Here is a 57671-nt window from a genome sequence, read left to right on the forward strand (position 1 = left end):
TGAAAATAATGCAGGGAAATACCTGAATTCCGGGCTCAAAGTATTGCATGTAAACCCTTTATTAAAGGAAATTATTGAAAGGATCTGCTTTTGGGAATGGAAGCCTTTTAATAAAGATCAGGCAAATATCCTCAAGGTTCTCTGGGATGAAATCAATACCGCTCCCGAAGAAAAGCTGGAATTGAAAATGCCTCAGGACCGACGTTTTATAAAGATCGCAGAAGAATGGACACAAAGAATATCTATACCGCCTTTATTGAAAAAGCTGGCTGAAAAAACAGGTGCTGTAGAAAAAACAATCACTCGTATTTTTAAAAAAGAAACCGGACTTTCTTATCAGGAATGGAGGCAGCAATGGCGGCTTCAGAGATCCATCGAACTTCTGGTAGACGGAAATTCAATAGGGGAAACGGCACACATTTTAGACTTTTCCTCAGACAGTGCCTTTATAGAATTTTTTAAGAAGCATACCGGATCTACACCATTGCAATACCTGAGGAAGAATGAGTAAATAATCTTAACTAATATTGCCATCAAAAGAGCCAACATTCCCCTCCGGTGGAGGGATGGCAAAAATTCTTTGAATTTTTGCCGGGGTGGTCTGGTTATTTCTTGCCCTATGCAAACTTTTCTGAGAAATAATTTCCATAAAATTGTATTGCCAATACCATAATTTTATGAAAACTACAAATAAAACGAACGTAGAAAATTACAATCTTTCCGTAGAAATAAAAACTACAGCAGACAAAGCTTATGATGCTATTACCCACCAGATTCCTCTTTGGTGGACTGAAATGTTCGAAGGATCATCTGCAAACGTGGATGATATCTTCACTATAAGATTTGGGGACAGTATCCATAAAACAATGCAGGTAGAAGAGCTGATACCCAATTCAAGGGCGGTCTGGTATGTTAAAGATTCATTGTTAAACTTACCCGAATTAAATCATCAGACAGAATGGATCGGAACAACAATCTTTTGGGAAATAGGGCAGAAGGAGAATTTCACGGAGCTAAAGGTAACCCATATTGGCTTACATCCTGCTGTGGAATGTTATAATATCTGTTCCGCCGGCTGGATTCAGTTTATCAGTAGCCTGAAGCTGTTTCTGGAAACGGGCAAGGGAAATCCTTACAAAGTGTAATATTAATCAAACCTAACAGGTTTCTAAAACCTGTTAGGTTTTTATTTAAGAATTTACTCATCATTCAATAATAAAAAAAGAAGCTGTCTACTCGGGGTAAACAGCCTCTTTTTGCATTTATTGTTGTCTGAATTATTTCTTCTTGTAAGCAGCGTCTTTAATTCTCGCTTTTTTACCTCTAAGATCTCTGAAGTAGTAGATTCTAGCTCTTCTAACTCTACCTCTTCTGTCAACCTCGATTTTTTGAAGTGCAGGCATGTTGATAGGGAATACTCTTTCTACCCCTACATCACCAGACATTTTTCTGATGGTGAAAGTTTTTGTAGAACCAGTACCTCTTAATTGGATAACTGTCCCTTTGAAGAACTGAGTTCTTGTCTTTTGTCCTTCTTTAATTTCGTAATACACAGTAATTGTATCACCTGCTTTGAATTCAGGGAATTCTTTTTTCGCAATGTACTTGTCTTGTACGTACTTTAATAAATCCATTATTAATAAAATAAAATGTTAAAGCTAAGCAACTTACACGTTTATCGTCAGAGGTTGAATAACAGGTTGCAAATGTACAAAATAGTTTTTGAATACACCAAATATTTAATGTGTTAAAAACTATAATTTTTTCATTCCGGTTTCGTCAAAGAATTAACAGTTTCTTTAAGATTCCATCAGACAGGGTTTATATGGGAAGCATACTTTTGCCCGAAATAAAAATCAGAGTGATGATTTTTTAAATTATTGATTCACAAATTAAAACTCTATATGTCATTTTAAAATTAAGCAATTATGAAACACTATTTCTTCTTTTTTTGTTTCGTGGCTCAGATGGCGTTCGGGCAGGTTTTGTTCCCATATCTGCAAAACCCGACTCCGAATTCTATGATCGTCAATTGGAAGACCGCTTCCGATAACGAAACAACCGTGATCTACGGGGATTCCCCAACGAATCTGAATGTAACGGTAACCGGAACTACCAATATCTTTTCGGATACAGGATACAATAATAATTATTACTATCACACGGCAAAAATTACCAACTTACAGCCTAATACCAAGTATTATTATAAAATTAAAACCGGGACCAATGAATCTGCGGTTTACAATTTCAGAACACTTCCTTTACCAGGACAACCGGTAACAGCCAATGGAAAGATCCGCTTCCTGATTATGGGGGACAACCAGATCAAAGCAGAACCGAGATATGACAGCCTTACCATGAATGCTTTTAAAAAATTAAAAGAAAAATTCGGAGCCGGTTCAGATCCGTCCGATAATATTGCCCTTACTTTTATGGTGGGAGACCAGGTGGATGTAGGAACACTGGATCATTACGAGAATGTTCACTTCAAAAAGAATATCAAATTATCACCTTATCTTCCCATTCAGACAACCGTAGGAAACCATGAGACCTACGGAACTTTGGGAATGAATTCTTACTATGCCCATTTTTATATTGACGAGATCAAATATAAAGGCATCTCTTCAGGAAACGAGAATTATTATGCTCAGCAGGCAGGGAATGTATTGTTCATCAGTTTAAGCTCCGAGCACACCGGAGCTGCCCAGCAGACCTGGCTGCAGCAGGTTCTGAATGAGGCCAATAATGATTCTACAGTAGACTGGATCATCTCATTAAGCCACAGACCTTACCAGGCAGAACAATATGTAGGAGATATTTCAACCTGGGTGAGAAATAATGCCGTTCCGCTTTTGGTAACTTCTGATAAATACTTAATGCATGTTGGAGCGCATCATCACCTCTATCACAGAGGACAGCTGAAAAATACCCCGAATTACCAAATCATTTCAGGAGGAACGGCCTGGGATCAGTATTGGGGAATGTCTAATGAGCAGGATTTTGATGATGTACAGAAAACATTGACGGATTGGACCTATCAGATCGTTGAGGTAGATATTCCAACCGGAAAAGTAGATATAGAATGTTATTCTATTGGTGGAAAATATACCACGAAACATAATGAACTGATAGATTCTTTCCACAGATACAAAAATCAGCCGAAACCGGCTAAACCGTCTGTTACCAATACATTCTCAGGTCCGGTTACATTGCCTTTGACGTTAAATGGAAGTGCTTTCTCATCCTCTAACGGAGAACTTTTAAATACAACACAGTTTTTAATCAGTAAAGCGGCCGATTTTTCTGTGATTGAAAAAGAATTTTACCGTGATTTTGAAAACTGGTTTGGAAAAGATGGAAACGGAAACCCGGATAAAACGAGAAACCTGAATGAAGGATTAGATATTACCAAGGTAACTTTGGCAGCAAATTCAATCCCGAATGGAACTTATTACGTAAAAACCCGCTACAGGGACAGAAACCTTGAGTGGAGTGAGTGGAGTGAGGTAAAACAGTTTGAAATTACAGGAAGTGTGGTTTCAAACCCTACATTTACTTTAGATAAAACTGAATACACTCAAAACGAGCCTATCGTTGCTACTTTCACTGGCGGTCCCGGAAATCAGCAGGATTGGGTGGGGATTTATAAAAAAGGCCAGACACCGGGAGGAGGTGCAACTGCGCAGACCTATGTTTACACGAACGGACAGACAGCAGGAACTGCCACTTTTAATAACGGTCTCCCTAATAAAGGACAATATTTCGCAGGATTCTTTGCTAATAACGGATATACAGACATTGCATCAAGAAAAAGCTTCTATGTAGGACCAAAAGTGCAATTACAGACTACAGCAGATACATATCCGGTAGGCGGAACCGTAATCATCAACTTTACGAATGCCCCAAGTTTACAGAAAGACTGGATCGGAATTTATAAAATGGGACAGACTCCCGGAACCACAGCTTCTATAAAATGGAGCTATGTCACTACAGCATCCGGAACTCTTAATTTTACAGGACTTCCAAAAGGATATTACTATGCGCAGTATTTACTGGAAGACGGCTATAACGGAATCGGAGAAAAAGTATTCTTTAAAGTAGGAGATATTGTAACCGAATTATGGACCAACAAACCTGTATATTCATTAGGAGAAAATATTACAGCTTCATGGACGGATTCTCCCGGAATCATCAAAGACTGGCTGGGAATCTATCCTCAGAATGTTCAGACACCGGATGATAACTTCGTTTCCTACACTTATTTTGATGGCGTGACGGAGGGTACCAAAACGATTTCAGGAAATGTAAACGGCGTACCAACCACACCTGGAAACTATTATATGGTGATGTTTACCAACGATTCTTATACGGAGGTTTCAAACAGGGTACAGTTTCAGGTGAGCTCAGGAACTTTAGGATTGGAAGAGGCAAAAAGCACAGAGAAAAATGTCATTCTGTATCCAAATCCTACAAAACCCGGGGAGCCAACTTTCATCAAGAGTGATTATCCGATCGAGAAAATTGAATTGGTGTCTGCAGCTGGCGAATTACTGTATGAATCAAAGAATATTCATAACCAACGTTTCTCTTTAGTGAATGAAAATCTTCCGAAAGGAGTATATTTTGTAAAAGTTCACGCAAGAAAGCTATTTACCTTAAAACTGATTATCCAGTAATCAATATATAACTGTGAAAATAAACAGGCCATCAGAAATGATGGCCTGTTTTTATAGTATGAATCCTTCCGGATTTACTCACCATCACTGTACAGTTGATCTTCCTGAATAACAGTATTGCTGTCAGTGGATAAATTTTCACCGCTATCAGCCAGAATCTTGGAATCCTGAACAAGTTTTCCGTCTCCATTATACACCTTTAATAAGATCCATTTTCCGCTACGTTCCTGCTCTTTTGCTCCGTAATAGTCTTTTATTCTGATTTTTCCATTTTGCAGAATACCTTCTTTTACAGATGCTTTGTTGGCTGGTTTACCTTTTACATACTGTACAACCTGGGCAGTAAAACTGTAGTCATATTCTTCTTCATGTACAGGTTGGTTATACGTATATAAAACAGCACCTTTATTGTCATAAATTGTAGCATCGTAAGCATTTTGTTTGGAATTTAATTTCTTCTCAGACTTTAGCTTATGATCATCAAAATAATTTTTTGTATTCACCAGGACCCCCTCCTTATACTGCATTTCGGTAAGCCCTTCATAGGAAATACCATTGTAAGGCATATCATCCTTATATGTAAGTGTAGATTTCAGTTTGCCGTCAGGGTTATAGTACTTGATCTCCTGGGTAATATCATCCTTCAGGATTTTTTCTGAAGTTAGTTTTCCTGCTTCATCAAAGTATTTGCTTGTTATGATAGATCCGTTTTTATAGACGTCAATGGAGGATATCAGAGTATAGTCATAGCTTAGCTGATAATCTTCACCATCCATAGGAGTGTAAGTATCATTCTCTTTATCATACTGATAAATCAGATGACCTATTTTCTTTCCGGACTCGTCATATGTAGTTTTGTAGCCGTCTTTCTTATTTTTTTTCTGTTCCTGCAGGACTTTTCCGTTTTTACCATAGATAATCCCTTCCTTTACGCTGCCGTCACTTTTATATTTTTCAATTTTAGAGACTCTCATCGGGTTAGGGTAATAGTCTACCAGCATATTTTCTCCGGATTTTGAATAGCCGCTTCCTAAATATTTCCCTTTTTCGCCATAATATTTAGTTTCATAGTTGCCGTCTTTATCCGTAATGGTTTCATGTCTGATTCCCTTGATATCTTCATCATAAACCGTGGTTTTTACATGTAAAGAATTTTCATAAATCGTAAGGCTGTTGAAGCTGTTTTCATCTTCCGGGTCTTTATAGCCAAACATTTTTCCGGAGAAGCTTTCGTCCGCTTTATAGACCATATCTTCCAGCAGTCTGCCGCTGGCGTCAAAATTTTGAGATGGTCCCACCTGCTTACCGTTAGAATAAGTAATGGTATTCATCACTTTTCCTTCAGGAGTATACCAGGTAACTTTTCCGTCAAAAACTTCATTGTTGGGAGTGGTATCAGAAGCCAGCCCCTCCATCTGAAGCTTTCCGTCTTTATAATAATCTTTGATTAAAGTAAGTTTACCTTTAGGAGATGTTTCACGATAATATTCCATTTTATCCTGGGTGGTTTTTTCCCAGTTTTCATCAAAATAGGTCTTTTCCTGTGCGAATACATTGAAGCCGAATACCAATACAAACAGCGCCGATGCAAATAATTTTTTCATGTTTTTTTATTAAGTTAAATGATTTTGGATTTTGAGGACCATCGTTCGGGTACAGTAATATCAGTGCAGATTAAATGATGAAGATACAACAGTTGTAAATCGTCCCGTCATAATTTTTGCATAGTTGTGTTTAAATAAATTCTTTCATCAGACTATAAAATATACTGTGCTTTCAGATTTGAAACCCCAAATATAAATCAATTTGATGAGAAGAATATAAAAAATGAACCGATCTGTTCGTTTTTTTAAGTAATGTTTTGATTTTTAATGAATTTAAATCGTTAGAAATATCATTCAGAAAAGGAAAAAATTCAGATCAATTCCGTTCATCGGATATACGGGAAAATTTTATTAAATTTAGCCAACAGAAAAATCTAATATTTCATGATAGATAAAAGAGTAAAAAATGCAAAGGAGGCCATCGAAGGAATTAAAGATGGGATGACGCTGATGCTTGGCGGGTTTGGACTTTGCGGAATTCCTGAAAACTCAATTAATGCACTGGTAGAAAGTGATGTGAAAGACCTTACCTGTATTTCAAACAATGCAGGAGTAGATGATTTCGGATTGGGATTATTGCTTCACAAAAGACAGATCAAAAAGATGATCTCTTCCTATGTGGGTGAAAATGCTGAGTTTGAAAGACAAATGCTTTCAGGAGAACTGGAAGTAGAGCTTACTCCACAGGGTACTCTGGCTGAAAAATGCAGAGCGGCCCAGGCAGGTATTCCGGCATTCTATACTCCGGCAGGCTACGGAACCGAAGTCGCAGAAGGAAAGGAGGTGAAAGAATTCAAAGGGAAGCCTCATATCCTGGAGCATGCCTATGAAGCAGACTTTTCTATCGTAAAAGCATGGAAGGGAGATCATGCAGGAAACCTTATTTTTAAAGGATCAGCAAGAAACTTCAACCATCCTATGGCTGGTGCAGGTAAGATTACCATTGCCGAAGTAGAAGAACTGGTAGAACCGGGAGAACTGGACCCGAATCAGATTCATATTCCGGGAATCATGATTCAGAGAATCTTCCAGGGAGAAAAATTTGAAAAGAGAATTGAGCAAAGAACTGTAAGAAAAGAATAGGCTCAAACAACAATAAAAAAGCGCTGAAAACGAATTCAGCGCTTTTGTTTTTTTTAGGCCTGAGGAGTAAGTGTTTTTCTTTCCCCGATTTGTTGCCGCCACATGGCGTAGTAAAGTCCTTTTTCGTCAATAAGATTGGCATGGGAACCTGTTTCTACTACCTGTCCGCATTCAAGAACATAAATTTTATCTGCATGCATAATCGTACTTAAACGATGCGCAATAAGAACGGTGATCTGTTCCCTTTCCTTTGAAATGTCCTTGATTGTAGAAGTGATTTCCTCTTCAGTGATGCTGTCCAGCGCAGAAGTTGCTTCATCAAAAATTAAAAGATGAGGTTTTCTCAGAAGCGCTCTTGCAATGGCAATTCTCTGCTTTTCACCGCCACTCAGTTTCAGTCCGCCTTCACCGATAACGGTTTCAATTCCCTTTTCAGCTCTTTCTAGTAAAGCTGTACAGCTTGATTTCTGTAAGGCAATGGCCAGTTCCTCTTCTGTGGCTGAAGGATTAACGAAAAGGAGATTTTCTTTAATCGTTCCTGCAAATAATTGGGTGTCCTGAGTCACAAAACCAATCTGATTTCTCAGCTCATCAAAATCAAATTCCTTTCCATTGATTCCATTGTAAAAAATATTTCCTTCCTGAGGTCTGTACAATCCCACCAATAGTTTCACCAACGTACTTTTTCCGGAACCGCTTGGGCCCACAAAAGCAATGGTTTCTCCGTTTTTGACATCAAAAGAAATATTATTTAAAGCTTTATACTGCGCAGATTGGTGTTTGAAAGAAACATGTTTGAATTCAAGTTCTTCAATGGCTCCGATTTGTTTCGGATGAAGAGGTTTTTCTTCCACTTCTTTTTTCATCAAACGGTCAAAGTTCTGAAGAGAAGCTTCTGCCTCACGATAAGAAATAATAATGTTTCCAATTTCCTGCATTGGCCCGAAAATAAAGAAGCCATAAAACATAAGAGACAGGTATTGCCCCGGAGTTACGATATTTTTAAAAATTAAATACAGTAAAGTCAGGGTAATCAGCTGCTGAAGAAAATTAACCATTGTTCCCTGTATGAAACTTAAAGAACGGATGCTTTTGACCTTTCTCAATTCAAGCCCAAGGATTTTATACGTATTGTTATTCAGACGGATCACTTCCTGATGGGTTAATCCTAAACTTTTAACAATTTCAATATTTCTCAAGCTTTCTGTTGTGCTTCCGGCTAAGGCTGTAGTTTCGGTAACAATATTCTTCTGGATGCTTTTTATCCTCTTGCTCAATAAATTGGTAACAAAGGCAATCAGGAAAATTCCACAGATATAAACAGGCATGATGGACCAGTGTAAACGGATCGCATACACTGAAACGAAAATAATACTGACTAAAATTCCAAAGAAAATATTAATGAAATTGGTAATGAATTTTACAGTATCTTCTCTTACTTTCGTTAAAATTGATAAAGTTTCACCACTTCTCTGATCTTCAAATTCCTGATAAGGCAGAGCCATAGAGTGCTTTAAGCCGTCTGTAAATATTTTGGCTCCAAACTTCTGGGTAATCACACTTACCACATAATCCTGAAATGCCTTGGCAATCCTGCTTACCATAGCAGTCCCGATAAGCAGTCCTAAAAAATAAAAAGCACCGTGATAAACCGGACTTCCATACAGATATTCATTCAGACTTCTGGGTAATAACTTTTCTTTATCAAAAAAGTTAGGATTCGTCACCAGCTGATCAAGAATATTTCCGGTAATAGCAGGGGCAAATAACGAGAAAACCTGATTAACAGTAGCCAGAAATAAAGAGATGATGATCAGCCACTGATAAGGTTTTAGATATCTAAAAAGTATTTTCATTCTATTAAAAAATAATGGAACAAAATTACAGATATTATTTTAACTAACAGTGTTAATTGTTGAACACAACAAAGCCCTTTTGTATTCAGTTTAAAATAATTAAATTGCAGTCTAAGTTTTTATTATGCTTACAAAAGAACAAATTGCCAAAAGAATTTCAAAAGAACTGAAAGATCGTTATTATGTAAACCTGGGAATTGGGATTCCTACTTTGGTTGCCAACTATGTTCCGGAAGGTATTTCCGTAGAATTCCAGAGTGAAAACGGAGTTCTGGGGATGGGACCTTTCCCTTTCGAAGGAGAAGAAGATGCTGACGTCATCAATGCCGGAAAACAAACCATTACTATTTTAGACGGAGGTTCATTCTTCGATTCTGCTTTCAGTTTCGGGATGATCCGTGGTCAGAAAGTAGATCTTACCATCCTTGGAGCGATGGAAGTTTCAGAGAACGGAGATATTGCCAACTGGAAAATTCCCGGGAAAATGGTAAAAGGAATGGGAGGCGCTATGGATCTGGTAGCTTCTGCTGAAAATATTATCGTAGCGATGATGCACGTAAACAAAGCGGGAGAAAGCAAAATCCTTAAAAAATGTACACTTCCGTTAACCGGGGTAAACTGTGTAAAAAAAGTCGTTACTGAATTAGCTGTTCTGGATGTGACCCCTGCAGGATTCAAACTGCTGGAAAGAGCACCTGGAGTTTCGGTAGAAGATATCATTAAAGCTACAGAAGCAGACCTGATTATTGAAGGAGAAATTCCTGAAATGCAGTTCTAATCTCCATAAAATATAAACCTTGTCACTGGCAAGGTTTTTTTGTGCCGTATGCATACTTGGTAAACCACAAAAGTCACAAAAGTTTTTAAACACTTTAGTTATTTTTAAGTGACAAGCTTCCTGCATAAGAAGTTCACATAAGCATTTGAAAATCTACGATTTTCTTGTTCTATAGTAGGACTTTATTAATACCTTGAAAAATACTTCTGATTATGATATCAACCGACATAGGAGATCGTAGCGTTAAGAAAATAAATCCTGTGAACGTTAAGAAAATTCTATTGTCCGAAGTGCGAGACCTATTCAGAACTGATTAACCCATATAGAATTCGCACAAGTTTAGAATTTTTAGAGAATAGGAATTATTTTTAGCGGAGAAATCCCGGTCTTGAATTTTTGTTTCTTTTGTTTCAAGACAAAAGAAATTAAAGCCCAGTAAAAAAAGCTGCTTCATCCAGAAACAGCTTGTATATCTAAACAGTTAGTATGTCAGTCTAACTTCTAACCTCTAAGTTCTAGCTTCTGATTTTACTTGTTATCCTGAGCTCCAAAAACCTTCTGCAGAATACTCGTCGTTCTCATAGCGGGAGTATTTCTGATTCCGCTTTCTTTATCTGCTACCATTTTGAAAACCCCATTGATGGTTTCTGTCGTCACATATTCGTTCAGGTCCGTTGTTACAGACTGCCCGGTGAAAGTATTATATTTTGAAATCAGGTTTTTCCATACAGTATCTGCACCTACTTTACCTAAAGAAGCTTTTACTTTGGGTTGAAAAGCACTGAATAGCTGGCTTTGGGTCTTAGTCTGAAGATAGTTGGTGGCTGCATTATCGCTGCTCAGTAAAATATTTTTGGCATCGGTAATGGTCATGGAAGTGATTGCTTTGGTGAAAATAGGAGCTGCTTCTGTTACGGCATCTTCAGCGGCTCTGTTCAAAAGCTTTACTCCTTCATCAGCAAGGCTTCCCATACCGATAGATCTCAATGTAGTATCAATTTTTCTTAATTTTTCCGGCATCAGGATCTTTACTGCTTCATTTCTGAAAAAACCATCGGTAACGGCCAGTTTTTTTACGCCGTCTGTTACACCGATATTCAGCGCTTCTTTTAGTCCTGAAGAAATTTGTGTTGAAGTAAGACTTCCGAGATTGACATTACTGGAAGATGAATTATTGGTGGTTTTTGGAGTATTGATGCCTGTATTGGTTGTAGTAGATGTGGTTCCATTATTTTTCACAGGAACATTCAGGTCTACACCTGTTTTATCTTTAACGGTGGACTTGATGATATCCAGAAGTTGTGCTTGTGTAGAGATTGAGAAGAATAATCCGGCTGCAAGAAAAATGCTTTTTTTCATCGTATTTTTTTACAAATTTAAACGTTATTTTTTTTAATGGTCTAAACTTATCAAAAAATAAACCATAGTTTTTAGTTTTATTTAAAATAAATATAGATTTAATTCGAGAAGTATTTTCATTGCATTACATTTTAAAATATAATAAGAATTTAAAAGCTTTTTACGACTTTATGTTTAAAAAGTCTCAAGAGTTTTGAAAAATAAGTATCTTAGCTAAAACCTTAATCCTATCTGATGACACGGACTTTTTTAGCATTTTTCATGTTACTTTCCTCTCTCATTTTTGCCCAGAATAAATTGAATGTAATCCCTTATCCTCAAAATGTACAGCTGAACAATGGAAATTTTTCCATTCCTGATGTATTGATCTTAAGTGATGATCTGCCTGAAAATGAAACGGAATATTTTAAAAAACGGTTAAACTCAGAGATCAGGTTTAAGATATCAAAGAAAGCCGAGGCTCAATTGATCTATTCACAACTTCCAAATGCTCCTGCAGGAAAAGAAGAGTTTTATATACTTGAAGTTTCTCCCAGGCAGATTCATATTCAATCGTATACAAAGCAAGGATATTTCCTGGCTCTTCAGACTGTAAGCCAATTGTTTGAAAATTATAAAACTGAAAAGAAGATTCCGGCCTTAAAAATTGAGGATCAGCCAAAATTTGCATGGCGTGGAATGCACCTGGATGTCTGCCGTCACTTTTTCACTGTGGCTGAGGTGAAACAGTATATTGATTATCTGGCCATGTATAAGCTGAATACGTTTCACTGGCATCTGACGGATGATCAGGGATGGAGAATTGAAATTAAAAAATATCCTAAACTCACACAAATAGGCTCAAAACGTAAAGAATCTATGATTGGAGCTTATGTTGACAATACTTTTGACGGGAAACCTTACGGACCGTATTTTTATACGCAGGAAGAAATAAAAGATGTCGTAAAATATGCTCAGGAAAGGCATATTACAGTGGTTCCGGAAATAGAAATGCCAGGGCACGCACTGGCTGCATTATCAGCTTATCCTGAACTTGCCTGCACAAAAGGACCTTTTGAACCGGCTACAAAATGGGGCGTTTTTGATGATGTTTTCTGCCCGAAAGACGAAACATTTACATTTCTGGAAAATGTTCTGGAGGAGGTGATCAGACTATTTCCGTCCCAATACATTCACATCGGAGGTGATGAATGCCCGAAAACCAGATGGAAAGAATGTGCACATTGCCAGGAGCTGATCAAAAAGAATAACCTGAAAGATGAACATGGTTTACAAAGCTATTTTATTCACAGGATTGAAAAATTTGTCAATAGTAAAGGCAGGAAAATCATTGGTTGGGATGAAATTCTGGAAGGAGGACTGGCACCTAATGCCGCTGTCATGAGCTGGACCGGGGTAAACGGAGGTATTGAAGCCGCAAAATCAAAACATTTTGCAGTAATGACGCCGGGTGCGTATTGCTATTTTGATCACTATCAGGGTGATCCCCAGTCAGAACCGAATGCTTTCGGTGGTTTCACACCGCTGGATAAAGTCTATTCCTATAATCCTATACCTTCAGAGCTGAATGCGGAGCAGGCCCAATACATCCTGGGGGTTCAGGCGAATCTGTGGGCTGAATATATTTTAGATTTTAAACAGGTGCAATATATGATCTTCCCAAGGCTGATGGCGCTTTCCGAAGTAGGTTGGGGTACATCGGATCCTAAAAATTATAAGGAATTTGAAAACAGGGTGATCAGCCAGTTCAAAGTTCTGGACAAAATGAAGGTGAACTATGCCAGAAGTATCTATAATATCTCGGGAAAAGTAATTCCTTCCAATAATGGTATTGCCTATGAGCTTTCTACCTCACAAAACTCAAACGGAATAAGATACGCGCTGGATGGAACAAATCCTACGGTACAGTCTGAGACCTATAGAAATCCTGTATCTGTTCCGAATTCTTTAACGATTAAATCTGCTTATTTTGAAGACGGTCAGTTGAAAAGTGCCATTTCTGAACAGAAATTTACAGTTTCAAAAACTACAGGAAAAAAAATTACACTGGAGCAGCAGCCAAGTGAGAACTATTCTTTTGGAGGTGCATTTACCCTTATTGACGGGATTATAGGAAATCCGAGACAATTAGGAAAAACATGGTTGGGATTCCAGGGGAAAGATGTTACAGCGACAATAGATTTTGGACAAAAAACCGGATTTTCTGAAGTTTATTTCAATACCCTGGAGAATAAAGGAAGCTGGATTCATCTGGCAAAATCAGCTAAAATCTTTGTATCTGACGATCAGAAAAACTTTAAACTGATCAAAGAGATCGGAAAAGAAGAAATTCAGAATACCAAAGGAAAAATCAGGCTGAATGTAGGCGCTCAAAATACAAAATATCTTAAAGTGATCGTAGAAAATGCAGGCATCATCCCGGCAGGAAATCCGGGAGCAGATTCAAAAGCGTGGCTGTTTGTAGATGAAATTGGCGTAAATTAGCCTTACAGAATTATACAACATGCAGGATACCATACTTTCTTCAGAATTTTCATCTTCACCGGACCTTGTAGAAAAGCTGTACCGGAGCGGAATAACGAAAAATTACAGTGAAGGGGATCTCATTTTGGATGAAAATGCGTCTATCCGTTCTATTCCGATTGTGATGAAAGGGATGATCAAAGTGATCAGAACTGAAGAAGACGGCAGAGAAATCCTGTTGTATTACATCAAAGCCGGGGAAAGCTGTATCATGTCTTTTCTGGGCGGAATGCACAATGAAAAAAGTATTGTAAAAGCCGAAGTAGAAGAAGATGCAGAAATCCTTTTTCTACCGGTGGATAAGGTCTCCCTGTTTATCAAAGAATATCCGGAGTGGCTGGATTATATTTTCAGACTTTACCATAAGAGATTTGAAGAATTGCTGGATATCATTAATGCCATTGCCTTCAAAAAAGTAGACGAAAGGCTCCTGAACCTTCTTCATAAAAAATCAGAACTTACCCATTCAGATACTGTTCATACTACCCATGAACAGCTTGCCAATGAGCTGGGAACTGCCAGAGTGGTGGTATCCAGACTCCTAAAACAGCTTGAAGAAGAAGGAAAGGTAAAACTCGGGAGAAATAAGATCGTCCTTCTGAAGACCACAGATCAGTAATAAAAAAATCTGTTCTGTAACAAAAGTAGCTGTAGACCTTCCCAAACAATTCCATTTTTGCATTATTATTTAAATGGTAAAAAATGGAAATCATAGGATATGCAGCATCAGTTTTAATAGGTGTTTCTCTCGGATTAATCGGGGGTGGAGGAAGTATTCTTACAGTTCCCGTACTGGTTTATTTATTTGGATTTGATGCCTTGATAGCCACAGAATATTCACTCTTTATTGTAGGAATAAGTAGTTTTGTAGGTTCTGTGTCTTATTTTAAAAAAGGATTAGTCAATCTTAAAATGGCTTTCATCTTCGGATTTCCTTCCATTATTTCAATTTTCCTGACCAGAATGTATCTGTTGCCTTTCATTCCGGATGTGCTCATTAGTTTTAAAGGGTTCATATTGACTAAAAACATTTTCCTGTTATTGATTTTTGCCGGGCTGATGATCCTGGCTTCTTATAAAATGATCAGAAATACAGTAAAGATGGATGGCCCGGATGAAGAAAATACTTTGCTGGCAGTGGGACAAGGTTCAATAGTAGGTGTTTTAACGGGGCTGGTGGGAGCTGGAGGAGGATTTATGATTATCCCGGCGTTGGTCAACCTCTTAAAAATTCCTATGAAAACAGCAATCGGAACTTCTTTGGTGATTATTTCCTTTAATTCTCTCATTGGCTTTCTGTCTTCTGCAGGAACTGCAAAAACGGATTGGAAGATATTGATCTCCATTACCACTATCGCCGTTGCCGGAATAATGATCGGTACCCATTTATCAAAGAAAATAGATGGTAAGAAACTGAAACCTGCATTTGGATGGTTTATTTTAATATTGGGAATCTATATTATAGGCAAAGAAGCCCGTCATCTGTTTTAAATTACAATCTGTACACTTCAAAATATATAAAGTACAGTCTTCTTTTGATACTGTTAAGACATTTATTTATTCTTTATCAACGCTTTCTTCTCCGCATCTAAAAATTGATAGACAGGAAAGGAATCTCCCTGGCTGGTCAGTGCAATAATACAGCTGTTATTTTTCAGATCTCTCCACATGACAGATCTGAAGCCATTTACTCCGCCTGTATGCATACCTGTATCCTCAGAAACATACCATCCAAAAGCATACTCACTCCGTTGTCCGTCTTTTAAAATGGGCAGCTCATACATGATTTTGGAATTCTCTTCATTCAACAGCAGATGTTTTCTTAATGCCTGATCAAACTTGTAAAGATCCCATGGAGTAGAATAGATGCTGCCATCGCCCGTTGTCAGAAGATCATAATCGTCAGGCTTTTTATTGGCATTATAACCTTCAGCCCTGTCAGAGGGTGGAAGAGTTTCGGAATCATAAACAAAGGAATGTTCCATCTTCAAAGGAGTAAAAATTCTGTTTTGCATGAATCTGCGGTATGACTGTCCTGATAGAGTCTCAATAATTCTTCCCAATACGATATACCCGCTATTGCTGTACTCAAACTTACTTCCGGAAGGAAATTTTAATCCGGGCTGCTTTTTAAGGAAGTTCAGCACATCATCATTGGTAATTTTAGGTTTCTGGATCAATACGTTTTCATAATCTGCCAGACCGGATGTATGCGTAAGTAGCTGTCGTATACTGATATTTTGTGCGTAGGCAGGAAGATCCGGAACATAGCGGCTTGCTTTGTCATCATACGACAGAAGATGTTCCTGTTGGAGAAGCATAATTCCTACAGCCGTAAAAGGTTTGCTGATAGAAGCAATGCAAAAGGGTGTATTTTTCGTTAACACAGTCTTATTTTCAAAATTTTTGTAGCCTAATGCTGTATCACAGACTACTTTACCCTCTTTTACAATAAGAACAGTACCGTTAAATTTCCCTTTTTTATAATAATCAATGACAATATCCGTTTCCGATTTCTTGCAGGAAAACAGGAATAAAAGAATAAAGCTGAAAATAAATAGTATTCTGGCCATGGTTTAGATTTAATATTCAATAAGTTAGGTGAGGAGGTTGAAAAGTTACACCATGAGTCTGCTGATGTCAAAATTTTATTTCATCTTATTCAACCCTTTATGTAACAAAAGTAGCTGTAGAGGTAAAAAGAAAGGAGGAGATTTGTAATAGATAACAGGAAAGTTATTTGAAACAGTAAAAAGTTTAAACCATTTCAAATAAAAAAAGTAAAATGAAAATAGAACAGATCTACACAGGATGCCTGGCACAGGGAGCTTATTACATCACCTCAGCCGGAGAAGCAGCGATCATTGATCCTCTGAGAGAAACTCAACCCTATATTGACAGATTGAGAGAAGAACAGGTGCAGCTAAAATACATTTTTGAAACCCATTTTCACGCAGATTTTGTCAGTGGACATATTGATTTAAGCAGAAAAACCCAGGCTCCGATAGTTTACGGGCCCACAGCACGTCCCGAATTTGAAGCCACCATTGCAGCAGACGGTCAGTTGTTTGAAATAGGCAATATTAAAATTAAAGTTCTTCATACACCAGGACATACACTGGAAAGTACCTGCTATCTCCTGATTGATGAAAATGGAGTGGAAACAGCCCTTTTCAGTGGAGATACTTTATTCCTTGGCGATGTGGGACGTCCGGATCTTGCCCAGAAAGGAGCTCAGATGACCCAGGAAGAACTTGCAGGGATGCTTTATGAAAGCCTGTATCATAAAATTCTGCCCTTACATGATGATATTACCGTATATCCTGCCCATGGAGCCGGTTCCGCCTGTGGTAAAAATATGCAGAAAGAAACTTTAGACACATTGGGAAACCAGAAGAAAACCAATTATGCCCTTAACCAAAAAGATAAAGAAAGTTTCATTAAAGAAGTAACGGACGGACTCTTGCCTCCGCCTGCCTACTTCGGAATGAATGTTATGATGAATAAAAAAGGATATCACTGCTTTGATGAGGTGCTCTCACAGGGATTACATGCCCTTGTCCCGGAACAGTTTGAGGAAATGGCAGAAGCATCAGGAGCTTTGATTCTGGATGTAAGAAACAACAGTACCTTTGCCAAAGGTTTTATCCCACAGGCTGTCAATATTGGATTAGACGGTGACTTTGCCCCCTGGGTGGGCGCTTTAATTGCTGATGTTAACCAACCTATTTTACTGGTGACAGAAAAAGGGAAAGAGGAAGAAGCGGTAACCCGTTTAAGCAGGGTAGGGTTTGATCATGTTTTAGGATTTCTGGAAGGAGGTTTTGACGCATGGAAAAAAGCAGGGAAGGAGACAGATTCGGTCAACCGTATTTCTGCTGAGCAGTTTGAAAAAGAAATCAGGGGTAAAAAAGTAAAGATCATAGATATAAGACGGGAAAGTGAATACCATGCAGAGCATATTCATGAAGCATACAGTAAACCCTTGGCTTATATCAATGAATGGATTCATGATGTACAGCCACAGGAACATTTTTATATGCATTGTGGAAGCGGGTATAGAAGTACAATGGCAGCAAGCATCCTTCAAGCGAGAGGTTACAGAAATTTTACCGAAATTGAAGGTGGTTTTAAAGCCATTGCTTTTACATCAGTTCCTAAAAGCAATTTTGTGTGCCAGACTAAAATTTTAAATAAATAGGTAAAAAATATGTTGGAGATTATAAAAGAACCTTGGCCATGGTATATTGCAGGTCCTTTGATAGGGCTTACCGTACCTGCTTTATTGCTGATGGGAAATAAATCCTTTGGGATCAGTTCATCATTAAGGCACATCTGTGCAGCCTGTGTACCGGCAAATGTGAATTTTTTCAAATACGACTGGAAAAAAGAAGCCTGGAATCTGTTTTTTGTCCTGGGAATTTTTCTGGGCGGAATGATTGCTGCCAACTTCCTGCTCAATCCTTCGGATATAAAAGTGAATCCTGATCTGAAAACCGAACTCGCCGGATACGGAATTACAGACTACAGCAATCTGGTCCCGGTACAGCTGATGAATTTTGAAAGCCTGCTGACGCTCAGAGGGTTTATCATGATGGTCATAGGTGGCTTTCTGGTAGGCTTTGGAACAAGGTATGCAGGCGGATGCACCAGCGGCCATGCCATTATGGGACTTTCCAATCTGCAGTGGCCTTCTCTGGTAGCAACAATCTGCTTTATGATAGGAGGGTTTTTAATGGCGAATCTTATTCTGCCTGTAATACTTTCCCTGTAAACATCATTTTAAAAGATTTATATCATGATCAAAGAAAGAGAAAATAATAGCTTTTCATCTGATACAAACCGTATCAAAGAGAAAATACATAAATACAAATGGTATCACAACCTGAAATATCTTGCTGCAGGAATTATATTTGGAGTGATCTTCGTAAAAGCAGAGGTGATCAGCTGGTTCAGAATACAGGAAATGTTCCGTCTACAGTCCTTCCATATGTACGGAATTATCGGAAGTGCAGTTTTGGTAGGAATGATCTCTGTAGGGCTGATTAAGAAATTCAATATCAAAACCATCCATGGTGAGCCTATCACAATAGCTTCTAAAAAGTTCAGTAAAGGCCAGATTTATGGCGGACTCATATTCGGTTTTGGCTGGGCCATTACGGGAGCATGCCCGGGACCGCTTTTTGCCCAGATCGGAACAGGAGCCTTAGCCGTATCTGTTACCCTTTTGAGCGCTATTGCAGGAACATGGGTTTATGGCTATTTCAGAGATAAATTACCTCATTAAAGTATTAAAATCATTTTAACTATCGAAGATTTGACGACGTGGCCAAAAAAAGCCTGTGGATCATTTCCACAGGCTTTCGTAGTACAAAATTATGAATAAATGAAGTTCTTAGCTCCCAGTGCCAGATACAGATTGATACGTTCTATTCTGTACTGAAGTTCCAGATTGATGAGGTTCATTTCATTTTTAAGCAGGTCCCTTTGCTTCCGGATGAGTACAAAGCTGCTGTTGGTACCTACCTTGATCTGTTTTTGAGTCAGACTGATATTGTTTTTAAGCTCATTCACTGCACTGACGCTGTAGGTAAGCTGTTTTTCAATAGAATGGAGATTGGCCAAAGAAGATTCAACCTCATTCAGAGCGTTCAGAACGGCTTTTGAATATTCTTCAACAACCTGTTTTTGTTGAGCATTCTTTATTTCCACATTCTTTTTTAATTTTCCGTTGTTAAAGATCGGGGAAACCAATCCGCTGCCCACCTTTAATAAAGGATTTGAAAACAGTGAATTGATCGATTTCACATTACTTCCTGCTGTCCCCAGAGAAGAACTTATACTTAATGACGGAAGTCTGGCTGCTTTGGCCTCCTGTACTTCATAAAAAGCCTTTTCTATCTGAAACTGACCGGCCTGTATATCAGATCTGTTCTCCAGAAGCTGAAGCGGAAAAGATCCGGGAATATCATTTTTTACAGGATTAAAGAAATTCTGTGTGGCCAGTTTCCCTTCCGGGTATTTTCCGGTAAGAAGCTCCAGTGATCTTCTGGATTGAATGTTGGCATTTTTTACCTTTTCGAGATATCCTTCAAGGGAAATGATTTCAGCTGATATATTGGAAATGTCTAAAGCATTGGCCGTTCCCACTTTTTTCTGAATGATATAAAGCTTCTCCAGTTCTCTGGATTTCTGAATATAACTTTCAATCATATCCTCCTGGATGTTTCCTGCAATATTCAGGAAATATGCCTTAGCGATCATACCTGCAATAGACTGGTGCAGCAGTGTATTCTGATGTCTGGCGGAAAAGTAACTGCTGGTGGCTGCCATTTGTGAAGATTTATTTTTACCCCAAAGATCAATTTCCCAGCTGGCCTTCAAGGCAAGACGCCGGATCTGGGCATCACTTACCAAATTATTGGAGGTATTGGCAACAGCACTTACACTTGGGTAAAGATTGCTTCCTGCGATTTCCATAGCCAGTTCGACCTGATTAAGCTTCTCTTTGGCAATGATGAGATCTGCATTATAAAGCATTCCTTCGTTGAGAAGAGCTTCCAGCTGAGGAGTCTTAAGGTCGGTGATCCAATCGTAGGAAAGTGATTTTGAATGCATATTTCTGTCAAAAATCCAGTCATCCGGAATTTCAATGTGGGCGACGATTTCACTTTTTTCTTTGAGCTGATCTATATTTTCTTTAGTAGGTTCTTTATAGCCTATACATGAGCTTAAACCAACGGAAATCATCCCAAGTAAAATTAACTTTTTGTACATTTTAGTGAAGTTTAGGAATCAGGTAATTGATTTTACTGTTGATACGCATCATTACTTTTCGGATGAGATGTAAAGGTTTGAGGTGATCCGAATAAATCACTGCTGTACCTCTTGCCCCTACGGTCAGCTGTTTCTGATCATCTTCCAGTACAAACTTGACAATAAGTTTCCCGTCTGTTTCCGGTAGTTGTCTGGCGGTGTCGGGAAGTCCGGCTACAGATCCGTTTCCTCCAAGCATTCCTCCTGCATTATTCATAATTCCCTGGCTGGTAGCATCAATTACATATTCAAGTCTGGCTTTTACTATTTTTCCAGGTTCTGTTTTAAGGGCAAGCTCTACTTCATCCCCTTTTTTTACCGTTTCCAGTTCATTCTGTGCGAAAAAACCGACAACAGACTGCTGCTTCTGAATCAGAACAAAGGCCGATTTAAAAGGAGCCATAATAGCACCTTCATTCAGCTGTACGTTGGGAATAATACCATCTGTAGGGGCAAGAACCACTGTTTGGGATAAATTCCATTTCGCCTGATCCAGTTTGGCCTGAATCTCGGAAACTGATGAATTCTCACCACCATAAGAGGCATTGGATTTAGTTTCCAGAGACTGTTGCTGTGACTGTGCTGAACTGATACGGGATTGTAGATCCCTGACGTTGGTCTCCGCTTGTTCAAGATCAAACCTATTGGCTGCTCCTGCTGCTACCAGTTCCCTATACTGTGCTACTCTTTTATGGGCAAGGTCCAGCTGAGACTGTAAGCCGGCAATGTTTTTCCGGGAAGCAGAAATATCCGTATTATAAGAACTTACCGTAGCTTTCATATTACTTAGCTTAGCTTCCAGAGATTTGATTTCCTGAAGATAAGGCTCCCTGTCCAGCACAAACAAGGTGTCTCCTTTCTTTACTTCCTGATTAGTGCTTACATACACTTTTTTGACCTTTCCCAAAACCTGGGTGGTAATATCCACACTTCTGTTTCCTACTTTGACGTCAGAAGTAATGGGACAGTAATAATTTAAACTTAATATGAGAGCTATAGATCCGAAAATAGGCAGTGAATACACAACAACCTGTGTAGTAAACGTCCAGGGGATCAACTTTAATTTTTTAATAAGAAGCCAGCATATTCCGGCATATATTGCGATGAGTAATTCCAGCATAAGTGTTAATTTTCAGGAGTTATAAATTCTTTTTCTTCTTCAATAAGGTCTGTGTCTTTTTTCTGATCGTTCTGATTGCCATAATCATAATTGGCCCAGATTAAGGCAACCGGCCATAAAAGGCCTCCAAAAACAAGGGAAAGGAGGCACATGCTTTTTATGGCGTTAAGCTGAGGATGGTTCTTTTTCTCAGCTACTTTTTCCGGATAAATATGAACTTTCCAGAAAAGATAAATGCCTGCAACGGGTAAAACAAGTAAAATGAACCATGATGCAGCATTAGCTATATTGTCTTCTAAATGACCTGTTGATGCCTGAACAAAATTGCATGATAACAGCAGGCAGAGAAGTATTGATATTCTTTGCATAAATAAATTGTATAAGGTAAAAAATGATATTAAATGTAAAACAAGGCAGTAACCTGATGATCAACAAACATGCAGCCGGTTACTTTGAATCTTAAGGGAAGATTAAAGCTTAGTCAATATAAGTTGTATTTTTCAGGTGATATTTTCTCATTTTGCTTTTTTAACGAATGGTGTCTTCGTATTTTGATGAAGCAAAATTAGATCGAATAAAGTGAGAAAAAGTATTCCTAAGTTATTTTTTTCTTTCGTTCCTTTTTTTATGAATTCGGGCTGTCATCCTTGAAAGAGAGTTGGGGGTAATGCCCAGAAAATTAGCAATATACTTTCTGTTGGCATTTTGAGAAGTAAATGGTCTCGTTTCCAGAAACTCTTCATAGCGTGAATGCGGAGAGGTGGAACAAAACTGCTCTATGCGTGTCTTTGATATAGTAATGATCATCTTCAGAGACTTGAGATATACATTATAAATGCCCCTGTGCTGAAATGCGATGTCTTCAAATTCATTTTTGCTGAACAGGAAGAGTTGGCTTTCAATAACGGCTTCTATAGTGTATTTTCTTTCAGTCTCACCAGAATAGGACTCCGGGGCTTCCATAATGGCAGCCTCCTTTTCTGAGGGGAGAAAAAGGTTACTTTCAATTCCGTTTTCATCATCAAAGAAAAATCTCAGCAGCCCGTGAGACATAATGAATAAATGGTTAAAAGACTGACCAGGCTCAGCCAGCTTCTCTTTTTTACGAAGAAGCCTCGGAGTACTGATGCTGACCAGGATATTGATTTCTTCATCAGACAGCTCCTGAAAGAAAGGAATATTCCTGAATGTTTTAAAAGAATCCATTACAGCAGTAAAGATAAATAAAAATAACAAACAGATATTCCTTGATTCGCCCGAGGATTTCATAGAAGTTTTTTTTAGATTTGTTGGGGATTAATAATTTGAGATACCATGAACAATAACCGAAGAAGTTTTATAAAAAAACTGGGAATTGCAACAGCAGCACTCGCCGTAAACCCGCTGGATCTGATGGCTGCCGGATTACCGGAAAATACATCTGCTGAAGCAATCAATAAACCGATTGTACTTTCTACCTGGAATTTCGGTCTTAAAGCTAACGAAGAAGCCTGGACTATTCTGGGAAAAGGGGGGAAAGCTTTGGATGCCGTTGAAAAAGGAGTTCGTCTCGTAGAACTGGATCCCAAGGAAAGAAGTGTAGGGTATGGAGGCCGTCCGGACAGAGACGGAAGTGTAACGCTGGATGCCTGTATCATGGACGAAAATTATAATATCGGTTCGGTAGCATGTCTGGAACATATTAAAAACCCGATTTCCGTTGCCAGAGCGGTAATGGAAAAGACCCCTCACGTAATGCTTGTAGGAGACGGTGCATTACAGTTTGCCCTTTCGCAAGGTTTTAAAAAAGAAAACCTACTCACTCCCGAATCAGAAAAAGAATGGAAAGAATGGCTGAAAACCAGTCAGTATAAACCTATTGCCAATATTGAAAACCATGATACCATCGGTATGATTGCTCTGGATGCTCATGGAAACCTTTCAGGTGCCTGTACAACGAGCGGGATGGCTTTTAAAATGCATGGAAGAGTAGGTGATTCTCCTATTATTGGTGCCGGTTTATTCGTTGATAATGAAGTGGGAGCTGCAACAGCAACCGGACATGGTGAAGAGGTGATAAGAACAGTAGGTACCCATCTGGTTGTTGAACTGATGAGACAGGGCAGAAATCCGCAGGAAGCCTGTAAAGAAGCAGTGGACAGAATTGTAAAGATCAATCAGAGAAGAAATAAAAACCTGAAGGATATTCAGGTAGGCTTTATTGCCATCAACAAAAAAGGAGAATACGGTTCTTACTGTATTCAGGATGGGTTCAACTTTGCGGTTTACGACCAGAAAGGAAACCGTCTTGAGAAACCTGAATTTGCGTTGAAATAATATACAAAGGTGTAAAGACGATCTTTATCAGGAATATAGACCAAAACAAAATATGAAAAGAACGATTATCGCTTCCTTATTTTTAATCACAGCGTGTAAGGAAGAAAAGAAGGAGAGTATAACAATGACAGAACCTGGGATTCAGCAGGCAAAAGAAAAAGTGGTTTTGAATACAGCTGCAACACCGGATCATGATTCCGGAGAAGCCAAAAAGTGGCTGGAGAAAAGTATTGTAGAATATTTTAAAGCAGATCTTGTGAGCCAGGATAAAAATATGCAGAAAATGACTACGCAAGAGTACTATGATTATAAAACCGATGCTACGAATGTAGATCTTGATATAGACGGAAGCCTTACTGAGAAAGAATTTAAAGACAAATGGAAAAACAAATTCAATACAGATAAGGCCGGAATCGGGGTCGGGTTTCTTATCCCTGCTCAGGATTGGAATAATATTGAGGTGGAGAGCTGTGAATTAAAATCCTCTTCAAAAAATGAATATACCTTTAATGTAGTGCTGAGAGATGATGGTTATAAAGCTAAATATCCGTCAGTGATAAAAGTAATCAAAGAAAACGGGAGCTTTCTGATTGCAGATGTATTGCAGGATGAACCGAAATAAAATTAAACAGATACAATGTCAAAAATAGAAATAGCATGCTTTAATCCCGAATCGGCAATCATTGCTTTTGAGAACGGAGCAGACAGAATCGAATTATGTGACGGGCTGAATGAGGGAGGAACAACTCCGGGTTTTGAAACCACCAGACAGCTTCGTGAGAAAATCAACATTCCGATTTTTGTCATGATTCGTCCAAGAGGAGGAGACTTTACGTATTCTGAATCTGAATTGGAACAGATGAAAAAAGATCTGGTTCAATTGAAATCCTTAAACGTAGATGGCTTTGTGTTTGGAATCCTGAATGAAAATGATGAGGTGGATGTTGCGAAGAACAAAGCTTTGGTAGAATTGGCAGCACCGTTTCAGTGCACATTTCACCGGGCATTCGACCGGGCAAAAAATCTGGAAAATTCTTTAGAAAAAGTAATAGAATGTGGTTTTACAACCATCCTTACTTCAGGTCAGAAACCTAATGTGTCAGAAGGAAAAGAGAATCTGAAAAAACTGGTTGAGCTTTCTGACGGCAGAATAGAAATTCTGGTAGGAGGCGGACTTCGATCTTCGAATATTGAAGAACTGAGAGCTTTCACCAATGCAGGGTATTTTCATTCTTCGGCCATTACAGATGGTGGTGCTTTTGCCAATCCGGCGGAGGTTGTTGCGCTGAAGAATAAATAAACTAGAATTATCCTTCACTTTGTCATTTTAAAAATAGTGAGGAATGGTAAAATGATTGGGATGAATAGAATTATAAGGTGATAATAGAAGTGAAATCTGTACTGGAATTAAAACCTATTTTTCACTCACAGGTACTGACCTATTTGAAACAGGCCCATATCAAACTGGGATTACTTATTAATTTTAATAGCGAACTTATTAAATATGGAATTCATAGAATCGTAAACAAACTTATTAATGAATAAAACTATCCTTTTTGCTTTCACCTTCATTCAGACGTTTATTGCTGCTCAGTCTTCGGAAAAGAAACTGGCTTCTGAGAACTGGCAGTTCAAAAATTCGAAAGATCAGCACTGGCTTCCTGCAAAGATACCGGGAACAGTTCATCTGGATCTGATGAATAATAAGGTTATTCCTGATCCTTTCAAAGATGAAAATGAAAAGAAAGTACAATGGGTAGAAAATGAAGACTGGGACTATCAGACCCATTTCAGTATTTCTCAGAAAGAACTGGAAAATCACCATGCCAACCTTGTATTCAACGGACTAGATACTTTTTCAGAAATCTATCTGAACGGAAAACTGCTGAAAAAAACAGATAATATGTTCAGGAAGTGGGAAATTCCGGTGAAAGGCTTGTTGAGAAAAGGGGAGAATGAACTGAGGATTACATTCAGATCTGCTGTGGAAGAAGGAAAAAGACGGGCTAAGCAGGTTCCGTTCACAATGCCGGAGTCACCGAGAAGTTTTGTAAGAAAAGCACAGTATCAGTTTGGCTGGGATTGGGGACCCAGATTGGTAACGGCAGGAATCTGGAAGGATGTAAAAATTGAATTCTGGAATATTGCAAAGATTGAAACCATTCAGATTGAGCAAAAAAAATTATCAGGTAAAACTGCTGATCTAGATATTCATACTTCAATTTTGGCTGAAAAAGAAGGAAAGTATACTTTCAGGATCAATGATGAGGTGAATACAGTTCAGTTAAAAAAAGGAAATAACCGGCTCACTATTCCTTTTGCCATTAAGAACCCGAAGCTGTGGCAGCCTAATGGATGGGGAGAAGCATTTCTTTATGATATGAAATTTTCATTGAATAAAGATTCGGAAGTGCTTTCAGATGAAGAGATGAAATTAGGGTTGAGAACAATAGAGCTCGTACAGGAAAAAGATGCCGGAGGAAAATCATTTTATTTTAAGGTCAATGGTAATCCGTTGTATATCAAAGGTACCAATTGGATTCCGGGAGATAGTTTTTCACCACGCATGACGGAAGGAAAATATCAAAAGCTGATCAGGGACGCCAAAGAAGCCAATATGAATATGATCCGTATCTGGGGCGGAGGAATTTATGAAGATGATGAATTCTACAAAGCCTGCGATGAAAACGGAATTCTGGTGTGGCAGGACTTCATGTTTGCAGGAAGTTTTTATCCGGGAGACGAAACGTTTTTAGCCAATGTAAAAAAAGAAGTGAAAGATCAGGTCAGCAGACTTCAGAATCACCCTTCAGTTGCTTTATGGTGCGGAAATAACGAAATAGATGAAGCCATTGTCAACTGGGGATATCAGAAGCAGTTCAAATATTCAAAAAATGATTCCCTTCAGGTTTGGAAAGATTATAAAAAGCTGTTTCATGATCTGATTCCTAATACATTAAAAGAAAATCTTACGGCAGATAAAAATATTTACTGGCCCAGTTCTCCTTCGATCGGATGGGGACATAAGGAAAGTCTTACAGAAGGGGACTCCCATTATTGGGGCGTATGGTGGGGCGAGCAGCCATTTGAAATTTATAACGAAAAAGTAGGAAGGTTTATGTCTGAATATGGCTTCCAGGGGATGCCGACACTTGCAACCACAAAAACTATGTTTTCAGGAGTTCCGGATCTTAGCTTACATAATTCAGTCATAAAGGCTCACGAAAAGCATGCGAGAGGCTGGGAGATTATCAATGAATACATGAAGAGGGATTATCATGTTCCGGCAGATTTCGTAAAATACAATTATATTTCCCAATTATTACAGGCCCGTGGGATGCAGATTGCAATCGAGGCTCACCGTCGTGCAAAACCATACAATATGGGGACTTTATACTGGCAGCTTAATGACTGCTGGCCGGTGGTTTCATGGTCTTCTATTGATTATCTCGGGAATTGGAAAGCTTTCCATTATCAGGCAAAAAGAAGCTTTGAACCTCTGTTGATATCCGTTGCAGAAACAGAAAAAGCCTATGATATTTATTTTATTAATGATTTAATGAATGCTGTATCCGCAGATTCCGGGGCAGAGTTATTTGATTTTGACGGTAATTTTCTGTGGGGAATAGATGCTGCAGATAAGATAAGGGCCAATTCCAGTGAGAAACACTTTGAAATTTCAAAAACAGAATTCTCAAAGTTTGATTTGTCAAAAGCGGTATTGAAAACGTATGTTAAGAATGAATCATTGAAACAGGAAAATTTATTTTTCTTTAAAAAACCGAAAGACTTAAAGCTTACAAAACCGGATATTACAATTAAAAAAATATCTCCGACAGAAATTGAAGTTTCAACCGATGTTTTCGCAAAAGATGTCTATCTGATAGGAGATACGCATTTCAGTGATAATTTCTTTGACCTTCTTCCAAAAACTTCAAAAAGGATTACCCTTTCAAAATCTTTGGAGAACATTGAAGTGATGAGTCTTTGGGATACCGGAAATTAAAATCTGTGTTTTTCAGTAAAGAAATTATATTTTAAATAAAATTCCATAATAATCTGATTAATTACCAAAAATTGGTAACTTTGATGTGTTAAGTTTAAAACCAATATATAATGGGACGGAATACATCAGTTTCTTTAGGTGACTATTTTGAAGACTTTGTTGACCATAAGATTTCAGAAGGAAGGTACAAAAATGCGAGTGAAGTAATTCGTGCAGGCTTGAGATTGCTGGAAGAAGAAGAAAATAAAATTCAGCTTTTGAAAAATGCTTTGAAAGAAGGTATTGAAAGTGGTATAGCCGCTGATTTTGACCCGGAAAAACATTTGACATTATTAAAGAGCAAAATGAAAAAATAAGTGGCTGAATATATGTTTACCCATAAAGCGGTTGAAGATCTTTCCAAAATTTATGAATATACTTATAAATTTTGGTCAGAAGCTCAGGCGGATAAATATTATTTTGAATTAATTTATTTTTGTCAGATGCTTGCTGAAAATCCTAAAATGGGAAAACGTTATAGCGATATAGCTCCGGATATTTTGGGTTTTCTTTCCAATAAACATATTATTTTTTATCGAATAGTAAAGATGAATACAATTGAAATTATCAGAATCCTTGGGGCAGAAATGGATTTGAAAAATAGAATTAAAGGCTAAAAAAATCAAGGCAAAAGCTATTACATCTGTACATTCCAATACTCTGTGAGTTTGCAGGAATTCTACCCAAAAAAATATAAATTTTACCTTTCCAACTGAAAAATCAGCCGTAAATTTGCAGTATATTTTTTTACAGTTATGGTAAATTTTGTTCTGATTGCAGTGTGCATTGTGGCAGGGATGATATTCAAAGCAACAAAATCTATCCACCCGGATGCCCACAAAGGCATCAATACCTGGATTCTTTATCTTGCTCTTCCGGCCGTTTCCTTTAAATATCTGCCTAAAGTAAAATGGACAACAGAAATGCTGTTCCCGATTCTAGCTACGTTTCTCATCTCCGTTTTCTGCTTCTTTTTTATGATGTTTTACAGTAAAAGTAAGGGATATTCAAGGCGCTCCAGAAGTACTCTGGAATTGGCAAGCGGTTATAGCAATACCTCTTTCATCGGTTTTCCTCTCATCAGTGCTTTTTATGGGGAAGGATTATTAAGTATCGCCATCATATGTGACCAGACCATGTTTTTTGCCCTTTCTACCTTAGGAATAATTGCGGCTGTAAAAGGAGGCAGCAAATCAGGAAAGGTGAGTGCTCTGTTTATTTTAAAAAGGCTGATCACTTTTCCGCCATTAATAGGTTGTATTTCGGCTTTGGTGTTATCACAGTTTATTGATTTTACTGCTGCAGAGCCGTTCTTTGATAAGTTAGCTGCTACAGTAAGCCCTCTGGCATTATTTTCAGTAGGATTGCAGCTGAAATTTAACGGATGGAAAAAATTGATTCCGCAGATGTCGATGTCAATGCTTTATAAGCTGATTCTGGCACCTGCAATTGTTGTTGGGCTGGCTTTGTTGTTTAAAATAAAAGGCGATGTTGCCAAAATCACGGTATTTGAAGCGGCGATGCCAACATTGGTTACCTCAAGTATTATTGCGGAACAGTTCAGATTGAATACAAAACTGACCAATCTGATCATCGGAGTCAGCATTATTGTAGGCTTTTTTACATCAGCATTTTGGTATAAAATTACTGAACTGCTTTTTTAACCACAAAAGTCACAAAAGTTTTTGAAACTTAAGTTGATTTTAAATTGATCAAGTTTGTGTATAAGAAGTACACATAAGCTTTAAAAATCTTAGATTTTTACTTAAATTATCTTAAAACCTTCATTCTCCTTAATGGTTTAAAAACAGTTGCATTATTAAATAGTAAGAAGATTTACCGTCACCATTTTCATTGAATCATAAAGCCAAAAGAAATTTCCGCAAAGTTGCAGTTTTCTGAAGAAAAATCTAATTTTACACTTTAAATATTTCCCTTGCAATACGCTCAAATTGTTTTACCACTGAATTTAAAAGGATCTTTTACCTATAAAGTTCCTGAAGAACTGATGTCTGAGATCCAGCCCGGAATGAGAGTGCTTGTTCCGTTTGGAGGAAAGAAAATCTATACCGGAATTGTATTTGAGCTTCATGATAATGCTCCGGAAAGTTTTGTGGCAAAAGAAGTGATCAGTATGCTGGATGATAAACCCATTCTTCCTGAAGAACAACTTCGTTTCTGGAACTGGCTTTCAGATTATTACCTGTGCGGGCTTGGAGAAATTTATCGCTTTGCTTTTCCTTCCTCTTTGAAGCTGGAAAGTGAAACATATTTAAAACTGAAACCGGGAGCAGTAGTAGATTTTGAAAACCTGGATGTGAATGAAATGTATCTGATCCAGGCATTGGAAGTGCGTCAGCTGATTAATCTGACAGATATTGAAGCATTCATTCCCAAAAAAGATATTATCAAAACAATCAATTCTCTGATTGATCTGCAATATATTGAAATTGACGAGAAAATTGCTGAGAAATATAAAGCCAAAGAAGTAGCGTATGTCAGGATCAGGGATGAGGTTTTACAACAGAACCTCCCGGATATCCTGATCAGGCTTAATAAAGCACGGAAACAGAAGGACCTTTTCCTTGCGATTCTTGAAAAGCAGACAGAACATCCTGAAACTCCTATTAAAAAAGCCGAACTGTTTGAAGATGGCTATTTCGGAAGCTCTCATTTTAAACCCCTTGCAGATAAAGGCCTGGTAGAGGAATACTATATGCAGAAAGACAGGATCGAGAGCTATGAAGGAGAACTTGAAGAACTTGAAGAACTCTCTGAACAGCAGAAAACAGCTAAATCTGAAATAGATGAAGCCTTTGAAGAAGGTAAAAATGTACTGCTTCACGGGGTCACTTCTTCCGGGAAAACCCATATTTATCTGGAGAAAATAGAAGAGTGTATTAGATCCGGAAAAAACGTTCTGTTCCTGCTTCCCGAAATTTCTCTGACCAAACAGATTACCCAGCGGTTAGAAAAGAAATACGGGAAACAGCTTGGATTTTACCATCAGAAGCTAACGGATTTTGAAAAGGTGGAAGTATGGAGAAGAATCAGGCAGAATGATATCCGTATTCTGATCGGAACCCGTAATGCCCTGTTTCTGCCTTATCAGAATTTAGGATTGATCGTGGTAGACGAAGAGCACGATTCCGCATACAGACCTAGAGAAGCTTCTCCTTATTTCAATGCTAAAGATTCGGCATTGGTTTTGGGTGGTTTTTATAAGGGCGGAGTTATTTTAGGCTCTGCAACCCCTTCTGTTGAAAGCTATTACAGGGCAAGAAAAGATAAGATGAAATATGTTTTCCTGGATGAAAGGTTCGGGAACGTGAGTCTGCCGGAATATGAGCTGATCAATTTTAAGGAAGCCCAGGATTCTAAAAAAGTCTCCGGAAATTTCTCTTCAAGGCTTATTGAGGATATGAAGAAGACAGTGGATGATCATAATCAGGTGATTGTACTTCACAACCGCCGTGGCTATGCCAATGTTGTGGAATGCGAAACCTGTGGTTATGTGAATTACTGCTCCAACTGTGATGTGGTAATGACTTATCATAAAGCAGCCAATGAAATGAAATGCCACTATTGCGGGCAAAGAGCCTCAAAACCGAAAACCTGCCCGAAATGTCATTCTGAAAACCTGAATGAAAGAGGAGTAGGAGTAGAGCAGATTCATGAAGAAGTTTCAAAATTATTCCCGGATAATGAGGTAGACAGGATGGATGTAGATTCCATGCGTAAGAAATTTGCCTACGAAAAGCTCTATGAAAAAATAGAAGAAAGAGAAACGGATATTGTGGTGGGTACGCAGATGATTTCAAAAGGGCTTGATTTTGACCATATTGAGCTGGTAGCCATTCCGAAAGCGGATTCTCTTCTGTATGTGCAGGATTTCAGAGCCGAAGAAAGAGCTTATCAGCTGATCACACAGGTTTCAGGAAGAGCGGGAAGAGTTTCCGGAAAAGGAAAAATCCTGATTCAGACTTATAATCCCGATCATTCCGTATTTCAGCTGATCAAGATGAATAATCCGGCGAAGATCTATAAATATATCCTTACAGAACGACAGAAATTCCACTACCCGCCGTTTACCAAACTGATTATGATTGAGCTGAAACACAGAAGAGAAGATAAAGCAGACCGTGCTTCCCAGTTTCTGGGCTCCATCTTAAGAAAATACCTGCCGGAAGATTGCGTTTTAGGACCTGAAAGAGCACAGATTGCCAGACTGAATAATTTATATCAGTTCCAGATTATGTTGAAACTGCCCCGTGGTAAAAACTATGAAAAGTTCAAGAATATGGTTTTGATAAGTTTGAAAGAATTTGATGAAATCACTGCATATCAAAGCATTAAAAAAGATGTTTTTGTGGATTTTTAACAATTTTTAACAAACTTTAGACTCTTTTATAAGACGGCTATAACCTGTTATATAACAATAATTTCTACTTTTGGACGTTGATTAAGTGTTTGGCTTTTTAACTGAATGATTTAACCTATCATTTTTTACAGAGTCAAAAACTATAGAACAAAAAGAAGATAGATGGTAAATTACAGAAAATATATTTCAAGTGCAGCGGTGTTGGCTTCCGGTTTTTTCCTGGCTCAATCTACCGTTTCTACCGTTCTTTATTCTCAGAATTATGACAATCAGAAAAACAGTTTGAATTTGCCTTCCCCCGTTAGTTCGGTGGTGGAAAAGACTGTGTTGTCAGCAAAAGAGCTTGTAGATATTAATGTAAACACAATGATGTCGGATCCTGTGCTGAAAAATGCACACTGGGGGTTTGTTGTGTATGATCCGAAAACGAAGAAAGTGATTTCTTCGTACAATGAAAGCAGCCCGTTGGTTCCTGCTTCAACGACCAAATTACTGACCACAGAAACGGCTTTAAATCTCCTTGGTGAAAACTACCGGTGGATGACCCAGCTGGAATACTCCGGAACCGTTGATGAAACGGGAACTCTGAACGGAAATCTTTACATCGTAGGAAGCGGAGACCCTTCTTTGGGAACCAATAAAGCAGGAGCTTGGTCGTACAGAGACATTATTTCAGACTTCGTAGGTGGACTTTCACGAGAGGGAATCCGAAAGGTAAATGGCGATATTATCATTCAGACAGCGCTTTTCAAAGGCAATATTTCAATGCTTCCGGAAAATGTTGTATGGCTGGAAAACAATAATTATTATCTGCCTGCCGGAACAACCCGTGGAATTAATCCTGCCAATGAAAAGCTGATTGTAAAAAAAGGAGGTTTTTCTGCTGAAAAGAAATTCTTTTACGTTTCTCCTTATGCCCACCAGATGGTATATGCTGAAAAATATGACGGAGACGGTATTCTGACCACAAAACTTCCGGATGCACCGGCCTACCTGGCCAATTCTTTCAGAACCACACTGGTAAAAAGCGGAATTCCCGTTACCGGAAAAGTGACTCCAAAAATGACGGATGCAGCTCCTGAAAGCAGAAAAATGCTATCTGCCTACAAATCTCCCACTTTAAGTGATATTGTTTATTATACCAATCAGCACAGTGATAATTCGTTAGCAGAAGCTTTATTAAGAACAGTAGGGTTCCAGAAAATGGGAGACCAGACTTCCGAGTCAGGGAGAATTGTTGTTACAGATCACCTGAAAGAAGCAGGCTTCGATATGATGGGGCTTAATTATATGGATGGAAGCGGACTTTCAAGAGGAAATAACGTGACTCCTATTTCTCAGGTGAAATTCCTGACTTCTTTAATGGACGAAAAGTATTACAGAGCTTATCTGACTTCTTTACCGATTGGTGGACAGTCAGGGACTTTAAAAAGAATGTTTTTAGGACAAGGTAACGGACAGGTATTTGCTAAAACCGGAACTCTGAATAAAGTAAAAACACTGGCAGGATATCTGAAGACCAACTCAGGTAAAACTCTTGTTTTTTCTTTAATGGTCAACAACTATTCCGGTTCGGTAGATATGGTTAAAAAAAGAATGGAAAAAATTCTTGAACCCGCACTGGATCTCTAAAAATATTTTGTTTTATATATTATTACAGCCTTTTAATCATTGATTAAAAGGTTTTTTTTATATTTGATTAAATATTTCGAAGTATGAAAAAAGTCTATCTCCTGATGTTTGTTTCTTTACTATGCCAACCGTTTTACGGGCAGAAACAAGGAGAAAATATTGGTAAAAAAGGATTGCTTGAAAAAGAAAAAAAATCCTTTGCCCACAAAATGAATGCGGGTAATACCAATCCCAACACCCTGAATTATGATCTGCAGTATCAGAGAATGGATGTCAGCCTGGATCCTGCAGTGTATAATATTTCCGGATCTGTAACTTCTCATTTTAAGCCTACTCAGAATATGGGAATCATTTACTTCGATCTTTCCAATTCGTTGACAGTTTCCCAGGTGAAGTATCATGGAACCAATATCACCGCTTTTCAGCAGTTGCCCACAAAGGAATTGAAGATTGATTTTCCGGCTTCTATTCCTGCCAATACTTTAGACTCTCTTACCGTCTATTATTCCGGAGCTCCGTCTACAGCTGGGGGTGCCTTTACCACCGGGTCCCAGGGAGGAACTGCCGTTCTTTCCACGCTGAGTGAGCCTTATGGTGCACAAGACTGGTTTCCTACCAAACAGAGCCTGAATGATAAGATCGAAAAGTTTGATTTCAAAATTACAACCCCTCAAAACTACAGTGTGGCGGCTAATGGGAAACTGATGTCCGAAACTGCTCTTCCCAACAATAAGAAACTTACTTTCTGGAGGACAATGTATCCTACGGCAGCTTATCTGATAGCCCTGTCTATTACTAATTTTGTTGTGCTGAATGATACAATCGGAAATCCTCCGTTTCCGTTTGTGAATTATATTTACCCTTCCACTTCCACCAATCCGTCCAATATGACCGATATTGAATGGACCAAACAGATCATGAATACTTTTGAAAACTATTTCGGGGCGTACCCTTTCCGTAATGAAAAATACGGACATATGCAGTATGCTTACGGAGGCGGAATGGAGCATCAGACAATGTCTTCCATGGGAGGTTTTAATAAAACACTTATTGCTCATGAGCTGGCCCATCAGTGGTTCGGAGACAAAGTAACATGCGGTGCATGGAATGATATCTGGCTGAATGAAGGTTTTGCTACCTTTGGAGAACATGTGGCTTACGAAAAGCTGATCATGACCAATACGGAATTTTTAAATTATCTGAGAAGCCAGATTGATTTTATTACAAGCAGTGCAGGGGGAAGTGTGTATGTTCCTGATTCCGGACTTTCCAGTGTCAACAGGATATTTGACAGCAGACTTTCCTATGCAAAAGGCGGCTATGTTCTGAGAATGATGAAATGGATCCTGGGAGATGCCGCTTTTTATCAGGCTCTTAAGGAATATCATGCAAGACCGGCTCTTGCCTACAATTATGTAAGAACTTCAGATCTTAATGCTTCATTTCTTCAGTCTACAGGAAAAGATTTTACAGAATTTTTTAATGATTGGGTTACAGGTGAAGGATATCCTACTTATACTATAAGATGGCAGCAGTCCGGTAATCAGGCGTTGTTTAAAGTTTCACAAACGCAAAGCAGTTCTGCAGTCGGTTTTTTTGAAATGCCTTTACCGGTAAAAGTAAACGGTACAGGTGGAGAGACCGCTTATTTTGTGCTTGATAATACCTCCAATAATCAATATTTTCCGCAGAGTGTATCTTTCCCTATTGCAAGTGTTCAGTTTAATTATGACTATCAGATTCTTGAAAAAAACTCTACGGTTATAAAAGACAATACACTAAGTGTGTCATCGGTAGAGAAGGAAGATTTCGGCTTATATCCTAATCCGGCTAAAAATGAATTGTATCTGAAAGGAATTAACAAGATGACGGATTTCTCAATTCATGCCATAGATGGAAAACTAATAAGAAAAGCCACTTATCAACCTGGAAAAGCAATAGGAATTTCAGAACTGGTTCCGGGAGCTTATATTTTTACGGTTGATGAGAAAAATATTAAGTTTATTAAGCATTAGAAATTGAAATATAACTTTAAAGAAGCTTTCAGATCTGAAAGCTTCTTTGTCTTTTAGCGGCTTTTGATCCTCTTTTCATGGCTGTTTTTACTTTATATCTGAACCATTTTTCCTTGAATAAGTAACGCATGAAGTTATCAAAATACCTTGTAATTACCAGATTCTTAAAACCCCTCCATTTTTCAAGGAAGGTTGATGGTAATGCTCTGACGGAAACCGAATAACCTTCCGTATCATATTGGATATAATGCCACCAGCCGGAAGGAATATACAGGGTTTCTCCGGGATGAAGAATGGCCTCATAACCATTTAAATAGAGGAGAGCAGGATATTTTCTGTAATCAGGATCTTTGATCTGGGCCAGACTGTGGAAATTGTAAGGCAGCTTATACATCAGATCCGACTGCTCCCAGGGAAATAACCATATTCTCTTGATTCCCTGAAACTGGGTAATAAAAACATGTGACATATCGATGTCAATATGATTTCTGGTGACAGAGCCTTCACCTCCGAAGAACATAAAAGGAAGCCATTTTAGTATTTTTCCTCCTGTTACATCATTGTACAGGAGATCATTCTTCAGCTCAGGCCTTATTTTCAAAAGATTAAAAAGAAAGAGTCTGTGTTCGGTAGGGGTGGTTTTGATCAGATCCAGATATTCTGAGAATTTCGTCCGGGTGACAGGATCACTCGCCACTTTATCCAGAGAATCGAGTTCGTTGCCATATACATTCACAATCTCATCTCCGGCAATCTCTTTAAAATAATCATAATTCCACTTTTTAAATGCAGGACTTTCGGGACTTACAAAATCTTCAAGTATGATGGGAAGCCTTGGTTTCATATAGCTTCTGATAAAGTTTTCTGAATGTATCGTACGGATTTTCTGTACCGGCTTTAATCTCATGCTCGCAAATTTTAAACAAATATAAATATTATCCTACTAAATTTGTAGACTAATAATGTTAAAACTGAACATCAGATCAAATTTTTAGAATTAAACTTATAAAAGGTTTTATTTTACTGCCTTTTTAGTAAATTAGCACATCTAAAAAATAACGAAAAATGATCTCTGAAAAATACCTTCAACATTTACAGAATGAACTTCAGAATATTGAGAATGACGGACTTTACAAAAGAGAAAGAATCATCACTTCTCAGCAGAGTGCAGAAATAGAAGCAAACGGAAAAAAGCTTCTGAACTTCTGTGCAAATAATTATCTGGGGTTATCCAACAATCCGGAAGTTATGAAAGCTTCCCAGGATATGATCCAGTCTCACGGATACGGGATGTCTTCTGTTCGTTTTATCTGCGGAACTCAGGATATTCACAAAGAACTGGAGAAAAAAATTGCTGATTTCCTGGGTCTTGAAGATACGATCCTGTATGCAGCCGCTTTTGATGCAAACGGTGGTGTTTTTGAGCCTTTATTCACAGAAGAGGACGCTATTATTTCAGATGAGCTGAATCACGCATCAATTATTGATGGTGTTCGTTTGTGTAAAGCAGCAAGATACAGATATAAAAACAATGATATGGCGGATCTGGAAGTCCAGCTAATCGCAGCTTCTGAAAAGAACCACCGTTTCAAAATTATTGTTACAGACGGTGTTTTCTCTATGGACGGTATTGTTGCCGATCTAAAAGGAGTATGTGACCTTGCCGATAAATATGATGCTTTGGTAATGGTGGATGATTCCCATGCTACAGGTTTCATCGGGAAAACAGGCCGTGGAACACATGAGGCCAATGAAGTAATGGGTAGGGTAGATATCATCACTTCTACTTTAGGAAAAGCTTTAGGAGGAGCTTTAGGAGGATTTACTTCCGGTAAAAAAGAAATCATCGATATGTTGAGACAGCGTTCAAGACCTTATTTGTTTTCGAATTCTCTGGCTCCGGGAATTGTAGGAGCTGCTTTGAAAGTATTGGATATGATCTCTGATGATACCACTCTTCGTGATAAAGTAATGGAAAATGCAGACTATTTCAGAACGGAAATGAAAGCAAAAGGATTTGATATCCCGGACGGAGATGCTGCCATTGTACCGGTAATGCTTTATGATGCGCCACTTTCTCAGAAAATGGCTGAAAAACTGATGGATGAAGGAATCTATGTCATCGGATTCTTCTATCCTGTAGTTCCGAAAGGAAAGGCAAGAATCAGAGTACAGCTTTCTGCTGCTCACACCAAAGAACATTTGGATAAAGCCATTGCTGCTTTTGAAAAAGTAGGGAAAGAACTGGGAGTGATCTCTTAAGATAAAAAAAATCTGCATTTGTAGAATAAAAACAGGATTTCTTATAGTTAGAGAAATCCTGTTTTTTTATGAAAAAATATTCACTAACCATCATGAGACTATTTCTTTAGTAATTAAATGAATGCAGCTAAAAAAATGCTATTGGTGAATATTATGAAATATATTATATTCGAAACATTAATTCTAATAGCCATTTTGTGAAAAAATATTTACTGCTTTCTATCTTTTTTAGCTTTTTTGAAACAGTTTATGCCCAATCTGATGATTATAAATCAATATTTACTGTAAGTGCTTTTGCTCCTTTTCGTGACCAACGCTATAATATAGGGTATATGCGGAAAATAAATGAAAGATGGTGGGTTGGAACCGAATTGGCATACGGAACTGACAAAATAACTCCCGTAACTATTAGCACTTTTGAAGGAAAAAATAGGATTTTTGAGATAAGACCGGAAGTTTTTTACAGCCTGGCACCTCAGTCAAGATTAAAACATTTTGTCTCAGCAGAAGTTTTCTATTTAAATCAGACAGGAAAAAATATTTCAGGAAAATATTATGACGAAAATGAGGTGTATTATTCTTTCAGTTCAGCAGATTATAAAAGAACCAAATATGGATTAAATATCAATTACAGCATTTTGCTTCATAAGGAGTCTTCATGGTTTGGCTTTATGCCTAAAATAGGCTTTGGCATCAGACAGAAAAATGTTTCCTATACTAATATGACAGGAAAAGAAGAAGATTATGCTCCTACAGATGGTCTTCCTTTTGATTATCGTTCAAATCGTCAGGGTTCCAATCTGAGTTTCAATTTTAATGTTGATATGAAATTCATTTTCAAATTCTAAAAAATATTTAATCTTTATTATTTTAAGCTAAAGATTTTAGATTAAATTCTCTTTTTTTCCGAAATAAACTATCTTTGCAAACAAATTTTTAGGATGCTGTATACCGTCATCAAAGCTTTACATATTATCTTCATGGTAAGCTACTTTGCAGGAATTTTTTATCTCGTAAGGATTTTCGTTTACTATAAAGACACCGATGAATTTCCGGAAGAAAAGAAAAGAATTCTCAGAGAGCAGTATACCTTTATGGCCAGAAGGCTGTGGAATATTATTACGGTTCCGGCGGGGGTAATTATGGCGGTTTGCGGACTCGTTATGATCTTTTTGAATCCGGGACTGATGAAAATGGGATGGTTTCACATGAAGCTGACTTTTCTGATCGGGCTGGCTGCTTATCATTACTGGTGCTGGAAGAAAGTCCTTCAACTGAAGAATATCAACGGAAATATATTGCCTATTGCCAATATTAAACTGAGACAGGCGAATGAAATTGCAACATTCATTCTGTTTCTGGTGGTATTTACCGTAATCCTGAAATCTATGGTAATTGAATACTGGTGGCAATTAATCACAGGATTTTTCGTTCTTGTATTTCTGATCATGATGACAGTGAAACTCGTAAATAAAAATAAAAAAAACAAATAATTGTGGAGCAGGGGCGTGTATTCTCACATGCAGCCTGTTGCATTTTACTAAAAAACTATGATTGCAATTTTAAAGAAAGAACTTTGGAGTTACTTCGGAAACTGGAGCGCATGGGTGATCATTGCAGCTTTCAGTCTGATTGCCACTCTTTTTCTGTTCTTTTTCGACAACGATTCTAATATCTTTGAGATCGGAATGGCGTCTTTGCAGAGCTATTTCGTATTAGTACCATGGCTGCTGATGTTCATTATTCCGGCCCTTTCGATGAAAACTTTTGCGGAAGAGCAGCAAACGGGAACATTAAACTGGCTTTTTTCACAACCTTTAAAGGTCTCAGATCTGGTAACAGGAAAATTCCTTTCTGTATGGATTGTAGGTGTTTTATGCCTGATCCCGTCTTTGATCTATCTTTATACGGTGTATGTGCTGGGGGTTCCTGCCGGGAATATTGATCTTGGAATGACGTTCGGAAGCTATATAGGACTGATTATTTTAATTGCAGCTTTTTCAGCAGTAGGAATTCTGGCTTCTTCATTATCCCAGAACCAGATCATGGCTTATCTGTTGGGCGTTTTTATGTGCTTTATCATGTATTTCGGAATTGAGCAGCTCGCCAGTTACAAACTTTTGGGTGGCGCAGACTTCATTCTTCAGAATATAGGTTTTTATCAGCACTTCTTAGGTTTTACAAGAGGACTTGTAGATTTCAAAGATGTGGCTTATTTTATTCTGGTCATCGGGGCTTCATTAGTATTGTCGAATCATTTCATTAACAAAAAGAAGTAGAATTATGAAGAAGTTCAATGCTAAATCTCCATTGGGAATTTTCCTGTTTGCCATTCTTCCTTTGGTTATCATTCTGGCCTATTCGGGGATCAGATTAGATTTAACAAAAGAAAAGAGATATACCCTTTCCGACAGTACCATTAAAGTACTGGAATCCGTAAAAAAACCTTTGACGGTTGAAGTATACCTTGAGGGTGATTTTCCGGCAAGCTTTAAGCAGCTGCAAAGCGAAACGAAATTCATGCTTGAAGAATTCAGAAAGATCAATCCGAAGATCGACTTTAAATTCATCGATCCTATTAAAACAAAAATGTCTCAGGATACCCTGATGGCGATGGGAATGCAGCCGTCTATTCTGCCGGATGTAAAAGACGGAAAAATTTCACAGATTACCCTTTTCCCATACGCTGTGATCAAACATGGGAATGATGGGGTTTCTATACCTCTGGTAGTACAGCAGGCGGGAATTGATGCCGACCAGCAGCTTACGAGATCTATTGAAGGACTGGAATATAACCTTGTTTCCAACATTAAAAACATCGCTGCTGATAAGAGAAAAAAAGTAGGAATCCTGGTTAATCATGATGAGCTGAATCCTGATGAATTCCAAGGGTTTGTACAGCTGGCTATGGAAAACTATGATGCCGGACCTATTATTCCTAAAAATCAGACTGAGCTTTCACTGGAAGATATTCCTTTATTGAAACAAATGAGTGCTTTGGTGATTGCTAAGCCGAGAAAAGCCTTTACAGATAATGAAAAGGTAATTCTTGACCAATACATCATGAACGGCGGGAAAACACTTTGGATGATTGATGCGGTAAATGCTGAGATGGATACTTTAACAAGGTCCAAAAAAGTAATGCCTTTCCCTGTTGATATCAATATGACAGACTTTTTCTTTAATTATGGGATAAGAATTAATCCAGCTCTGGTAAAAGATGTTAAAAAGTTTGCTTTATTAAGACTGGTAACGGGAGAAGTAAGTGGAAATCCACAGTATACAAGTCTGCCATGGCCATATTATCCGCTTGGAATTGCTGAAGATAATAATCCGATTACTAAAAATATCAATCCTGTAAAATTTGAATTCCCGACTTCCATTGATACTTTGGGAGGAAGAAAGAATATCAAAACAAAAGTTCTTTTCGAATCCAGTGAAAGAACATTACTGAAACAGGTTCCGAATTACGTAGATCTGAAAGAGATTGCAAGTGTAGACAGCCTTGGCCAAATGGAAAAGCCAAGCACACCGAAGATTTTTGCAGTGGCTTTGGAAGGGAAATTCAATTCCGCTTATGCTTCAAGGATTGAAAGAAAATCTTATCCTGGATTCAAAACATCAAGCCCGGAAAATAAAATGATCGTAATTGCAGACGGAGATGTGGGAAGAAATAAAGTGATCAAAGGAAAACCGCTTCCATTAGGAGTAGATCTGTTGACCAACGAACAGTTTGGAAACGAACAGTTCCTGAGAAATGCTTTGGATTACCTTCTTGATGACAGCAATCTGATGGAACTGAGAAACAGAAATATCGAAGAAAGGCTTCTGGACAGACAAAGAATTACCGAAGAAAAATCAAACTGGCAGTGGCTGAATTTATTGCTTCCACTGGCGATTATAGGTTTGATCGGAGGATTGTTCTTCTGGTTGAGAAAGAAGAAGTTTGGATAAAAAATATAAAAAGGGAAGCTGATCAGTTTCCCTTTTTTATTTATGACGAGTCATTAGCCTATGTTGTCATTCATAATGCCGATCTGTAAATCTTTACCTGAGGTCATCCAGATATATTCAATACTTGACCTTTAGGGGCGCATTGTAATTATTTTGTACTTTTTAATTTTACCTGATACTTCTCCAAAACATTCCAAATCCCATAAAAAGCATCATTCCCTTTTTTATCCGAAAAATTCGTATTAAAGATCATGATTCTTCCCAGATTTGTTTTAGGATCAAAAAATAACATTGACATGACGCCGGGATCGCCACCCGTATGGCCAATATATCCGGTATAGCCAAAGCCTATGAATATTCCTGAGTTATAAGATTCACTGTAAGGATTTTTCTCATTTCTTTCTGTAAAATTGGAGGCAGTAAGTTGTGGGGTAAAATATTCCTTATAGCTTTTCTCAGTCAGAAGGGTTCCTTTTCCGTTGTAGCCTTTAATAAGTTCGGTTAAATATTTACTCAGATCATTAATATTTGTAATAAATCCTCCGTCAGGATAAGTTGCGGTTTGGTAATAGGGAAGAGGTGTGTTGGGATTTTCATACAGTCTGGAAAAATTTGAAAATTTTACACCTTCAAATGACCATCCTGAATCTTTCATCTCTAAAGGATTTAAAATATATTCTTTGGTAAATTCTTTGAAGGTCTTTCCGGTAGCTTTTTCTATAATAAACGCAGCCAAAGCAGTTCCAGTATTTGAATATTCATAGATGGTCCCGGGTTGGTGTTGGGAAAAACTGTTTTTATTCCATTTTCCGGCTGGAGTCAATACATTTTCTAGATAAGTGGACATGGAAATGATGGAATCTGATGGATTAAATACCTGTTCGTCATCAAAATTCAGTTTTAAACCATTTAAATTTTGATTGGATTTCAGAAAGTAATTTTTAGACAGATAAAATTCATTATCAAGAATAGAAGAAGTATGGGTTGCCAGGTGGCGAATGGTAATCGGGGTCTGAGGAAAATTGGGATTGAGTACTTTGAAAGGTAAATATTTCTGAACAGGATCATCCAGTTTCAGTTTTCCCAGCTCCTGTGCTTTTAAAAGAGCAATTCCTACAAACGTTTTAGAAACGGAAGCAATATTCTGGATGGTATTTTCCGTATAGCGTTTCTTTTCTTTTATATCTGAAAAGCCAAACCCTTTTTGGTATAAGGTAGATTCATCATTCACAATAGAAACAGCAAAACCATTGAATGATCTTTGATGATATATTTTATTGATGGCAATATTCAAAGAATCACTGATGCCGGGATGAGCAGTGTGTAAACTCCTGACCGAATGGCAGGATGTCAATATACAGAAAACTATGGTGGAAAATAAAATTATTTTCATAGAGTTTTTATAATAAGACATTTATCAAACCTGTTTCGTTACAAATTTAAAATCCGGAAGAAGGCTGAATATTTCAGAAAAGCATATCGTTATTTTCGTAATCTGATCTGAGATTAGCCTATAAATAAAAAAGAGAGAGTAAACCTCCCTCTGTTTCAATATCCAAATCTGTTTATCTACTGGCCAGAAGTGAATGTAATTTTTCTAAAACCATATCTTTATAAAGGTCCAGTTTAGAAGTAATATTGCTGGCATATATAAGATCTGCAGTTTTTGTCTGCTGGCTGTTCATACCGAACTTTGAATTACCATTTCGTATAGCTCTGTAAAACTCGTCCTGATTGTAAATCAGCATGGCATTAACATTACTTTCACCCAGTTTTTTTTCATTCTGCAAAATAGAACTCTTCATTTCCAGATAATATTTTTTCTGGAGATCCAAAATAGGGTTGCTGTAGTTTTCAGGAGCTGAATTATAGATTTCTACAAACTTTTTTTCTTTCTTAGCCTGCGCACAGACCACCGTGAATGAAAGAATAACGGACAGGAAACATATTATTTTTTTCATGATTAGTAGGTATTGTAGTTGTATTCTAAGGTATTGAATTTAAATGATATAAATATGTTTTTGTCTGAAAATTATTTGTTTTTTGAAAGTCAGTGCTCCAGTACCGGGATAATATGCTCCCATTTAAGTTCTTTGGCATAATCAAGAGCGGTTTTCCCTTTCCCGGAAAGTGCATTTTTATCAGCCCCTGCATCCAGTGCAGCCTGCACAATAGTGAGATTTCCTGCGATGGTCTCTCTGTGAAGAAGCGTTAGTCCGTTCTCATCCGCATGAAGGAGTTCATCAGGATTCTGCTGTAAAAATTCAACAAATTTTTCCTTCATATTTTTGCTCATCGGATGTTCGATAAGATTCTCAGGATTTTCTTTTTGATTGTTGACTACCTGAATATCATTATAGTCCCCAAAATCCAGCTGCCAGGCATCATCGTGTTCTCTTCTTTCCGGTTCAGACATATCAGCCCGCATCTTTTGAATAGTAAATCCGCCGTATGTTTTAGGAAGAGCAGGAGTAGAGGACGAAAATAATTTAGAAATACCTTTAGGCTGTGGTGCACTTGGAGTAATTGCAAATAGCCAGTCGGTGAGATGGCTCATCGGAATTTCAACATAATCACCAACCTGTATGTTTTGAAGGCTGTGAGGTTCATTGATCAGGTAGCCCTTAACATTTTCACCATCAAAATCCACTTCATTGATCCACATATGTTCTACCAGGCTTTCCCCGGTTTCTTCATCACGTTCTTCAAAAAGGGTTTTTACACAGGCTACATTAAGACCGGGAATAATTCTTCTATATTCCCATGATTGTTCCCTCCAAAAATATTTAAAAGTTTCCTGAGCCTTTTGATAGGCTGCAATCATTTCCGGATCACTTCCGTCTGCAAAAAAAATTGAGTTGCTTTCCATAAAAAATTTGGTTAGATAAAATAAGATGTTGAAAGGATCCGGTTATTTCTGGTAAGTCTCTTTTGGAAGCAATGCTGCAGTTCTGTAATAGCTGATATCCGAAGGACATTGCTCCTGAAGGTCCTGGAATGTATCAAAATCATAATGCATCCAGTTTTCTTCATGGTCAGGATCTGAAGTCTTATCAACAGCCAGCTCAAGCTTTCCGTCTTCCTGGTAGCTGCATTCTATAGCGGCATATATTTCACCGTTTTTATCGGTGGTATACCAGCATTTTATAGTCTTTTCAAGTTGTGGCTCTCCGCTTTCGTTGTCAATAACCTGTGAGCAGATAAAATTTTCCGGATCATCGGTTTTAAATACTGTTTTAGATACCAAAGGCAGCTCATCTACAGACAGAGAATAAAGCTTGTTGGTGGAAATAATAAATCCATCAACTGTTTCTCTTTTTTCAATATCGAAAAAATCAGATTTTTCTTTCAGGTAATCCAATACCTGCTCCTCATTTTCTCCGTCACTCAGAAAATAATTGATGTTGTATATGCTGTCTTCACTGATAAATTCGATTTCTTTCAAAAAATCTGAACCCTCTTCGTAATAATACAGATGATATTCACTTTGCTTTACAGCGCTGCTTTTGGAGATGACTTCCCCAAAAATGTTTTTGTACACTTTTCTCATTTTTAATCACGTTAGTTAGTTTCATCTATTAGTTTAAGTGGTATGAAGCAAAGATAAGTTTCTTTTTTATCTTATTCCTAAGTGTATTTTAGTATTATTTTCGTAAGTATATCAAATATCCTTTATAAAATCCTCATATTCGTAGTAAAACCTTTCAAAGCCGTCCATTTTGTCGACAAAAAATTCAAAAATTTCCTGCCAGGTGTTTTTGTTGAAGACCGAGACGCCGGATTTCTCAACCCAGATCCTGCTGATCACCTTTCCGTTTTCGAGACTGTAATGCTCGTCCTTATGAAAATCTCCGATAAATTCCTTTAAAATATCTTCCAGAGACCATATCTTTTCATAATAAGCATTCCGGAAGATTTCATCCTTCATTTCAATATCTAATGACACTTCTGCTTTTTTATTATCTGCAGAAAATTTGAATGCCATATCCTTGACTTTGGTATCATAGAGAATCCATTTTCTCGGGAAAGACTTTCCAAAAGCCGTCCAAAAGTCTTTTTTTAACTGTTGTGCTTCCTGTTTACTGAACATGAGACAAACATAATGATTTAATGGCAAAAAGGCAAAGAAGGCTTTTATTTTAACGTAAGATTTGAATAGGCAGGAGTTGAGCAGCTGCAAGGTGGAAGTAATGGAGCTCTTAAAAACAAGCATTGGCTATTTTTATTCTGTTTAAAGTAAATTTATGATGTTGTTGAGTGTTAGTAATTATCATTGCAATTAACTTCCAGCCTCTTTCTTTCAGCTTCCAGCCTTCTAAAACCGGTTCTCGTTTTTCTCATTTCAAATATTAAACAATTTTCTTATTTTTGCTGTAATGCTTTCAAAAAAATCTCAATATGCGTTTAAGGCCCTTTCATATCTTGTAGAAAAAAGAAATGAAGGCCCGATTCTGATTTCCGAAATTGCGGAACATAAAAAGATTCCTTTAAAGTTTTTGGAAAATATTCTGCTTGAATTGAAAAAAGCGGATATTCTCGACAGTAAAAAAGGAAAAGGAGGAGGATATTTTTTAAGAGAAAATCCTGAAAATGTAAAATTAGCCAAGATCATCCGCCTTGTAAATGGGCCTATTGCAATGCTTCCCTGTGTAAGTCTGAATTTCTATGAAAAATGTGAAGACTGTAATGAAGATCACTGCGGACTGCATGATGTGCTGATTGAAGTACGGGATGCCTCTCTCAACATTCTGGAGAAAAAAACTTTAATGGATCTGGTCGACTGACCCGGTCCTTTTTTTTGAATTAGTAGTCTATCTTTTTGGTAGGATAATATTTTTATCAGATATTTGCATTGCTTCAAAAGAATCACAAATACACCGAAACGATATATTATTTATGGTAATTTCAAGAAAAATCCAGGTAAGGCTAAATGTACTTTTTGTAACGGTTGCCATTGTAGGCATTGGCATATTTTCTATGTATGAGCTGGGATATCTGGATGAGCTTTTCAATATACTGGCCAAAGATAATTATATTTTTTACTGGATGCTTCTGGTAGGTGTTTTTGCTGAAATCGTAGCCGGATCAATGGGAATGGGATATGGAGTGATCTGTACAACAACTTTAATGCTGCTTAATATCCCGCCCCATATTGTAAGCGCAAGCATTCATTCTGCAGAGAGCTTTACAACAGCTGCAGGAAGTGCAAGCCACATCAAACTAAAAAACGTAAGCAAAAGCCTCGTTAAAAAACTGGCCATTCCGGCTGTGATCGGGGCTATCATCGGCGCTGTTTCACTAACCTATCTGGGAGAATATTATGCTAAAATCACCAAAACACTGATTGCTTTTTATACATTGTATCTGGGAATACAGATCTTTTCGAATGCGTTTAAAGAAAAACAGAATAAAGCCCTGAAAAAGAAAACGAATCTTACCAGACTCGGCGTCATAGGTGGTTTCATAGATTCATTTGCCGGTGGGGGATGGGGACCTCTGGTTACCGGAACGCTGATAAAAAATGCCTTTACCCCAAGGTTTGCGGTTGGAAGTTCTACAGTTGCTAAATTTATCCTGACCATCACCGCAGCAATCACTTTTTTCTTTACACTGGGTATTCAGCACTGGAATATTATTCTAGGTCTCTTAATCGGTGGAATTATTACTGCTCCTTTTTCTGCCATGCTTACCGCTAAGCTTCCTGTGAAGAAAATGTTTCTGATTATCGGATTGCTGGTGATCATTATGAGTTCCATAACTATTTATAAATCAGTTTTCAATTAAAAAATACAACCGGTATTGAAAAATAAATGCTCTGAAAATATATTTGGTTTTGAAAATATTTTACTTTTACATCACTAAATATTAGAACATGAATTTACATATCATTGCACTTTTTAAGTTTAATGAAAATTATCTGATGGAGGCAGTGGAGCTGTTTCAGAACCTGGTGAAAGAAACCAGAAAAGAAGAAGGCTGCCTGCAGTATGACCTTATTGAGGATAAAGATAATAAAGGAACCTTTTTCCTGATCGAGCTATGGGAAAGTGTTGATCATCACAACAGACACAACGGGCAGGACCATCTGCTGGATTTCCGCAAAGATGCATCCAAAATGATGGAAAGTTCGGTAGAAGTGTATAAAGGTTTTAAAATATACTAGGAAGTAAGGAATTCTGACATTCCTGAATTCTTATTTAAAAAGAATAAAAGGCGGTTTCAGAAATTTGAAACCGCCTTTTTATTAGAAAAAATAGAAAGTATTAAAATAAAATGTTTATTTCACGATAAGTTTTTTCGTTTCCGATTGACCACCGTATGTGATTTTCACCATGTAAGCTCCTGAAGGAAGGTGAGAAAGGTTCATATCCTGTTTATAGAACCCTGCCTGATTGCTTAGTTCAGTAGCGTATACTTTTTTACCTGTAAGGTCATATACTTCTGCACTTCCTTTGTTACCCGCTTTTTCTTTTACGTCAAACAGAACCGTTACTTTTTTGTCAGCGGTAGTAGGGTTAGGATAAATTCCGAAGCTTGCTTTTTTACCTACCTCGGTGATTCCCAATGTTTCAGTGATCTTCTTGTATTTGAAGTACATATTTCCTGTAGCAAATCCTTCGTTGGAAGTAAAGTACATTCTGTAATAATCTGAGCCCTGTTTAATGTAGTATACTGCATCAGAATAAACTCCTGATGTAGGCTTCCAGGAATGACCTACAGCAGTGATATTTTTTGAGAATGCCGTGCTGGCCGGAATAGCAGACGTTGCTGTTTCCTGGGTTTCAGGTCTTACTTTTGCTACAGAAATATTGGGGTTCTGAATAACTCCGGACATTCTGTATTTCATAGTTTGCGGATTTCCCTGCGGATCCGTATAAGGATAATCTGTATAATATCTTGTAAACATCAGATCCCAGTCAGCTTTAGCCGGTTCAAGGCTGGCAACCTTTTCATTGGTATTAAATGAAAAATAATTGAAATAGGCATCATCTGATCCGTTAGCAATGGTCTTTGTCTGTGTAGCATCCCATGAAGAAGTTGCAGGATTCCATTTTGCATATTTGAAAGTATATCCCCCGTAATAATCTTCAATCATAAATTTAACAGATGCCCCTGAAGCATATTGCATAATGAATATTACTTTTCCTTCCACATGGTGGTTGATAACATTATAATCTCCCCATCCATAGGCCGCAGAACCCTGTTCGAATGCTCCGTTCTGGATAGCGGTAGTATTGTCAGGATTAAAAAGAGGCTCTCCATATGAAGCTACGTTATTCGTGGTGATATTGTTCCAGTCTGCAGGGTTGTCTGAAGCCTGGTATACCTTGATATCATAAGCATCATTAATTCTGGTCCCGAAGTTGGTCATGGAAGCTCTGTAAAACGCTACATCCCATGCGTTAGCAGGCTGTGAAACCATATTGTTGGTACTGAAATCAAAAAACACACGGTTTTGATAATTAGCTCCCATAGACATATTAACGGTTGTATATCCGTTAGCATCAGTTTGTGCCAATACTGTCTGCTGAACAGAAAGTGCAAACAAAGAAGTCAAAAGTAATTTTGCTTTCATAACTTATTTTTTAAATCCTTATTTAGAATGATTCCACAAAAATAGATATTTATTTTTAATCATTCTAAATAAAAACATGATTTTTGTCGTGTTTTGAAAGGGACAGGATGTAAAAAGTTTCAAAAAAAAGCCGGCAGGAAAGGTCCCGCCGGCTTTAAGGAGCAAATAATAGTCTAATAAATCTTTATTTTTTGATAAACTTGGATTGAACGGTTTTGCCATCAGCTGTTTCAATATTCATATAATACACCCCTGTCTGAAGTGTACTGATGTCAAATCGCTGTCCGTTGGGTTTTCCTTCTGTCACTTTTTGACCTGCAGAAGAGTAAATACGGACGTTTTTAAGATCTTTTTTTGATACAAACTCTAATGCAGTCTGATCAGAATTTAAGGCGAATCTGAAATTTTCTGTTGTTTTATTGTTGTCGGATACGCCTAAAGAAGCAGTCGTGTTATAAACTACATTATCAAGCTGGATCGCAACGTGCGTTGTTGTAGGTGTGAATTTAAATACAATATAAGAACCTGCTGAAGCCGGAATGTTCAGACTTATATTCTGAACCGTCCCAATAGTCGCTACATCAACAGGATTTCCGACAGCAACAAATGTAGACATATCTGCAGGGTTGGAAGCTATTCCTACCTGGATACTTCCCGGTCCAGGTGATGGAGCTACAAGCGTTGTATCAAAAGTCAATGTTTTATTTCCTGTAGGAGTTTCAATTTGTGGAGAAATCAGGTATGAAGATCCTGCTGCATTATTTCCGGCATACGACTGAATAAATTTGTCAGAATTACCTGCAACAATCATCCGGGGAGATACTGGTGGCATTGCTCCGGTCATCGGTGCAACAATGGCAGACCATCCGGATTGTGGGAAAGTAGTATTCCCTGCGGTAAAATTATCGAAATTTTCATTGATGTTAGATACCTGAGCATTTGCAGTGAAGGCTGTAAGCATCAAAGTTCCTAAAAGTAATTTTAATTTCATGAGATTATTTTTATTTAGAATTATTACACAAAAGTATATATTTATTTTTAATGATTCTAAATAAAGTTTTATATTTGCTGAAAATTTTTCTCAATAGTTATGAAGAAGAAAGTGATTACCGTTTTGTCACTATCATTTGCTTTTTGGATGAATGCTCAACAAAGAGATTCTTTAAATAAGCAAAATATTGATGAAGTTGTCATAACAGGACAATATAAACAACAGTCGATTAGTAAATCAATATATAAGGTAGAAGTGATTGATGCGCAGCAGATTAAAAATATGGCTGTAACCAATGTTGCCGAAGTATTAAATCAAAACCTTAATATTTTAATAGAACCCAATAAAGGCTCCGGAAATTCAAGTGCCAATATCATGGGATTGAGTGGCGCATATACCAAGATCCTTATTGATAATATTCCTGTTGTAAGTGACGAAGGGTTGGGTAATCTGGTAGATCTTACGAAGATTAACGTTAACAATGTTGAACGTATTGAAGTGGTAAAAGGAGCCATGGGGGTGGAATACGGAAATAATGCTTTGGCAGGAGTCATCAATATTATTACCAAAAAGAATTATGGTAAAAAAGTAAGCATCCAGGCTTCTTTACAGGAAGAAACTGTTAATAAGGATTATGATTGGTTTAAGAAAGGAAACGGCCGTCATATCCAGTCTTTAAATGTAGGATACAGAATCAATGATAACTGGTCTGTTGCAGCAGATATTAATCATAATGACTTTAAGGGCTATAAAGGTCAACTTCGGGGGTATAAGTACTTCAGTGAAAGCAATGACGGACTGCGTGGTTACGATTGGCAGCCTAAAGATCAGATCACGACCAATGGAGTCATCCGTTACAGTAAAAATAACACCAGTTTTTATTATAAACTGAATTTTCTTTCAGAAAAAATCCATTATTATAACCCGCTGGTAGAAGAGCAGTATCTGGGAGGCGGTAACAGAACCTACACTTCAAAAGATACCGACTACGATACAAAAAGATGGATTCATCAGTTTAACATTCAGACGAAAATGGGAAGAATCAATTATAATGGTGATTTTTCCTATCAGACTCAGGAAAGAAAATCCCAGCTGTATAGTTATGATGTTCCCTCAAGACAGGAGCTGTCAAGAGATCCCAATAAGACTTTTTACAAATCGGACGTGTTCTATTCAAGAGGGATGTTCAGTAATTTTTTAGACAGTGAAAAAATCAATTTTCAGATAGGGTATGAGCTGGACAGAACAAAAGGTTTTGCCGGATCTACAACGTTTGAAAGCAATAATAACGGAAAAGATATTGAACGTTCCATCTTCAATTATGCCAATTTCTTATCAGCAGAATGGAATGCCACCCACTGGCTTTCTATACGTCCCGGGGTAAGGCTGGCTTTAAGTGATAAATTTGATTCCCAATATAATTACTCAACCACATTAAGGTTTAAAACGACCGAGAAATCTGATATCCGTTTGGTATTCGGTTCCGCAAACAGGTTCCCGACTTACGATGAACTCTATACTTTTGTTGTTGACAACAACCATGACATCAGAGGAAATGAAAACCTGAAACCTGAAACCGGGTATTCAACAGGGATATTCTGGGATTATGCGATGGCAAATTCTAATGACTGGAAATTTAACTTCAGTGCATCAGGAATGTTCTTGGATGTAAAAGACAGAATAGAAAGTGTGATTGTAAACAACAGCCCTTTACAAATGACCTTTTTAAATATTGACAATTATAAATCCTTACTGTTTGGAGGAGGGATAAATGTCAGAAAAGGTGATCTTAGCGTAAACGCCGGAGTTTCAGTGATGGGAATTTCCCAGGTTCTCAATACAGGAAATGTTTATTCTCCCAACGATTATAATTTCTATGCAGAAGCCAATCTGGCAGCAAATTATACATTGCCTTACACCAAAACGCTGTTTGCTCTTTATTATAAGTATACGGGAACTCAGAAGCGATATACCCATAAAGGAAACGCACAGGATCCAAAAGATCCCGGACAGTATATTTTAGGTGAAGTCGGAGATTTCAATATGCTGAATTTTACAGTGAGCCAGCCTTTCTTTAATAATCATTTTGAAATCAGTGCGGGGGTAAAAAATATTTTTGATGTTACCAGCGTCAAAAATACAATTCAGGCTGGAAACAGTCACAATGCTGCTGCAAGTCAACAGAATCTATTTTATGGCAGAAGCTATTTTGCCAGATTAAATTATAATTTTTAACGGATTAAGAATGAAAAAAATACTATTTACCCTTTTAATAGGCGCTTCTTTTATTTCTCAGTCATGCATTAATGATCATGAAGACGCTATTATGGTAGCACCTTCTAACGGGGAGGTTGTCAATCCAAAAGTAGGGGGAGCCACCCAACCCAACCAGGTTTGGATTGATTTGGGAACCAATACGGAAGTTGCAACGACAAGAACAGACTGGGATTTTGCATTCTATACGGGAAATTCGTTTAAAGTAATTTTAAATTCTTCTATCATGATGGCGGCAGGTAAAATACCTGGTGCTACAGATATAGATCTGGTAACAGAATCAAGTGTAGCCACATTGAAAAACCAGGTACAGGTTGCTAACTTCAACCCTGCCAACGAAGTCTTTATTGATGATGTAAAGGGAGACTTTCCTTCGGGGTATACAGCCATAGAAGAAATTAAATACAACGATGCTGATAATGCCGTTTATCTGGTTAATATGGGGAAAAAGATCTACACCGGTAGTGTCCCTGCAGGGTCTGTTACTACAGGAGGAGACAGCAGAGGGTGGATGAAAGTGCAGGTGGTGAGATCAGGAATCAACTACAAGATAAAGTATGCTGAACTTAATGCGATAAGCCATAAAGAATTAACGATCACCAAAAATACAAACTACAACTATAATTTTGTCAGCCTGGCTAAAAACAGTGAAGTAACCATACAGCCGGAAAAAAAGAAATGGGATCTGTGCTTTACTGTATTTACCAATCTCATTGACGGTGCGGGAAGTTACATCTATGCAGATTTCGTTCTTACTAATAATGTAGGCGGAGTAGGTGCTTATGAAGTGAAAGTAACTTCAGGATCGGGAGTGGAAGCATATAATAACTTCAAAATTTCGGATATTGATCCTTCGAGGTTTATTTATAATGACCAGAGGGCTATTGGCGGAAACTGGAGGAATCCTGTGGGTGCCAACGGGCTTGAAGTCTATGGCGACAGATTCTATGTGATCAAAGATGCCGAAGGATATTACTTTAAACTAAGATTTACAAGAATCACAAACACGGCAGGAGAACGTGGAAGACCCCAATTTGAATACAAACCTTTATAAAATAATCAAATAATAGTATATCATGAAAAAATTCATTCTTGCAGCTTCTGTTCTTGTAGCAGTATACTCTTGCAAAAAAGCAGAAGAAACAGCAAAAGAAAATACTACAGAAGCCAGTTCTGAAGCACCGAAAACCAACAATAAAATCGTAACATTAAACGGAGGAATTACAGAAATCGTAGCAGCTCTTGGCCATGAAAAAGAAATTGTGGCAACAGATGTTACAAGTACTTATCCCACCTCTTTGAAAGCTACAGCTAAAGATTTGGGACACATGAGATCAATGACCATTGAGCCGATCATGGCGGTAAGTCCTACGTTAATTTTAGCTTCCGATAAAGATATCAACCCTGAATTATTAGGGAAAATCAAATCTTCAGGAATCAAAACCGAAATTTTTAAACAGGAATATAGCGTTGAAGGAACCAAAAAACTGATTGAAGAAGTAGCAAAAGCTATCGGAAATACAGAGTATCAGAAATTAAATGATAAGATTGATGCAGATCTGAAACAGGTACAGCCTATCGCTAAAAAACCGAAAGTACTATTCATCTATGCCAGAGGAAATATGCTGATGGTGTCCGGCAAAAATACACCAATGGCCTCCCTGATCACTCTTGCAGGCGGAGAAAATGCCGTGAATGATTTTGACGACTTTAAACCACTGACGCCGGAAGCCGTAGTAAAAGCTAATCCTGATGTATTGTTCTTCTTCGAAACAGGCCTACAGGGAGCAGGTGGAAACGAAGGAGCGCTTAAAATGCCGGGAGTTTCCCAGACCAATGCAGGGAAGAATAAAAAGATCATCGCAATGGACGGAGGTTTAGTGTCAGGTTTTGGACCGAGACTAGGAGAAGCAGCAGTAGGATTAAACAAACTTTTAATTGAAAGCACAAAGTAAACTATACTTTTATCTTATTATAAGTGCAGTGCTGCTGGTTACCATAGCAGTGCTGTCACTGAATACCGGGGTCTATGATTTTGGCGGAGCATCTGCGTTCAAAATTTTATGGCAGGTTATCAAAGGAGATTCCACTGTATCACTCAGTGATAAATATGTGGTATGGGATGTAAGAGCAGCCAGGATTATCATGGCCATTTTAATAGGAAGCATGTTGTCGGTTTCAGGAACAAGTCTTCAGGGGCTTTTCAAAAATCCTTTGGCGACGGGAGATTTAATAGGACTTACATCAGGAGCAACACTGCTTGCGGCAATTGCGATTGTTTTAGGAGTGCACTTCAAGCACTATCTTCCTGAAGCTGTACAGTTCTCACTGGTAGGTATTGCAGCTTTTATAGGATCCTTTTTATCCATGATGCTGGTGTACAGGATTTCAACCAACGGTGGAAAGACCAATGTAGTGATGATGCTTCTCACAGGAGTTGCCATTACGGCGATCGGGTTTTCCATTACAGGTTTTTTGATTTATATTTCAAAAGACGAGCAGCTCAGGGATTTGACATTCTGGAATTTAGGAAGTCTTGCAGCAGCTACCTGGACGAAAAATATTATTTTAGCCATCGTAGCAGCTATTGCTTATACTATTCTTCTCCCTAAAGGAAAAGCACTCAATGCAATGATGTTGGGAGAAAAAGATGCACAACACCTGGGAATCAATGTGGAAAAACTTAAAAAGCAGATCATTATTGTAGTTGCTTTAATGGTTGGTACATGCGTGGCATTTTCAGGAACCATTGGCTTTGTAGGACTTATTGTACCTTATATTTTAAGGCTTTTATTCAAATCCAATTATGCCTTTATCCTGCCTTTGTCAGCCGTATGCGGAAGTATTTTGCTGCTGACGGCAGATACATTCAGCAGAAGTATCGTAGCACCCTCAGAATTACCTATCGGGATTCTGACAGCACTGATGGGAGGACCTATTTTTATTGCTATTTTGATTAAATTTAAAAAAACGCTGTAATGATTAAGGCACACCAGATTAATTATAAACATAAAGAATTCCGTATTCTGGATGGGATAGATGTCTCATTGGGATATGGAGAATTTCTTGCGATTGTAGGACCCAACGGAGCCGGGAAATCAAGCCTTCTGAGTGTTTTGGCGGATGAAGTGAAAGCCGGAAGACAGAAAATTTTATTTAAAGATAAACCCATCGGAGAATGGAATGTAAAAGAACTGTCAAAGCATAAGGCCAAATTTTCCCAGCATAACAGCAATGATATTCCTCTTGAAGTAAAAGACGTGATCATGATGGGGAGATACCCTTATTTTGATGCTCAGCCCGGAAAGCAGGATCTGGAAGCGCTGAACAATATGATGTATGAAACCGATATTTTTCATCTGAAAGACAGAGATTATAATACCTTGTCCGGAGGGGAAAAACAGCGTGTACATCTCTCAAGAGTAATGGCACAGCTGCAGAATGAAATTGCCCACAAACTGGTTTTTCTGGATGAACCGCTGAACAATCTGGATATAAAACACCAGTATAAAGCATTGGAGATCATCAAAAACTTTACAAAAAAAGCCAACAGCGCCATTGTTGTTTTACATGATCTGAATCTTGCAGCCCAGTTTGCAGACAAAATCCTGTTAATGAAATCAGGGAAAGTATCCGCATATGGCACCCCACAGGAAGTTTTCACTGCTGAGACCATCAGCAGCGCCTATAACTTTCCGTGTACCATCTGCGAACACCCTATTACGAATAACCCAATGATCATTTTTGGATAACCATGGAAAAAGAAGAACTAAAAACCCTCGCACAGAACCTTGCCAACCCTCAGGGAGAAAAAGGCATTGAGATTGGTGAAATGATGAATGTCACTAACATCGGTATGACGCTGGAAAGTGTCAGAACTCTTCTGATTGAAGACGGTGAGCATATCCTGGAAATAGGACACGGAAATGCAGGACACCTGAAACATATTTTGGGCTTAGCGCAAAACCTGGCCTATACAGGAGTTGATATTTCCGAAACCATGCATCAGGAAGCCAAAAAACTGAATAAAGACTTTGGTGATAAGGCAGATTTCATACTATATGAAGGGAAAAAACTTCCTTTTCAGGATGAGACCTTTGATAAAATATTTACAGTCAATACCGTGTATTTCTGGGAAAACCCGGTTGAGTTCTTAAACGAGATCTACAGGGTTCTGAAAGACGACGGAACATTCGTTCTTACTTTCGCCCAAAGGGATTTTATGGAGAAACTGCCATTTACAGCGTATAATTTTACCTTATACAACAATAATGAAATGGAAGAACTGATTTCCGGAAGCCATTTTAAAAGAATGAAAATCACTGAAAAAGAAGAAGAGATAAAAAGTAAAACAGGAAACGAAACAATACATAGAATTTATACAATTTTAACCATAAAAAAATAAAATAA

General features: G+C 37.9%; 54 protein-coding genes (2 of these 54 only partly in view). 37 read left to right on the top strand and 17 right to left on the bottom strand.

From position 1 onward, the window contains the following. Positions 1 to 511 carry the 3' portion of an AraC family transcriptional regulator gene (locus ACTJJF_RS15985; RefSeq protein ID WP_440700278.1) on the top strand. It extends 272 nt beyond the left edge of the window, so the window shows 511 of its 783 coding nt (coding positions 273-783); its start codon lies beyond the left edge, outside the window; its stop codon occupies positions 509 to 511. Positions 512 to 677: 166 nt separating this feature from the next. After that, a complete protein-coding gene (locus tag ACTJJF_RS15990; protein ID WP_312299711.1) occupies positions 678 to 1145 on the top strand; it encodes an SRPBCC family protein in 468 nt (155 codons plus the stop codon). A gap of 132 nt (positions 1146 to 1277) precedes the next feature. On the opposite strand, the gene rplS is transcribed toward ACTJJF_RS15990, so the two are convergent. Next, entirely contained in the window at positions 1278 to 1634 is a 357-nt protein-coding gene (gene rplS, locus ACTJJF_RS15995) for a 50S ribosomal protein L19 (protein ID WP_002980648.1), read from the bottom strand. A 294-nt stretch (positions 1635 to 1928) separates the two neighbouring features. Here rplS and ACTJJF_RS16000 point away from each other — a divergent pair, with 294 nt between their 5' ends. Beyond that, positions 1929 to 4676 carry a fibronectin type III domain-containing protein gene (locus ACTJJF_RS16000; RefSeq protein WP_440700279.1) on the top strand — a complete coding sequence of 916 codons (2748 nt, stop codon included), beginning with the start codon at positions 1929 to 1931 and terminating at the stop codon, positions 4674 to 4676. Between the two features lie 74 nt (positions 4677 to 4750). Here ACTJJF_RS16000 and ACTJJF_RS16005 read toward each other — a convergent pair whose 3' ends face one another. Beyond that, on the bottom strand, positions 4751 to 6280 hold the full coding sequence (locus tag ACTJJF_RS16005) for a membrane-binding protein (protein WP_440700280.1): 1530 nt from the start codon (positions 6278 to 6280) through the stop codon (positions 4751 to 4753). 384 nt (positions 6281 to 6664) lie between these two features. On the opposite strand from ACTJJF_RS16005, the gene ACTJJF_RS16010 reads away from it, so the two are divergent. Continuing rightward, a complete protein-coding gene (locus ACTJJF_RS16010; RefSeq protein ID WP_440700281.1) occupies positions 6665 to 7363 on the top strand; it encodes a CoA transferase subunit A in 699 nt (232 codons plus the stop codon). A 53-nt stretch (positions 7364 to 7416) separates the two neighbouring features. Here ACTJJF_RS16010 and ACTJJF_RS16015 read toward each other — a convergent pair whose 3' ends face one another. Then, complete coding sequence (locus tag ACTJJF_RS16015; protein ID WP_440700282.1) at positions 7417 to 9219, bottom strand: ABC transporter ATP-binding protein; 1803 nt, start codon at positions 9217 to 9219, stop codon at positions 7417 to 7419. A 124-nt stretch (positions 9220 to 9343) separates the two neighbouring features. On the opposite strand from ACTJJF_RS16015, the gene ACTJJF_RS16020 reads away from it, so the two are divergent. Beyond that, complete coding sequence (locus ACTJJF_RS16020; protein WP_065397170.1) at positions 9344 to 9997, top strand: CoA transferase subunit B; 654 nt, start codon at positions 9344 to 9346, stop codon at positions 9995 to 9997. Between the two features lie 528 nt (positions 9998 to 10525). On the opposite strand, the gene ACTJJF_RS16025 is transcribed toward ACTJJF_RS16020, so the two are convergent. Beyond that, positions 10526 to 11356 (bottom strand): DUF4197 domain-containing protein, encoded by an 831-nt coding sequence (locus ACTJJF_RS16025; protein ID WP_440700283.1) that lies wholly within the window; start codon positions 11354 to 11356, stop codon positions 10526 to 10528. Positions 11357 to 11590: 234 nt separating this feature from the next. Between ACTJJF_RS16025 and ACTJJF_RS16030 the strand changes: the two genes are divergently transcribed. From ACTJJF_RS16030 to ACTJJF_RS16040, 3 genes are all read left to right on the top strand, one after another. Then, complete coding sequence (locus tag ACTJJF_RS16030; protein WP_440700284.1) at positions 11591 to 13840, top strand: beta-N-acetylhexosaminidase; 2250 nt, start codon at positions 11591 to 11593, stop codon at positions 13838 to 13840. A 19-nt stretch (positions 13841 to 13859) separates the two neighbouring features. Continuing rightward, positions 13860 to 14498: a Crp/Fnr family transcriptional regulator gene (locus ACTJJF_RS16035; RefSeq protein ID WP_440700285.1), complete on the top strand. Its 639-nt coding sequence runs from the start codon at positions 13860 to 13862 to the stop codon at positions 14496 to 14498. Positions 14499 to 14581: 83 nt separating this feature from the next. After that, positions 14582 to 15370 carry a sulfite exporter TauE/SafE family protein gene (locus tag ACTJJF_RS16040; protein ID WP_440700286.1) on the top strand — a complete coding sequence of 263 codons (789 nt, stop codon included), beginning with the start codon at positions 14582 to 14584 and terminating at the stop codon, positions 15368 to 15370. 62 nt (positions 15371 to 15432) lie between these two features. On the opposite strand, the gene ACTJJF_RS16045 is transcribed toward ACTJJF_RS16040, so the two are convergent. Further along, the gene (locus ACTJJF_RS16045) at positions 15433 to 16452 is read right to left on the bottom strand and encodes a serine hydrolase domain-containing protein (RefSeq protein WP_440700287.1); all 1020 of its coding nucleotides are present in this window, start codon (positions 16450 to 16452) and stop codon (positions 15433 to 15435) included. A gap of 212 nt (positions 16453 to 16664) precedes the next feature. Between ACTJJF_RS16045 and ACTJJF_RS16050 the strand changes: the two genes are divergently transcribed. The 3 genes from ACTJJF_RS16050 to ACTJJF_RS16060 are packed head-to-tail and all read left to right on the top strand — an operon-like array spanning position 16665 to position 19166. Continuing rightward, the gene (locus tag ACTJJF_RS16050) at positions 16665 to 18080 is read left to right on the top strand and encodes an MBL fold metallo-hydrolase (protein ID WP_440700288.1); all 1416 of its coding nucleotides are present in this window, start codon (positions 16665 to 16667) and stop codon (positions 18078 to 18080) included. Positions 18081 to 18089: 9 nt separating this feature from the next. Continuing rightward, positions 18090 to 18653 carry a YeeE/YedE family protein gene (locus ACTJJF_RS16055; protein WP_312299686.1) on the top strand — a complete coding sequence of 188 codons (564 nt, stop codon included), beginning with the start codon at positions 18090 to 18092 and terminating at the stop codon, positions 18651 to 18653. A gap of 24 nt (positions 18654 to 18677) precedes the next feature. Next, a complete protein-coding gene (locus ACTJJF_RS16060) occupies positions 18678 to 19166 on the top strand; it encodes a DUF6691 family protein (protein ID WP_440700289.1) in 489 nt (162 codons plus the stop codon). A gap of 89 nt (positions 19167 to 19255) precedes the next feature. Here the strand turns inward: ACTJJF_RS16060 and ACTJJF_RS16065 are convergent, their stop codons facing one another. The 4 genes from ACTJJF_RS16065 to ACTJJF_RS16080 form a co-directional block, all read right to left on the bottom strand. Beyond that, positions 19256 to 20656: a TolC family protein gene (locus ACTJJF_RS16065; RefSeq protein ID WP_440700290.1), complete on the bottom strand. Its 1401-nt coding sequence runs from the start codon at positions 20654 to 20656 to the stop codon at positions 19256 to 19258. A gap of 1 nt (position 20657) precedes the next feature. After that, on the bottom strand, positions 20658 to 21815 hold the full coding sequence (locus tag ACTJJF_RS16070) for an HlyD family secretion protein (RefSeq protein ID WP_440700291.1): 1158 nt from the start codon (positions 21813 to 21815) through the stop codon (positions 20658 to 20660). Positions 21816 to 21820: 5 nt separating this feature from the next. Then, the gene (locus ACTJJF_RS16075) at positions 21821 to 22183 is read right to left on the bottom strand and encodes a DUF3302 domain-containing protein (RefSeq protein WP_312299678.1); all 363 of its coding nucleotides are present in this window, start codon (positions 22181 to 22183) and stop codon (positions 21821 to 21823) included. Positions 22184 to 22415: 232 nt separating this feature from the next. After that, complete coding sequence (locus ACTJJF_RS16080; protein ID WP_440700292.1) at positions 22416 to 23084, bottom strand: Crp/Fnr family transcriptional regulator; 669 nt, start codon at positions 23082 to 23084, stop codon at positions 22416 to 22418. Between the two features lie 45 nt (positions 23085 to 23129). On the opposite strand from ACTJJF_RS16080, the gene ACTJJF_RS16085 reads away from it, so the two are divergent. The 11 genes from ACTJJF_RS16085 to ACTJJF_RS16135 all read left to right on the top strand — a co-directional run bounded on the left by ACTJJF_RS16085 (position 23130) and on the right by ACTJJF_RS16135 (position 36204). Next, the gene (locus tag ACTJJF_RS16085; protein ID WP_440700293.1) at positions 23130 to 24131 is read left to right on the top strand and encodes an isoaspartyl peptidase/L-asparaginase family protein; all 1002 of its coding nucleotides are present in this window, start codon (positions 23130 to 23132) and stop codon (positions 24129 to 24131) included. A 52-nt stretch (positions 24132 to 24183) separates the two neighbouring features. After that, positions 24184 to 24753 (top strand): hypothetical protein, encoded by a 570-nt coding sequence (locus ACTJJF_RS16090; protein ID WP_440700294.1) that lies wholly within the window; start codon positions 24184 to 24186, stop codon positions 24751 to 24753. A 15-nt stretch (positions 24754 to 24768) separates the two neighbouring features. Then, on the top strand, positions 24769 to 25431 hold the full coding sequence (locus ACTJJF_RS16095; protein ID WP_440700295.1) for a copper homeostasis protein CutC: 663 nt from the start codon (positions 24769 to 24771) through the stop codon (positions 25429 to 25431). 77 nt (positions 25432 to 25508) lie between these two features. Further along, positions 25509 to 25676 (top strand): GxxExxY protein, encoded by a 168-nt coding sequence (locus ACTJJF_RS16100; RefSeq protein WP_440700296.1) that lies wholly within the window; start codon positions 25509 to 25511, stop codon positions 25674 to 25676. After that, complete coding sequence (locus tag ACTJJF_RS16105; RefSeq protein ID WP_440700297.1) at positions 25669 to 28137, top strand: beta-mannosidase; 2469 nt, start codon at positions 25669 to 25671, stop codon at positions 28135 to 28137. The genes ACTJJF_RS16100 and ACTJJF_RS16105 overlap by 8 nt, the downstream gene beginning before the upstream one ends. Before the next feature lie 110 nt (positions 28138 to 28247). After that, positions 28248 to 28493: a type II toxin-antitoxin system ParD family antitoxin gene (locus ACTJJF_RS16110; protein WP_276161247.1), complete on the top strand. Its 246-nt coding sequence runs from the start codon at positions 28248 to 28250 to the stop codon at positions 28491 to 28493. Positions 28494 to 28505: 12 nt separating this feature from the next. After that, the gene (locus ACTJJF_RS16115) at positions 28506 to 28793 is read left to right on the top strand and encodes a type II toxin-antitoxin system RelE/ParE family toxin (protein ID WP_338129734.1); all 288 of its coding nucleotides are present in this window, start codon (positions 28506 to 28508) and stop codon (positions 28791 to 28793) included. 138 nt (positions 28794 to 28931) lie between these two features. After that, positions 28932 to 29840, top strand: coding sequence for an AEC family transporter (locus tag ACTJJF_RS16120; RefSeq protein ID WP_312299659.1), 909 nt, complete (start codon positions 28932 to 28934; stop codon positions 29838 to 29840). 272 nt (positions 29841 to 30112) lie between these two features. Continuing rightward, positions 30113 to 32557, top strand: a complete 2445-nt coding sequence (priA, locus tag ACTJJF_RS16125; protein WP_440700298.1) for a replication restart helicase PriA — start codon at positions 30113 to 30115, stop codon at positions 32555 to 32557. Positions 32558 to 32719: 162 nt separating this feature from the next. After that, entirely contained in the window at positions 32720 to 34189 is a 1470-nt protein-coding gene (gene dacB, locus ACTJJF_RS16130; protein ID WP_312299655.1) for a D-alanyl-D-alanine carboxypeptidase/D-alanyl-D-alanine endopeptidase, read from the top strand. Positions 34190 to 34272: 83 nt separating this feature from the next. Continuing rightward, the gene (locus ACTJJF_RS16135; RefSeq protein ID WP_440700299.1) at positions 34273 to 36204 is read left to right on the top strand and encodes a M1 family aminopeptidase; all 1932 of its coding nucleotides are present in this window, start codon (positions 34273 to 34275) and stop codon (positions 36202 to 36204) included. 28 nt (positions 36205 to 36232) lie between these two features. On the opposite strand, the gene ACTJJF_RS16140 is transcribed toward ACTJJF_RS16135, so the two are convergent. Further along, entirely contained in the window at positions 36233 to 37111 is an 879-nt protein-coding gene (locus ACTJJF_RS16140; protein ID WP_440700300.1) for a cupin-like domain-containing protein, read from the bottom strand. 158 nt (positions 37112 to 37269) lie between these two features. Between ACTJJF_RS16140 and kbl the strand changes: the two genes are divergently transcribed. The 5 genes from kbl to gldG all read left to right on the top strand — a co-directional run bounded on the left by kbl (position 37270) and on the right by gldG (position 42420). Further along, positions 37270 to 38466 (top strand): glycine C-acetyltransferase, encoded by a 1197-nt coding sequence (gene kbl, locus ACTJJF_RS16145; RefSeq protein ID WP_440700301.1) that lies wholly within the window; start codon positions 37270 to 37272, stop codon positions 38464 to 38466. A 197-nt stretch (positions 38467 to 38663) separates the two neighbouring features. After that, the gene (locus tag ACTJJF_RS16150) at positions 38664 to 39314 is read left to right on the top strand and encodes a hypothetical protein (protein WP_440700302.1); all 651 of its coding nucleotides are present in this window, start codon (positions 38664 to 38666) and stop codon (positions 39312 to 39314) included. A gap of 93 nt (positions 39315 to 39407) precedes the next feature. Further along, positions 39408 to 39959: a CopD family protein gene (locus tag ACTJJF_RS16155; protein ID WP_440700303.1), complete on the top strand. Its 552-nt coding sequence runs from the start codon at positions 39408 to 39410 to the stop codon at positions 39957 to 39959. A gap of 57 nt (positions 39960 to 40016) precedes the next feature. Then, positions 40017 to 40745, top strand: coding sequence for an ABC transporter permease (locus tag ACTJJF_RS16160; RefSeq protein ID WP_312299645.1), 729 nt, complete (start codon positions 40017 to 40019; stop codon positions 40743 to 40745). A 4-nt stretch (positions 40746 to 40749) separates the two neighbouring features. Further along, positions 40750 to 42420 (top strand): gliding motility-associated ABC transporter substrate-binding protein GldG, encoded by a 1671-nt coding sequence (gene gldG, locus ACTJJF_RS16165; protein WP_440700304.1) that lies wholly within the window; start codon positions 40750 to 40752, stop codon positions 42418 to 42420. A gap of 148 nt (positions 42421 to 42568) precedes the next feature. Here gldG and ACTJJF_RS16170 read toward each other — a convergent pair whose 3' ends face one another. The 5 genes from ACTJJF_RS16170 to ACTJJF_RS16190 all read right to left on the bottom strand — a co-directional run bounded on the left by ACTJJF_RS16170 (position 42569) and on the right by ACTJJF_RS16190 (position 46510). Further along, on the bottom strand, positions 42569 to 43813 hold the full coding sequence (locus ACTJJF_RS16170; protein WP_440700305.1) for a serine hydrolase domain-containing protein: 1245 nt from the start codon (positions 43811 to 43813) through the stop codon (positions 42569 to 42571). Between the two features lie 172 nt (positions 43814 to 43985). Beyond that, positions 43986 to 44381, bottom strand: a complete 396-nt coding sequence (locus tag ACTJJF_RS16175) for a hypothetical protein (RefSeq protein ID WP_440700306.1) — start codon at positions 44379 to 44381, stop codon at positions 43986 to 43988. Between the two features lie 89 nt (positions 44382 to 44470). Beyond that, positions 44471 to 45289, bottom strand: a complete 819-nt coding sequence (locus tag ACTJJF_RS16180; protein WP_440700307.1) for a DUF2314 domain-containing protein — start codon at positions 45287 to 45289, stop codon at positions 44471 to 44473. 42 nt (positions 45290 to 45331) lie between these two features. Next, entirely contained in the window at positions 45332 to 45970 is a 639-nt protein-coding gene (locus ACTJJF_RS16185; RefSeq protein ID WP_123841672.1) for a hypothetical protein, read from the bottom strand. A gap of 111 nt (positions 45971 to 46081) precedes the next feature. After that, a complete protein-coding gene (locus tag ACTJJF_RS16190) occupies positions 46082 to 46510 on the bottom strand; it encodes a DUF4268 domain-containing protein (RefSeq protein WP_312299632.1) in 429 nt (142 codons plus the stop codon). Between the two features lie 286 nt (positions 46511 to 46796). Between ACTJJF_RS16190 and ACTJJF_RS16195 the strand changes: the two genes are divergently transcribed. The 3 genes from ACTJJF_RS16195 (at position 46797) to ACTJJF_RS16205 (ending at position 48583) form a co-directional block, all read left to right on the top strand. Further along, positions 46797 to 47204, top strand: coding sequence for an RrF2 family transcriptional regulator (locus ACTJJF_RS16195; RefSeq protein WP_065399578.1), 408 nt, complete (start codon positions 46797 to 46799; stop codon positions 47202 to 47204). A gap of 112 nt (positions 47205 to 47316) precedes the next feature. After that, positions 47317 to 48204 (top strand): sulfite exporter TauE/SafE family protein, encoded by an 888-nt coding sequence (locus tag ACTJJF_RS16200; protein WP_440700308.1) that lies wholly within the window; start codon positions 47317 to 47319, stop codon positions 48202 to 48204. Positions 48205 to 48292: 88 nt separating this feature from the next. After that, on the top strand, positions 48293 to 48583 hold the full coding sequence (locus tag ACTJJF_RS16205) for a putative quinol monooxygenase (protein WP_065397202.1): 291 nt from the start codon (positions 48293 to 48295) through the stop codon (positions 48581 to 48583). A gap of 114 nt (positions 48584 to 48697) precedes the next feature. On the opposite strand, the gene ACTJJF_RS16210 is transcribed toward ACTJJF_RS16205, so the two are convergent. Further along, complete coding sequence (locus ACTJJF_RS16210) at positions 48698 to 49996, bottom strand: T9SS type A sorting domain-containing protein (protein ID WP_440700309.1); 1299 nt, start codon at positions 49994 to 49996, stop codon at positions 48698 to 48700. A 184-nt stretch (positions 49997 to 50180) separates the two neighbouring features. Next, positions 50181 to 50987 (bottom strand): T9SS-dependent choice-of-anchor J family protein, encoded by an 807-nt coding sequence (locus tag ACTJJF_RS16215; RefSeq protein WP_312299622.1) that lies wholly within the window; start codon positions 50985 to 50987, stop codon positions 50181 to 50183. Between the two features lie 99 nt (positions 50988 to 51086). Here ACTJJF_RS16215 and ACTJJF_RS16220 point away from each other — a divergent pair, with 99 nt between their 5' ends. The 7 genes in view from ACTJJF_RS16220 to ACTJJF_RS16250 are tightly spaced (at most 22 nt apart) and all read left to right on the top strand, a layout consistent with a single transcriptional unit that may run on beyond the window. Further along, entirely contained in the window at positions 51087 to 53222 is a 2136-nt protein-coding gene (locus ACTJJF_RS16220; RefSeq protein ID WP_312299620.1) for a TonB-dependent receptor plug domain-containing protein, read from the top strand. 10 nt (positions 53223 to 53232) lie between these two features. Beyond that, positions 53233 to 54315, top strand: coding sequence for an HmuY family protein (locus ACTJJF_RS16225; RefSeq protein WP_312299618.1), 1083 nt, complete (start codon positions 53233 to 53235; stop codon positions 54313 to 54315). Between the two features lie 22 nt (positions 54316 to 54337). Further along, positions 54338 to 55216, top strand: coding sequence for a heme/hemin ABC transporter substrate-binding protein (locus tag ACTJJF_RS16230; protein WP_440700310.1), 879 nt, complete (start codon positions 54338 to 54340; stop codon positions 55214 to 55216). Next, positions 55200 to 56240, top strand: coding sequence for a FecCD family ABC transporter permease (locus ACTJJF_RS16235; protein ID WP_440700311.1), 1041 nt, complete (start codon positions 55200 to 55202; stop codon positions 56238 to 56240). The genes ACTJJF_RS16230 and ACTJJF_RS16235 overlap by 17 nt, the downstream gene beginning before the upstream one ends. Continuing rightward, positions 56240 to 57013 carry a heme ABC transporter ATP-binding protein gene (locus ACTJJF_RS16240; protein ID WP_312299612.1) on the top strand — a complete coding sequence of 258 codons (774 nt, stop codon included), beginning with the start codon at positions 56240 to 56242 and terminating at the stop codon, positions 57011 to 57013. Before ACTJJF_RS16235 ends, ACTJJF_RS16240 begins: the two co-directional genes overlap by 1 nt. A gap of 2 nt (positions 57014 to 57015) precedes the next feature. Continuing rightward, positions 57016 to 57666 (top strand): class I SAM-dependent methyltransferase, encoded by a 651-nt coding sequence (locus ACTJJF_RS16245; RefSeq protein WP_440700312.1) that lies wholly within the window; start codon positions 57016 to 57018, stop codon positions 57664 to 57666. A 4-nt stretch (positions 57667 to 57670) separates the two neighbouring features. After that, position 57671 carries a 1-nt sliver of a hemin-degrading factor gene (locus ACTJJF_RS16250; protein ID WP_440700313.1) on the top strand. Its footprint extends 1028 nt past the window's final position, so a 1-nt sliver of its 1029-nt coding sequence is all that appears in the window; only part of the start codon is in view: it crosses the right edge, with 1 base visible at position 57671; its stop codon lies off the right edge, out of view.

It is taken from the genome of Chryseobacterium sp. 22458 (genome assembly GCF_052044975.1).
Taxonomy (GTDB): domain Bacteria; phylum Bacteroidota; class Bacteroidia; order Flavobacteriales; family Weeksellaceae; genus Chryseobacterium.

Excerpts from the sequence above, each read along its gene's own strand:
- gldG (WP_440700304.1), top strand. The coding sequence starts at position 40,750 with ATGAAGAAGTTCAATGCTAAATCTCCATTGGGAATTTTCCTGTTTGCC.
- ACTJJF_RS16245 (WP_440700312.1), top strand. The coding sequence starts at position 57,016 with ATGGAAAAAGAAGAACTAAAAACCCTCGCACAGAACCTTGCCAACCCT.
- ACTJJF_RS16030 (WP_440700284.1), top strand. The coding sequence starts at position 11,591 with ATGACACGGACTTTTTTAGCATTTTTCATGTTACTTTCCTCTCTCATT.
- ACTJJF_RS16025 (WP_440700283.1), bottom strand. The coding sequence starts at position 11,356 with ATGAAAAAAAGCATTTTTCTTGCAGCCGGATTATTCTTCTCAATCTCT.
- ACTJJF_RS16005 (WP_440700280.1), bottom strand. The coding sequence starts at position 6,280 with ATGAAAAAATTATTTGCATCGGCGCTGTTTGTATTGGTATTCGGCTTC.
- ACTJJF_RS16015 (WP_440700282.1), bottom strand. The coding sequence starts at position 9,219 with ATGAAAATACTTTTTAGATATCTAAAACCTTATCAGTGGCTGATCATC.
- ACTJJF_RS16055 (WP_312299686.1), top strand. The coding sequence starts at position 18,090 with ATGTTGGAGATTATAAAAGAACCTTGGCCATGGTATATTGCAGGTCCT.
- rplS (WP_002980648.1), bottom strand. The coding sequence starts at position 1,634 with ATGGATTTATTAAAGTACGTACAAGACAAGTACATTGCGAAAAAAGAA.
- ACTJJF_RS16155 (WP_440700303.1), top strand. The coding sequence starts at position 39,408 with ATGCTGTATACCGTCATCAAAGCTTTACATATTATCTTCATGGTAAGC.
- ACTJJF_RS16075 (WP_312299678.1), bottom strand. The coding sequence starts at position 22,183 with ATGCAAAGAATATCAATACTTCTCTGCCTGCTGTTATCATGCAATTTT.
- ACTJJF_RS16110 (WP_276161247.1), top strand. The coding sequence starts at position 28,248 with ATGGGACGGAATACATCAGTTTCTTTAGGTGACTATTTTGAAGACTTT.
- ACTJJF_RS16095 (WP_440700295.1), top strand. The coding sequence starts at position 24,769 with ATGTCAAAAATAGAAATAGCATGCTTTAATCCCGAATCGGCAATCATT.
- ACTJJF_RS16090 (WP_440700294.1), top strand. The coding sequence starts at position 24,184 with ATGAAAAGAACGATTATCGCTTCCTTATTTTTAATCACAGCGTGTAAG.
- ACTJJF_RS16000 (WP_440700279.1), top strand. The coding sequence starts at position 1,929 with ATGAAACACTATTTCTTCTTTTTTTGTTTCGTGGCTCAGATGGCGTTC.
- ACTJJF_RS16215 (WP_312299622.1), bottom strand. The coding sequence starts at position 50,987 with ATGAAATTAAAATTACTTTTAGGAACTTTGATGCTTACAGCCTTCACT.
- ACTJJF_RS16230 (WP_440700310.1), top strand. The coding sequence starts at position 54,338 with ATGAAAAAATTCATTCTTGCAGCTTCTGTTCTTGTAGCAGTATACTCT.
- ACTJJF_RS16080 (WP_440700292.1), bottom strand. The coding sequence starts at position 23,084 with ATGAAATCCTCGGGCGAATCAAGGAATATCTGTTTGTTATTTTTATTT.
- ACTJJF_RS16185 (WP_123841672.1), bottom strand. The coding sequence starts at position 45,970 with ATGAGAAAAGTGTACAAAAACATTTTTGGGGAAGTCATCTCCAAAAGC.
- ACTJJF_RS16225 (WP_312299618.1), top strand. The coding sequence starts at position 53,233 with ATGAAAAAAATACTATTTACCCTTTTAATAGGCGCTTCTTTTATTTCT.
- ACTJJF_RS16175 (WP_440700306.1), bottom strand. The coding sequence starts at position 44,381 with ATGAAAAAAATAATATGTTTCCTGTCCGTTATTCTTTCATTCACGGTG.
- ACTJJF_RS16140 (WP_440700300.1), bottom strand. The coding sequence starts at position 37,111 with ATGAGATTAAAGCCGGTACAGAAAATCCGTACGATACATTCAGAAAAC.
- ACTJJF_RS16205 (WP_065397202.1), top strand. The coding sequence starts at position 48,293 with ATGAATTTACATATCATTGCACTTTTTAAGTTTAATGAAAATTATCTG.
- ACTJJF_RS16190 (WP_312299632.1), bottom strand. The coding sequence starts at position 46,510 with ATGTTCAGTAAACAGGAAGCACAACAGTTAAAAAAAGACTTTTGGACG.
- kbl (WP_440700301.1), top strand. The coding sequence starts at position 37,270 with ATGATCTCTGAAAAATACCTTCAACATTTACAGAATGAACTTCAGAAT.
- ACTJJF_RS15990 (WP_312299711.1), top strand. The coding sequence starts at position 678 with ATGAAAACTACAAATAAAACGAACGTAGAAAATTACAATCTTTCCGTA.
- ACTJJF_RS16020 (WP_065397170.1), top strand. The coding sequence starts at position 9,344 with ATGCTTACAAAAGAACAAATTGCCAAAAGAATTTCAAAAGAACTGAAA.
- ACTJJF_RS16065 (WP_440700290.1), bottom strand. The coding sequence starts at position 20,656 with ATGTACAAAAAGTTAATTTTACTTGGGATGATTTCCGTTGGTTTAAGC.
- ACTJJF_RS16220 (WP_312299620.1), top strand. The coding sequence starts at position 51,087 with ATGAAGAAGAAAGTGATTACCGTTTTGTCACTATCATTTGCTTTTTGG.
- ACTJJF_RS16195 (WP_065399578.1), top strand. The coding sequence starts at position 46,797 with ATGCTTTCAAAAAAATCTCAATATGCGTTTAAGGCCCTTTCATATCTT.
- ACTJJF_RS16240 (WP_312299612.1), top strand. The coding sequence starts at position 56,240 with ATGATTAAGGCACACCAGATTAATTATAAACATAAAGAATTCCGTATT.
- ACTJJF_RS16120 (WP_312299659.1), top strand. The coding sequence starts at position 28,932 with ATGGTAAATTTTGTTCTGATTGCAGTGTGCATTGTGGCAGGGATGATA.
- ACTJJF_RS16035 (WP_440700285.1), top strand. The coding sequence starts at position 13,860 with ATGCAGGATACCATACTTTCTTCAGAATTTTCATCTTCACCGGACCTT.
- ACTJJF_RS16040 (WP_440700286.1), top strand. The coding sequence starts at position 14,582 with ATGGAAATCATAGGATATGCAGCATCAGTTTTAATAGGTGTTTCTCTC.
- ACTJJF_RS16135 (WP_440700299.1), top strand. The coding sequence starts at position 34,273 with ATGAAAAAAGTCTATCTCCTGATGTTTGTTTCTTTACTATGCCAACCG.
- ACTJJF_RS16180 (WP_440700307.1), bottom strand. The coding sequence starts at position 45,289 with ATGGAAAGCAACTCAATTTTTTTTGCAGACGGAAGTGATCCGGAAATG.
- ACTJJF_RS16210 (WP_440700309.1), bottom strand. The coding sequence starts at position 49,996 with ATGAAAGCAAAATTACTTTTGACTTCTTTGTTTGCACTTTCTGTTCAG.
- ACTJJF_RS16050 (WP_440700288.1), top strand. The coding sequence starts at position 16,665 with ATGAAAATAGAACAGATCTACACAGGATGCCTGGCACAGGGAGCTTAT.
- ACTJJF_RS16160 (WP_312299645.1), top strand. The coding sequence starts at position 40,017 with ATGATTGCAATTTTAAAGAAAGAACTTTGGAGTTACTTCGGAAACTGG.
- ACTJJF_RS16010 (WP_440700281.1), top strand. The coding sequence starts at position 6,665 with ATGATAGATAAAAGAGTAAAAAATGCAAAGGAGGCCATCGAAGGAATT.
- ACTJJF_RS16105 (WP_440700297.1), top strand. The coding sequence starts at position 25,669 with ATGAATAAAACTATCCTTTTTGCTTTCACCTTCATTCAGACGTTTATT.
- dacB (WP_312299655.1), top strand. The coding sequence starts at position 32,720 with ATGGTAAATTACAGAAAATATATTTCAAGTGCAGCGGTGTTGGCTTCC.
- ACTJJF_RS16115 (WP_338129734.1), top strand. The coding sequence starts at position 28,506 with ATGTTTACCCATAAAGCGGTTGAAGATCTTTCCAAAATTTATGAATAT.
- ACTJJF_RS16200 (WP_440700308.1), top strand. The coding sequence starts at position 47,317 with ATGGTAATTTCAAGAAAAATCCAGGTAAGGCTAAATGTACTTTTTGTA.
- ACTJJF_RS16170 (WP_440700305.1), bottom strand. The coding sequence starts at position 43,813 with ATGAAAATAATTTTATTTTCCACCATAGTTTTCTGTATATTGACATCC.
- ACTJJF_RS16070 (WP_440700291.1), bottom strand. The coding sequence starts at position 21,815 with ATGCTGGAATTACTCATCGCAATATATGCCGGAATATGCTGGCTTCTT.
- ACTJJF_RS16045 (WP_440700287.1), bottom strand. The coding sequence starts at position 16,452 with ATGGCCAGAATACTATTTATTTTCAGCTTTATTCTTTTATTCCTGTTT.
- ACTJJF_RS16060 (WP_440700289.1), top strand. The coding sequence starts at position 18,678 with ATGATCAAAGAAAGAGAAAATAATAGCTTTTCATCTGATACAAACCGT.
- ACTJJF_RS16085 (WP_440700293.1), top strand. The coding sequence starts at position 23,130 with ATGAACAATAACCGAAGAAGTTTTATAAAAAAACTGGGAATTGCAACA.